This is a genomic window from Acanthopleuribacter pedis, assembly GCF_017377855.1.
Lineage (GTDB): Bacteria > Acidobacteriota > Holophagae > Acanthopleuribacterales > Acanthopleuribacteraceae > Acanthopleuribacter > Acanthopleuribacter pedis.
The window spans coordinates 346,029-403,699 of the sequence record NZ_JAFREP010000003.1 but is presented as its reverse complement, the minus strand read 5'-3'; the positions used below and the strand labels follow the sequence as shown (position 1 = coordinate 403,699).

General features: G+C 58.6%; 41 protein-coding genes (1 of these 41 only partly in view). 20 read left to right on the top strand and 21 right to left on the bottom strand.

The annotated features are described in order from the left end of the window. A protein-coding gene (locus tag J3U88_RS04855) for an ABC transporter substrate binding protein (protein WP_207857223.1) crosses the window boundary here: on the bottom strand, window positions 1-398 show its 5' end (the start). Its footprint begins 580 nt before the window's first position; only the first 398 of its 978 coding nucleotides appear in the window; the start codon lies at window positions 396-398; its stop codon lies beyond the left edge, outside the window. Continuing rightward, a complete protein-coding gene (locus tag J3U88_RS04850) occupies window positions 395-1,261 on the bottom strand; it encodes a PhnD/SsuA/transferrin family substrate-binding protein (RefSeq protein WP_207857222.1) in 867 nt (288 codons plus the stop codon). The genes J3U88_RS04855 and J3U88_RS04850 overlap by 4 nt, the downstream gene beginning before the upstream one ends. Window positions 1,262-2,463: 1,202 nt before the next feature. Here J3U88_RS04850 and J3U88_RS04845 point away from each other — a divergent pair. Further along, complete coding sequence (locus tag J3U88_RS04845; RefSeq protein ID WP_207857221.1) at window positions 2,464-4,560, top strand: TonB-dependent receptor plug domain-containing protein; 2,097 nt, start codon at window positions 2,464-2,466, stop codon at window positions 4,558-4,560. Window positions 4,561-4,901: 341 nt separating this feature from the next. Here J3U88_RS04845 and J3U88_RS04840 read toward each other — a convergent pair whose 3' ends face one another. Next, window positions 4,902-6,119, bottom strand: a complete 1,218-nt coding sequence (locus J3U88_RS04840; RefSeq protein ID WP_207857219.1) for an NADP-dependent isocitrate dehydrogenase — start codon at window positions 6,117-6,119, stop codon at window positions 4,902-4,904. 476 nt (window positions 6,120-6,595) lie between these two features. Further along, complete coding sequence (locus J3U88_RS04835; RefSeq protein ID WP_207857217.1) at window positions 6,596-7,648, bottom strand: GAF domain-containing protein; 1,053 nt, start codon at window positions 7,646-7,648, stop codon at window positions 6,596-6,598. A 431-nt stretch (window positions 7,649-8,079) separates the two neighbouring features. On the opposite strand from J3U88_RS04835, the gene J3U88_RS04830 reads away from it, so the two are divergent. The 4 genes from J3U88_RS04830 to J3U88_RS04815 all read left to right on the top strand — a co-directional run bounded on the left by J3U88_RS04830 (window position 8,080) and on the right by J3U88_RS04815 (window position 12,191). Further along, window positions 8,080-8,718 (top strand): outer membrane beta-barrel protein, encoded by a 639-nt coding sequence (locus J3U88_RS04830; protein ID WP_207857215.1) that lies wholly within the window; start codon window positions 8,080-8,082, stop codon window positions 8,716-8,718. Between the two features lie 137 nt (window positions 8,719-8,855). Continuing rightward, complete coding sequence (gene guaB, locus J3U88_RS04825) at window positions 8,856-10,322, top strand: IMP dehydrogenase (RefSeq protein WP_207857213.1); 1,467 nt, start codon at window positions 8,856-8,858, stop codon at window positions 10,320-10,322. A gap of 170 nt (window positions 10,323-10,492) precedes the next feature. Beyond that, the gene (locus tag J3U88_RS04820) at window positions 10,493-11,917 is read left to right on the top strand and encodes a hypothetical protein (protein WP_207857211.1); all 1,425 of its coding nucleotides are present in this window, start codon (window positions 10,493-10,495) and stop codon (window positions 11,915-11,917) included. A gap of 103 nt (window positions 11,918-12,020) precedes the next feature. Further along, entirely contained in the window at window positions 12,021-12,191 is a 171-nt protein-coding gene (locus J3U88_RS04815; RefSeq protein WP_207857209.1) for a hypothetical protein, read from the top strand. Window positions 12,192-12,608: 417 nt separating this feature from the next. Here J3U88_RS04815 and J3U88_RS04810 read toward each other — a convergent pair whose 3' ends face one another. The 7 genes from J3U88_RS04810 to J3U88_RS04780 form a co-directional block, all read right to left on the bottom strand. Beyond that, complete coding sequence (locus tag J3U88_RS04810) at window positions 12,609-12,983, bottom strand: nucleotidyltransferase domain-containing protein (RefSeq protein WP_207857207.1); 375 nt, start codon at window positions 12,981-12,983, stop codon at window positions 12,609-12,611. 207 nt (window positions 12,984-13,190) lie between these two features. Then, window positions 13,191-13,625, bottom strand: a complete 435-nt coding sequence (locus tag J3U88_RS04805) for a hypothetical protein (RefSeq protein ID WP_207857205.1) — start codon at window positions 13,623-13,625, stop codon at window positions 13,191-13,193. Between the two features lie 591 nt (window positions 13,626-14,216). Beyond that, window positions 14,217-15,800, bottom strand: a complete 1,584-nt coding sequence (locus tag J3U88_RS04800) for a gamma-glutamyltransferase family protein (RefSeq protein WP_207857204.1) — start codon at window positions 15,798-15,800, stop codon at window positions 14,217-14,219. A 120-nt stretch (window positions 15,801-15,920) separates the two neighbouring features. After that, window positions 15,921-17,450: a 4-alpha-glucanotransferase gene (malQ, locus tag J3U88_RS04795; protein ID WP_207857202.1), complete on the bottom strand. Its 1,530-nt coding sequence runs from the start codon at window positions 17,448-17,450 to the stop codon at window positions 15,921-15,923. 27 nt (window positions 17,451-17,477) lie between these two features. After that, the gene (gene glgX / locus J3U88_RS04790; protein WP_207857201.1) at window positions 17,478-19,679 is read right to left on the bottom strand and encodes a glycogen debranching protein GlgX; all 2,202 of its coding nucleotides are present in this window, start codon (window positions 19,677-19,679) and stop codon (window positions 17,478-17,480) included. Between the two features lie 41 nt (window positions 19,680-19,720). Then, on the bottom strand, window positions 19,721-21,931 hold the full coding sequence (glgB, locus tag J3U88_RS04785) for a 1,4-alpha-glucan branching protein GlgB (protein WP_207857200.1): 2,211 nt from the start codon (window positions 21,929-21,931) through the stop codon (window positions 19,721-19,723). 216 nt (window positions 21,932-22,147) lie between these two features. Further along, complete coding sequence (locus tag J3U88_RS04780; RefSeq protein WP_207857199.1) at window positions 22,148-22,666, bottom strand: hypothetical protein; 519 nt, start codon at window positions 22,664-22,666, stop codon at window positions 22,148-22,150. A gap of 654 nt (window positions 22,667-23,320) precedes the next feature. On the opposite strand from J3U88_RS04780, the gene J3U88_RS04775 reads away from it, so the two are divergent. After that, on the top strand, window positions 23,321-24,727 hold the full coding sequence (locus tag J3U88_RS04775; RefSeq protein WP_207857198.1) for a DUF6765 family protein: 1,407 nt from the start codon (window positions 23,321-23,323) through the stop codon (window positions 24,725-24,727). Between the two features lie 138 nt (window positions 24,728-24,865). Here J3U88_RS04775 and J3U88_RS04770 read toward each other — a convergent pair whose 3' ends face one another. From J3U88_RS04770 to J3U88_RS04750, 5 genes are all read right to left on the bottom strand, one after another. After that, window positions 24,866-25,405, bottom strand: a complete 540-nt coding sequence (locus J3U88_RS04770) for a hypothetical protein (protein WP_207857197.1) — start codon at window positions 25,403-25,405, stop codon at window positions 24,866-24,868. 10 nt (window positions 25,406-25,415) lie between these two features. Then, entirely contained in the window at window positions 25,416-26,177 is a 762-nt protein-coding gene (locus tag J3U88_RS04765; protein WP_207857196.1) for a VTC domain-containing protein, read from the bottom strand. Window positions 26,178-26,179: 2 nt separating this feature from the next. Continuing rightward, the gene (locus J3U88_RS04760) at window positions 26,180-28,987 is read right to left on the bottom strand and encodes a right-handed parallel beta-helix repeat-containing protein (protein ID WP_207857195.1); all 2,808 of its coding nucleotides are present in this window, start codon (window positions 28,985-28,987) and stop codon (window positions 26,180-26,182) included. 5 nt (window positions 28,988-28,992) lie between these two features. Then, a complete protein-coding gene (locus tag J3U88_RS04755) occupies window positions 28,993-29,694 on the bottom strand; it encodes a DUF4956 domain-containing protein (RefSeq protein WP_207857193.1) in 702 nt (233 codons plus the stop codon). 548 nt (window positions 29,695-30,242) lie between these two features. Then, complete coding sequence (locus tag J3U88_RS04750) at window positions 30,243-31,472, bottom strand: hypothetical protein (protein ID WP_207857191.1); 1,230 nt, start codon at window positions 31,470-31,472, stop codon at window positions 30,243-30,245. Between the two features lie 530 nt (window positions 31,473-32,002). On the opposite strand from J3U88_RS04750, the gene J3U88_RS04745 reads away from it, so the two are divergent. From J3U88_RS04745 to J3U88_RS04730, 4 genes are all read left to right on the top strand, one after another. After that, window positions 32,003-32,209, top strand: coding sequence for a hypothetical protein (locus J3U88_RS04745; RefSeq protein ID WP_207857190.1), 207 nt, complete (start codon window positions 32,003-32,005; stop codon window positions 32,207-32,209). Window positions 32,210-32,212: 3 nt separating this feature from the next. Continuing rightward, window positions 32,213-32,416, top strand: a complete 204-nt coding sequence (locus J3U88_RS04740) for a hypothetical protein (protein WP_207857189.1) — start codon at window positions 32,213-32,215, stop codon at window positions 32,414-32,416. 797 nt (window positions 32,417-33,213) lie between these two features. Next, window positions 33,214-34,248 carry a DUF2891 family protein gene (locus J3U88_RS04735; RefSeq protein ID WP_207857188.1) on the top strand — a complete coding sequence of 345 codons (1,035 nt, stop codon included), beginning with the start codon at window positions 33,214-33,216 and terminating at the stop codon, window positions 34,246-34,248. Window positions 34,249-34,612: 364 nt separating this feature from the next. Beyond that, on the top strand, window positions 34,613-35,617 hold the full coding sequence (locus tag J3U88_RS04730; RefSeq protein WP_207857187.1) for an LNS2 domain-containing protein: 1,005 nt from the start codon (window positions 34,613-34,615) through the stop codon (window positions 35,615-35,617). 101 nt (window positions 35,618-35,718) lie between these two features. Here J3U88_RS04730 and J3U88_RS04725 read toward each other — a convergent pair whose 3' ends face one another. Both J3U88_RS04725 and J3U88_RS04720 read right to left on the bottom strand, forming a co-directional pair. Then, window positions 35,719-40,104: an nSTAND1 domain-containing NTPase gene (locus J3U88_RS04725; protein ID WP_207857186.1), complete on the bottom strand. Its 4,386-nt coding sequence runs from the start codon at window positions 40,102-40,104 to the stop codon at window positions 35,719-35,721. Between the two features lie 322 nt (window positions 40,105-40,426). Next, the gene (locus J3U88_RS04720; protein ID WP_207857185.1) at window positions 40,427-40,981 is read right to left on the bottom strand and encodes a hypothetical protein; all 555 of its coding nucleotides are present in this window, start codon (window positions 40,979-40,981) and stop codon (window positions 40,427-40,429) included. A 339-nt stretch (window positions 40,982-41,320) separates the two neighbouring features. Between J3U88_RS04720 and J3U88_RS04715 the strand changes: the two genes are divergently transcribed. The 7 genes from J3U88_RS04715 to J3U88_RS04685 all read left to right on the top strand — a co-directional run bounded on the left by J3U88_RS04715 (window position 41,321) and on the right by J3U88_RS04685 (window position 50,452). Then, window positions 41,321-41,674, top strand: coding sequence for a hypothetical protein (locus tag J3U88_RS04715; protein ID WP_207857184.1), 354 nt, complete (start codon window positions 41,321-41,323; stop codon window positions 41,672-41,674). A gap of 115 nt (window positions 41,675-41,789) precedes the next feature. Further along, on the top strand, window positions 41,790-42,044 hold the full coding sequence (locus tag J3U88_RS04710; protein ID WP_207857181.1) for a hypothetical protein: 255 nt from the start codon (window positions 41,790-41,792) through the stop codon (window positions 42,042-42,044). A 391-nt stretch (window positions 42,045-42,435) separates the two neighbouring features. Further along, complete coding sequence (locus J3U88_RS04705; protein WP_207857180.1) at window positions 42,436-43,890, top strand: efflux transporter outer membrane subunit; 1,455 nt, start codon at window positions 42,436-42,438, stop codon at window positions 43,888-43,890. Then, window positions 43,887-45,185 (top strand): efflux RND transporter periplasmic adaptor subunit, encoded by a 1,299-nt coding sequence (locus tag J3U88_RS04700; RefSeq protein WP_207857178.1) that lies wholly within the window; start codon window positions 43,887-43,889, stop codon window positions 45,183-45,185. Before J3U88_RS04705 ends, J3U88_RS04700 begins: the two co-directional genes overlap by 4 nt. Further along, window positions 45,178-48,369 carry an efflux RND transporter permease subunit gene (locus tag J3U88_RS04695; RefSeq protein ID WP_207857176.1) on the top strand — a complete coding sequence of 1,064 codons (3,192 nt, stop codon included), beginning with the start codon at window positions 45,178-45,180 and terminating at the stop codon, window positions 48,367-48,369. Before J3U88_RS04700 ends, J3U88_RS04695 begins: the two co-directional genes overlap by 8 nt. Before the next feature lie 301 nt (window positions 48,370-48,670). Beyond that, the gene (locus tag J3U88_RS04690) at window positions 48,671-49,177 is read left to right on the top strand and encodes a type III secretion system chaperone (protein ID WP_207857174.1); all 507 of its coding nucleotides are present in this window, start codon (window positions 48,671-48,673) and stop codon (window positions 49,175-49,177) included. A gap of 351 nt (window positions 49,178-49,528) precedes the next feature. After that, complete coding sequence (locus J3U88_RS04685) at window positions 49,529-50,452, top strand: hypothetical protein (RefSeq protein WP_207857172.1); 924 nt, start codon at window positions 49,529-49,531, stop codon at window positions 50,450-50,452. Between the two features lie 189 nt (window positions 50,453-50,641). Here J3U88_RS04685 and J3U88_RS04680 read toward each other — a convergent pair whose 3' ends face one another. The 3 genes from J3U88_RS04680 to J3U88_RS04670 all read right to left on the bottom strand — a co-directional run bounded on the left by J3U88_RS04680 (window position 50,642) and on the right by J3U88_RS04670 (window position 52,604). After that, window positions 50,642-50,863: a hypothetical protein gene (locus tag J3U88_RS04680; protein ID WP_207857170.1), complete on the bottom strand. Its 222-nt coding sequence runs from the start codon at window positions 50,861-50,863 to the stop codon at window positions 50,642-50,644. Between the two features lie 26 nt (window positions 50,864-50,889). Continuing rightward, window positions 50,890-51,507: a TorF family putative porin gene (locus tag J3U88_RS04675; RefSeq protein WP_207857168.1), complete on the bottom strand. Its 618-nt coding sequence runs from the start codon at window positions 51,505-51,507 to the stop codon at window positions 50,890-50,892. A gap of 134 nt (window positions 51,508-51,641) precedes the next feature. Continuing rightward, a complete protein-coding gene (locus J3U88_RS04670; protein WP_207857166.1) occupies window positions 51,642-52,604 on the bottom strand; it encodes a zinc metalloprotease HtpX in 963 nt (320 codons plus the stop codon). 755 nt (window positions 52,605-53,359) lie between these two features. Between J3U88_RS04670 and gcvP the strand changes: the two genes are divergently transcribed. Genes gcvP through J3U88_RS04655 form a run of 3 tightly spaced genes read left to right on the top strand, consistent with a single transcriptional unit; the run spans window position 53,360 to window position 57,349 of the window. Beyond that, window positions 53,360-56,257 (top strand): aminomethyl-transferring glycine dehydrogenase, encoded by a 2,898-nt coding sequence (gene gcvP, locus J3U88_RS04665; RefSeq protein WP_207857164.1) that lies wholly within the window; start codon window positions 53,360-53,362, stop codon window positions 56,255-56,257. A 50-nt stretch (window positions 56,258-56,307) separates the two neighbouring features. Next, window positions 56,308-57,024 carry an AzlC family ABC transporter permease gene (locus J3U88_RS04660; protein WP_207857162.1) on the top strand — a complete coding sequence of 239 codons (717 nt, stop codon included), beginning with the start codon at window positions 56,308-56,310 and terminating at the stop codon, window positions 57,022-57,024. Further along, complete coding sequence (locus tag J3U88_RS04655; protein ID WP_207857160.1) at window positions 57,014-57,349, top strand: AzlD domain-containing protein; 336 nt, start codon at window positions 57,014-57,016, stop codon at window positions 57,347-57,349. Before J3U88_RS04660 ends, J3U88_RS04655 begins: the two co-directional genes overlap by 11 nt. Window positions 57,350-57,671: the final 322 nt, after the last annotated feature.

Here is a 57,671-nt window from a genome sequence, read left to right as displayed (position 1 = left end):
GGGACCCGCTCCCAATTAATCACCGATGAAAAAATGATCGGTTGCTGAATGCCCAAATCCTTGAGCAAGAGGTACGCTTTGCTGCCGATGGCGTACACCACTTGCGGACGACGGTTGACAACCATGTTGCGCAACTCGCCGGAGGTCACATTGTTGCCGGCCAAATTGACCACATGCAGGGATCGGCTCTCGGCCAAGTTCTTTTGGAATTCGAGCTGGGCTTGCTGGTAATAAGGAACTTCTTCGTCGGAGTTAATCACCATCACCACCCCCTCCCGGCCGGTGGCAAACAGCGTGCTCACCCCAAACCACAGCAGCGCAAGGCAACAGGCAAAACCTGACCAAGGTGAACCGTGCCGGCGGCAAAGCGCGGAAAAACGAGTGATCGCTTGCTTCACAAAGCACCTCGTTTCTTTTGAAGAAGTTGCCGACGTTGGTCGTCGCTAAGCGCCGTCCAGTCATCCAATCCCAAAAGCTTCAGTTTTCGGCGTCCCTCGGCTTTGTCCGACATAGACTCGAAGGACTGAATCACGGCACGCGCCTCGCCATCCATCCCCGTTTTCACCACCACAATCGGCAACATCACCTGCTCGGATTCAGCCTGCTTGACGGTGCCGCGGTATAGGGTTGGGTTGAGGTCGGCCAGTTTTTCCAGGCTGCGTTCGGTTGCCAAGGCGGCATCGGCCATGCCGAAACCCACCGACATCAACGCATCGATGTCCTTGGGCACGGTAAGCAGACGGTAATCCTTGGGGGACAGGCGGTCCCCGGCCATTTGGGCAAGCAACACGTGGGCGTATTCCTCACTGCCGGAAGAGGCGATGGTGAGGCGTTTCTTTGGGGGAAACTCGGTGACCCCTTTGCGGGTAATCAAGATTTTTTTATAGGTATTTTGGCCGCGAAAACTGCCTACCAAAACCGGTTCCAGATCCAGGGACTCGGCCAAATCGCGAAAGTGCCAGCTCGAAACAAGAAACACACCGCTGGGTTGCGCGTGTACCTGAAGCTCAAACTGCCCCTTTTCTCGAAACGGTTGAAAACGAAAGCCGCCGTGGGAAAGAAAAAATGCATCAAATTCGCTCTTCAACAAACTGAAATTGTTGATGTTGGTCTCGGAGCTGTAGAAATAAACGGTTTTTTCGGCGGGGTGTTGGGCAAACAAGACCATCGGCACAAGGAAAAACAACAACCGACATAGGGACCCGGCGCGCAAGGGCGCTTTCGCGAGGATCCAACCAAAAAATTCCCAGGCGGCCGACAAATAATTCCCCAATTCGCGATGAGTCGATAACGCGCGGAGCCCACCCGACGCGGAGGAGGAACCGGGTGAATCACTTCGCAAATGTGCAAAACAGCGAACGAACAAAACTATTAAATACCCATTAGCACCCAAAGCACAAGCAAGGAATTGGGCGCAATAGGGATTGGGGTGGCACCGGCCGCGGCAGTTCGCAACACAAGCCGCGAGCCACCCCACCGCCGCACCCGAAACGACCCGGTTCCCGCCAAACGCAAGTAAGGCGGTGCCTTTTCCGGCTCGGGCCGCGCTGGGCACCATGCTGCCCGTGCGTGGGTCGCACGTGTTACGCGGCGGTGAATGAACGATGCCGTCGAACCGGGTCGTCGGACACCCTGTAACCCCGCGAGTTACAGGTGTCACCGTGGGGGTGATGATGCGCAGCCGGTTGCGCCCCTAACTTTTGGTAAAAAAACACCATCCTAGATCTAGTCCACTGATTTAATTAAACTTATTTGAACCAACAAAATTGGCACGGCCCCTGCACTTACCGTCAAACGTATAAAGGGTTTAAGTGAAGGCTCCGAATGATGGAAACCTGTTTCCGTCATTCGGAGTATTTTTTTTGCGCGGACGGGAAAAAAGCGGGTTGCCCGAGGCGGGCGCCAACACCAAAGCGACGCGCCGATCGGAAAAGAGAACGCGGGTAACAAGCGTCCCGGCCCCCAGAAAATAAAGGGTTTCGGTGTTTTGCCGAAAAGATTAGGGAACCAACAAACACCTACTCATGACGGAATCCCCCGCTAATACCTATCCCCCGTACCTTTTCAGAAATACTCTGTTTCACGGGGCGAATTAGCCGGATCCGCTCCATTCTTTCTCATGACGCACCCATTTACCCGCACATTGCCTCTTTCCAAAACCTCGCCGCGCCCACCGGCTGAGCCGTGGGCGCGACACATTCCGTCGACCGACCCGAGCCCATGGCGGTCGCCGCTAAGGTTTCACCAAAGTCTCTCGCGGTCCTCCCCGCACTCCTGTACAATGCAGCGTTCCAGGTGGCGGTCGAATCGCGCTTTCTCACTGTAAACCAAGATCTTGAACCACTTCTCTGCCTGTTCCGGCTCGGCCCTCCCCCCTCGCCTTTCAACGCGTTCCCAGACCGCTTCCGCCGCTTGCCTACCCGACCCGCACACCGCGGGGATCTTCTCTGGAGATGAGATTTGATGAACCCTTCAAGCCGCCTCTTTTTCGCTCGTTTTACGGCACTTTTATTTTTCGCTTGCGCCCTGCCGTTCGCACACACCCAGAGTATGAACCTCGAGGACGAACTCAAGTTCCTACAGGCCGAGTCCTTTGTCATTACCGCCTCGCGCACCCTGGAAAACCTGCGCAAATCGGCAGCCTCGGTGACGGTCATCTCGGAACAGCAGATCCGCGATATGGGGGCGCGCAATCTGGCCGAGGTGCTGCGCTCGGTTCCCGGCATGAACATTTCCGTGAACTCCCTGGGTTTTTATGAGATTGAAGCACGGGGTATCAAAAGTGTGTCCAGCGAAAAGATCATGTTTATGATCGACAACCACGTGGTCAACAACATCCTGCTTGGCACGGCGATGTTGCTCCACGACGACGCGCCCCTCGATCACGTCCAACGCATCGAAATCGTGCGCGGCCCGGGCTCCGCCCTTTACGGCGCCAATGCCTTCCTCGCCATCGTCAACATCATTACCCACGACGGCGATAACCTCGACTTCGTCGAGGCCAATTTCAGCCAAGGCCACCACGATACGGCCCAAGCCAACCTCCGTTTCGGCAAACGCTGGGGCGCGCTGACCTTGGCCCTGAACGCGAATTACCTCACCAGCGACGGCATCAACCCCCACATTGAGGTGGACGCGCCGCGGTTTTTGGACCAATTGCTCGGCACCCAATCCTCACTGGCACCCGGCCCGGCGGATTGGTGGAACCGCAAACACGACGCCCACCTCAAGCTCGGTTATCGGGATTGGGAACTCACCGCCCACTACACCCGCAAACGAACCGGCCCCTTCCTCGGCTTCGAGAACATCGTCAACCGCGGCGGTCGCATCCTCAACAACGGGCACTTCATCGACCTCAAACGCACCTGGCAACTGGCGGATGATTGGTCGCTCAAGTCCCGCATGTATCAGGACAACACGGTGTACCGCCCTTCCTTTGACCTCTTTTTGGAGGGCATGCCGATTCAGTTGCCGACCGGCGGTTTTGCCTTCATTCCCGAAACCTATTCCGGCACGATCAACGCCAAAAACAACCGGCTCGGCACGGACCTTGAGGTCACCTACAAAGCCTTGCCGCGCCACGAAATTCTGTTTGGGCTCACGGCGGAACACCAACGCCAGTACGAGGTTCGCTACAACGCCAATTTCAACCCGCTCAACCTGGCCCCGCTCGGCGCCGAGGTCGATCTCACCGACACCCTTAACTGGAACCGCAACATCAGCCGCGAGTTCTGGGCGCTTTTTGTTGAAGACATTTGGGATGTCACCGACCAGTGGCGCATCACGCTGGGCGCCCGTTACGACCGCTACAGCGATTTCGGCGGCAATTTCAACCCACGGCTCGGCGTGGTTTGGGTCAAAAACCGCTTCAACTTAAAGTTGCTTTACGGTGAAGCCTTCCGTGCGCCCAACTTCAGCGAACAGCACAACACCAACAACCCGTCGATCCTGTCGAACCCCGATGTGAAGCCGGAAGCAGCGCGCACCCACGAGATGAGCGTGGGTTTCGAGCCCAACGTCCGAACCGAAACCCGTCTGACGCTGTTTTACACCGATATTGATGACCTGATCGTGCAGGTCCCGCTGCCCGATTCGGTGGTTCAGGTGGTCGTGAACGCACCGGGATTGGTCGCATCCGGTCTCGAATGGGAGCTGCGCACGCGCTGGGGCAAAGGCTCTTATTTCGGGATCAACTACAATTACCAAGACACGGAGATCGACGAAACCGACACCGGTCTCCCGGAAACGCCCAACCAGAAGGGCCACCTGATGCTGAACCACCGATTCAACGAAACCCTGAATCTGTTCGGCGAGTGGATCTGGCGTGGCGAGGCCCGACGCGGACTTTCCGATCCACGGGATCGCTATCCCGGATACGACCAGGTCAACACCACCCTGAGCATCAATGAGCCCTTCGGGGTTCAAGGTTTTTCGGCCCAACTCAGTTGTTACAACCTTTTGGATGAGGCCATTACCTATCCCAGCCCGGAAGCAACGGTCCCCTTCGATTACCCCAACGAGGAACGCAACCTACGGCTTAAATTGATCTACCGGTATTGATGGCTTGGGTTCCCATTGGACTTGGCTCGGGATTCGTCATTCACAGGGTTTGAGGGGGGGTGCAGGATGGGCGATTTGGAGCCGCCTTTTTCCTTGACCTGGTTCCGCTTTGGATGACTGGGCTTCGAGCGATTCAACTTTCTTGACGAAGATGGTTTTTCTCGAATCATACCCACTTTTCGCTTTCATTGTCGTTTTGGCTCTAAATTAACTTAGCTTGAGAAATTAAGGAATACCAACCCAAGCCCCATCTGGAACACCAAAAAAAAATCCCCAAACCATCCCAAATAAAAAGGGCCCCAACCGGGACCCTTCTCAAAAACCAAGTTCCTCAAAACATCCTAGCCACGCATTTTGGCCTGGAGGCCTTCGTCCAATTTGGCGAGGAATTCTTCGGTGTGGAGGTAGGCGGTATCGTTGCCGACCAGCAACGCCAAATCCTTGGTCATGTAGCCGGCTTCAACGGTTTCCACACACACGTCTTCGAGGCTTTCCGCGAAGTTGCGCAGCGCATCGTTTCCGTCCAACTTGGCGCGATGCAGCAAGCCGCGGGTCCACGCGAAGATCGAAGCAATGGGGTTGGTGGAGGTTTTGTTGCCCGCTTGGTGCTGACGGTAGTGACGGGTCACGGTGCCGTGGGCGGCTTCCGCCTCGCAGATTTCACCGTCGGGCGTCAACAAGGTGGAGGTCATCATGCCCAGTGATCCGAAACCCTGGGCGACGGTATCGGACTGAACATCGCCGTCGTAGTTTTTACAAGCCCAAACGAAACCACCGCTCCACTTGAGGGCGGCGGCGACCATGTCGTCGATCAAACGGTGCTCGTAGGTCAAACCCACGGCTTCGAATTTCTCTTTGAAATCCGACTCGTAGACTTCTTGGAAGAGGTCTTTGAAGCGGCCGTCATAGGCTTTCAGGATGGTGTTTTTGGTGGACATGTAAAGCGGGTAGTTCAGGTTCAGCGCGTAGTTCATGCAGGATTTGGCGAAGCCGCGGATGGACTCGTCCAGGTTGTACATGCCCATGGCAACGCCGCTGCCAGGAAAGTCAAATACTTCGTATTCTTGGGGTTCGCCACCGTCGGCCGGGGTGTAGGTCAGGGTCAACTTACCGGGGCCCGGCACCTTGAAATCGGTCGCTTTGTACTGGTCACCGAAGGCGTGACGGCCGATCACGATGGGTTTCTGCCAGCCCTGCACGTAACGGGGAATGTTGTTACAGATGATGGGCGCACGGAACACGGTACCACCGATGATGTTGCGGATGGTGCCGTTGGGGCTGCGCCACATTTTCTTGAGGCCGAACTCTTCCACACGCGCTTCGTCGGGCGTGATGGTGGCGCACTTAACGCCGACTTTGTATTTCTTAATCGCGTTGGCCGCATCGACGGTGACTTGATCGTCGGTATCGTCGCGGTGTTTCATTCCCAAATCGTAGTAAACCAGGTCGATGTCGAGGTAGGGCAGGATCAAACGATCCTTGATGAATTTCCAAATAATGCGCGTCATTTCATCGCCGTCGAGTTCGACGACGGGATTGGCTACTTTGATTTTTTCCATGACTACCTTTCTTTTGCGTTATTTTGCACCGAAACAAGTCCAAGGCAAGGCAGGCCGCGTCGCGGGGCGCGAGTGCCCCGAGCGATCTCGGCTTCTTTATCCCGAAAGGCCTTGTGACGCCGCGTCGGTCAAACCGCATCTCATGCTTTTTTACCGACAGTTGCATCGATGTTCCCCCGTGACGGCCCTTGGCCCGTGAATGGGGTGCGGCGGGTTGCGGTAAGCGCTCCGTCAACCTGAACCGGCGATTCACGGGTTTCCGACCTTCCCAAGTCAGGGCCGGCGTTCACGGAATTCACATGGTGTTCGAGCGCGCCCGCATCCCTCACCCAAGCCGCGTTGTCCCGTCAAACCGGATGGGTCGACAGGGCTTTGGCACCGCCGCGAGGCAACGAAACATGGGTGAGTTTTGCGGGCTTCGTATCATCACCCGAAAGCCGGTGAAAAGCAAGCCGGGACGCGGCAAAGCGAGCGGCTTAGGATTGGCCCATATCGCTGTTTATGGCACGGCTCTGGTAATCGTAAATGATCTCTTTCATGATCTGTAAATACTTGACGACGCCTTGGATATCGCCATGCATGGTTTCGTACTCACTGGTCAGGCCGTCGAGGGCGCGGGCGGTGTATTCGGGCCACAATTTAGCGCGGGGATCGTCGCGAAAAAAGTTGGACAGATTGTCGCCCTCTTCCTTGATGATCTCAAAAGCTTTTTGGACTTGGAGCAGTCGGGATTCCGAGAGCATTTCCACCACTTCTTCACTGGCCAGCACGGCGCCGTTGAGATGGTTGCCGAGATCGTGAAGAACCTTGCGCGCGTCTTTACCACGCTCGATGAAGTGGGCGATTTCCGCGGGGGAAAGGGTGGCGTTGCCATCGTCGGTGGGTAGTTTGGGGTAAGGGGTAGCCGATGTTCCGTTTTCATCGGTGGGTGCGCCGCACCGTTCACAGCGGGGCGAGGCTTGTTCGCTTTCCCGCAGTTGCTTCTGTTGTTGTTCAATTTTTTTGATGTAGAGCCCGACCTTGAGCGCATTGAGCACGGAAACGCCGAGGTTGGGGGCCAGCCTGGTGAGGAACTGAACGTCCTCCGCGTCGAAACAGCCGTCGCCTGCATCGCGGGACATATGCAATACCGCCAGCACTTTGCCAGGCGCGCCAGGCATGGTGACGGGGACGGTGAGAAGGGCGGCGGGGGTGTCTTGGAAGGCGGGGAGGGATGCAAAACGGTCGTCGCCGGCGGTTGAATCCACCACCAAATTGGTGTTCTCCCGAATGGCGACATCCACAACGGTCCGAACATGGGCGGGCGCGGCGGACAGCGGCAGCGACCGTTTTTGGACCTCGTGCCCATCGGCGGCCAGCTCGGCTTCGATGGTCATGCCGGACTTGCGGCGGACAACGAACCAAAGATGTTGGGCCTTGGTATGGACGCGTGCTTCTTCAAGCACGGTCACCGCCAGCGGATGCAGTTCGATCTGGCCGGCGACTTTAAGGCTCACTTCTTCGAACCGCCGCGGCGGCGAAAAACTCATGTGCAGGTCTCCCGGGAGTGCGTAATATTACTATAAACGGTTGCACAGAAAGGAACTCAAGTTTTTTTGTAAATCCTAACACAATTAGGCGATGCGGCCGGGATGGGACGGGTCGGTGCAACGCGCCTGTCGCCCGGGGTCGCGGGAGCCTGCTCCGACGGATCACCGCTTGCCACTGGGCCGGGCTTCCAGTTATAGTGCAAGGCTTAATCGCAGGTTCGGCGACGGGTCGGCACCGCGTGCGACGCCCGCCTTTTCGGGTACTGCATCGGGCCATATCCCTTCACCAAAGGCTGAACCAGACCCGCGTTTCGGCCGGTCCCGTCGATTGATTCGGATCACCCAATGATCCCCGCGCCCCGTGGCTGTTAACGGGACCCTTGCCGGAAAGTCAGGTTGCGGCGCAACACATCTCACGTGGAGACACTTGTATGAATGCAAAATGGTTTACCTTGCTAATTCTGGCCGCGGCGACGGCGGTCCCCTGCCTGCAGGCACAATCGACCCATGCCGGACCCGACAGCAGCACCCCCAACTACTTATTGTTTAAGGTTTCCGAGCTTTCTTGGGACGACGACATCGCCTACGTCACCGACGTGGCCGCGGGCCGTTTGGGTTTGGATACCAGCGGCGGCATTCAGCGCGACAAAGCCACCGCCGCTTTTAAGCTGACCGAGGGTTACACCATTAACAAAAACATTGCCGTGGAAGGCAGCGCGGCCTATGTGGATGACAGCAAGTTCGTTACCACCGACACCACCGGTTTCGACACCACCATCCGTTTGCAAACCTTTACCGCCGACCTGACCGCGTTGGGTGTATATCCCTTCACCGACAAGTTCGAGGGTTACGGCCAAGCGGGCATTGCATACTACCGCATTGATTTCGAGGCCCTGACCCAGACCGGCGAAAAACGCAAAACCCACGACACCGGTGTCGAGCCCTTGTACGGGCTTGGCCTGCGCTTCAAATTTAACGAGCAATTCATGGCCGATTTGCAGGCGCAACAGCACGATCTCGGTGAGTTCGGCATCAGCTTCATTTCGCTTGGTTTCGGCTTCCGTTTCTAAATTCGCCTTGCAACCGTCCACCCACCACATCCAACATCACCCGAGCCCCCGTGTCGCATCATTGCGGCGGGCCTCGCTTTATCCGGCTCGGTCCATTCACCCGCGCCGCGACAACTTTTTAAGGGGAAAACCACACCATGCTTGAGTTCCCAATCTTGGAAGCCTTAACGTTCGACGACGTCATCCTGATCCCTTCCTTGGCTCAGTTCCATCCTAACGATGCGGACACGCGCACCCGCCTGGTCGGCGACATTGAGTTAAACATCCCGTTTTTATCGGCCGCCATGGATACCGTCACCGAACACCGCCTCGCCATCGCCATGGCACAGCAGGGCGGGATCGGCGTCGTCCATAAAAACTTAAGCATCGAGGAACAAGCGGAAAACATCGACCGAGTCAAACGATCGGAGTCCGGCATGATCACCGACCCGATCACGATCGGCCCGGACGAGGCGATTCAACGGGCCGAAGACATGATGAGCCACTTCCGCATTTCCGGCATTCCCGTCGTCGAAAAAGACGGCACCCTGTTGGGCATCATTACCAACCGCGACTTGCGTTTTGAAACCAACTACGCGCAGCCCGTTTCCAACGTGATGACCTCCGGCCGCGACAAGCTGATTACGGTTCCCGTGGGCACCACGCTGGAGGAAGCCAAGTACTACCTGCACAAGCACCGCATCGAAAAAGTGTTGGTGGTTGACGACAAATACGCGTTGCGCGGCCTGATCACGGTCAAAGACATTCAGAAAAAAATCGAATATCCCCGTGCCTGCAAAGACGGCCAGGGCCGCTTGCGGGTTGCCGCCGCGCTCGGGATCGGCGCCGGCATGATGGAACGCGCCCAAGCGCTGGTCAACGCAAAAGCCGATTTGATGGTGCTCGATTCCTCCCACGGTCATTCCACCGGGGTCATTAAGGCCACCCGTGAATTCAAGCAGGCCTTCCCCGATGTACCGCTGCTGGTCGGCAATGTGGCCACCGGCGAAGGCACCAAGGCCTTGATCGACGCGGGTGCCGACGCGGTCAAAGTGGGCATCGGCCCAGGCTCAATTTGCACCACGCGGGTTGTCACCGGCGCGGGCATGCCGCAAATCACCGCCATCTCCGAGGCGGTCAAAGCGGCCAAGCACACCGACACCACCATCATCGCGGACGGCGGCATCAAGTTCTCCGGCGACATCACCAAAGCCTTGGCGGCGGGCGCGCACGCGGTCATGATCGGCAGCCTTTTCGCGGGCACCGACGAGAGTCCCGGCGAAACCGTGCTCTACCAAGGGCGCACCTACAAAACCTACCGCGGCATGGGCAGCATCGGCGCCATGAAAGATGGGAGCGCGGATCGTTACTTCCAGGAAGACGCCTCGCAAACCAAAATGGTGCCCGAGGGCATTGAAGGCCAGGTCCCTTATAAGGGGAGTTTGTCCGCCGTGGTCACCCAGTTGCTCGGCGGTTTGCGCGCGGGAATGGGTTTGACCGGTTGCCAAACGCTGGCGCAGTTGCGCGAGAACGCGCGGTTTGCCAAGGTCTCCCAAGCGGGCTTGCGCGAGAACCACGCCCACGACGTGATCATCACCAAAGAAGCCCCGAACTACCGTTTGTAAGGCGAACCGCATTTCGAACAACAGCACGGCCGGCGCGGACCTCCCGCCCGGCCGTTTTCCGTTTGGGCACGGGGACATCATTTTATTTTGAAAAAAATGAACCAAAGCATCAAAAGGGTTTTTTACAGGATACGTCCTTGCCTCAATGCTTCATCACCGGAGTGTGAACCTTGTCGGAATCCACCATTTACCGTCTCGGCCTCTTCCCTGGCGGCCGTCCCGCTTTCGAACCCATCTCCCCCGCCGGCCTGACCGCCGCGCTAACCGGTCAAGACCCGTCGGCCGAAGACCTTGCGCTCAAGCAGTACACGGCCGGCCGCAAGAAAACCTACCTCAACGTGATTCACGGCGTTGAACCCAAAAACTTGGCCTCCGCGGGTTGGGGCCTGGTCCTGCCCCGCGACAGCGACGACGGCCTGCTTGATGCGCTGGCACCGCTGATCGAACACCGTCGCCGCCAGGCCGGGGACCGTTTTTACCAAATCACCGGCGAGGAGGGTTTGGCGCCCCGCGAAAGCAAAGCCGCCTTCCTGCGACGCCATTTCATGGGCGCGGGTCCCGTCGATCCCGAAAAGCTGCCCTATTACCTGCTGTTGGTGGGTTCACCGGAACAGATTCCGTTTCACTTCCAACAACAGTTGGACGTGCAATTCGCGGTCGGGCGTTTGCATTTCGACCGCCTGGCTGATTACGCGGCTTATGCCCGTCAGGTGGTGGAAACCGAAACCCGCGCCGCGGCGGCCGAAACCCAAGCGGTCGCACTCTGGTGCCCGACCCACGATGCCGCCACCATCGCGGGCTATGACCTGTTCCTGGATCCTTTGAGCAAGGTGCTCGCGAAAAAAAACAACATCAACCTGCGCGACATGCGCGGCGCCGCGGCGACCAAGGCCGCCTTTCAGGCGTTGGCGGGCGGCGCGGACCCCGCTTCGCTGTTGGTCAGTTTGAGCCACGGCATGGCGGCCGAGGAGACCATCACCGCGGACCGCCCAGACGCGCGGGCGGCCCAGGGCGCGTTGGTCTGCGGTGACTGGCGCGGCGGCGACGCGCCCTGGTCGGACGCGTACGTGCTGGGTCCCGACAGCGTCCAACCGGCGCCCAACAGCGGCACCATTTGGTTTAACCTCTCCTGTTTCGGCGGCGGCACCCCCAAAATCCAACCCCATTTCAAAGCGGGCCGACGTCGTAACATCGCCGATGAAGCCTTTGTCAACGCCTTGTCCCAAAAACTGCTGAGTCGCGAGCGTGGTGCCTTGCAGGCCGTGGTGAGCCATGTCGATCTGCTGTACCTTCATTCGTTCGAGGGAAACCACGGCGGTTCGTACCCGGCCGCCTTTACCAGCGCGGTAAGCGCGCTGCTGGACGGATTTCCCGTCGGCGCGGCGGTGGACGTGGTCAACCAGCGTTATGCGGAACTGGCCACCGAACTGACGGATCACTTGGAAGAACTGCACTGGGCCGATGAAGGGACACCGGTGGATCCCGAAAAAGCGGCGGCCATTGCCGAAACCTGGTGCGCGCATCACGACGCCCGCAACTATGTGGTCTTCGGCGATCCGGCGGTCCGTCTGGGACCGGTGCCGGCGACCACCTAAGCGGGTGTCTTTTGCACAAACTCAAACGACGCCTGGTTCGAAAAAACGACGCGGAATCAGGGTCTCGGCGGCCCTTCCGGACGGTTCGGAAGAGCAGGCCGAGGTGGACGCCCTCATTCGGCTTGGGGCCGAGGCGGCATTTGAAGACCAGCCGGCGGGCGACTTCAGCCCTAACCGCAAATTCGAACCGGAACGGTTCAATGACGCCTTCATCTACGACCGCGATTACGAGCAGGAACTCACCCGCCTGTTCAGCCGCATCTCAATCAATTAACCCCAACCCACGGTGCCGGCACCGGGTTCATTAGCGTGCCGGCTCCACCCTTCCCAGGTCGCAATCCCATTAAAGGAGGCGGCGTAGGTTAGGCCTCCAGATTTTGAAGGTCGGCAAGATCTTGAAGTAGTCCAGGTGCCCGTTTATTTAAAATTAACGCTCTTTTGCTTATGAACTTCACTTGGATAGAATCAAAATTCCCATATTCCGCATCTATAAAACCTAAGAAGCGCGATAAGCGTGAGGGATTTTGGCTAAAGATCTGGAGCGAAATGGTTTGGGAAAAGCGGACCGGGGTCGCGCACGACGCGCACCCACTGGGTGCGGTGAGCATTTTCACAGACCGTTGCAGCCCAGAGGTTTAGCTAAAATCGCCGCGAGTTATCGCGCTTCTTAGGTAAAAGCATCATCAAAGCTCTAACCGTCAATTTCATTAAGTAGGTCGATCCGACTTGGTTCAACGCCAATCTTAACAATATTGCCAAACTCAAAAAGACGTTCGTCAAGGTCCTCTAAGCGAAAACCAAAAACAACGAGCGAGGATTTAAGCTTTTCTAAGTTTTCATCATCGCGCCGGTAAAAAATATCGATATCTTTCGTGAACCTTGGGTGCCCATGATACGCCACCGCGTATCCGCCAACCACCACATACTCAACTTGATTCTTTTCTAATAACGCTAATAACTCTTTGAAATGGTGCTGGATATTCATAGAGAAATTTTCCGGCCTCCAACCGAAGTCTTTCAGCCTCAGCAACACGCTCTTCAGGCGTCCGACTAGCCCAGAATTCACGATCCTCCTTAGCTAGAGCCTCGTGATTCGTGGCACTGATCGTTAAAGTGGGTTTGTTTTTCAAAGCGTCCCCTTTTATTCGTCACAGATCGTAGCACTAGCCGGTGATGACTTCCAAAAATTCATCGCACGGTTTTGATAAGCGACTCTTATGAAACCGGTGTGGGGAAATCGCTTCGACCGAAAGCAACCCAACAGAGATGCGGGCTAGTGCGTTGCCTCAGCGGCGATGCGTTCCCTTTCCAGGCGCCCGGCTACGAGACTCAAAACGGCGGCGGGATCCATCCCGCACCGAGCCAAACCTTTTTCCTCCGGCGTCATGTTGAGGTGCTGATCGATTGCTGCAACCATTTGGCTCGGCATCAGCACAAAGAACCGTTCGCGGAGCTTGGGGACCAACGCCAACTTTGCGTCAAGCACCGCCACCTGGCTGCAATCAGACACGGGTGCACTTGCCTTGGCCACGATTTGATCGTTCTCAGCGCTAACACCGCGTCCACCGCGCCGGGAGGAAGTGCGGCGGGTGATACCGAGGAAGGCGAACGGCAGCGCGGGCGCCGCGACCAAGGTTTGATCGGCTCCGCGTGGTGTCATTCCCTGGAATCCGGTAACAATTTGCTGCAAAAAAGTGAAGCGTGACATGGTGTTCTCCTAGAACGGCAAAGGTAAGAAGGATGCCGGAAGCAGGCCTGGACCATACGGGTCAAAGGGTTCCATTCCGGCAAGGGCGGTTCGCTTGCTCACCGGTACGTTTTTTGTGGCGCTGGGAACATCCAAGGGCGACTTAGTCGCACTTCGGATGATCCGACGGTGGGTGGTGCGTGGGTGTTTATGAAATGTCTGAGGGTTTCTGGTTTGATTTTTTTTGAATAAACCGGATAAAAATAGCGCTCATGTTGGTGAGGCGCTCTTCTCAGATAAGCGCGTTCGCTCCGTCTTCTATTAGGGAACACGCGTCTTTTCGCCACATTGGTCGAAAAAATTCAATAAATTTGATCGGCACGATCTAAAAGGAATTCAACAAAAAAGCGTAAACCCAACCAACGCGTTCAAAGACCCCCAGCGCGGTGGTTAAAGCGGCGTCACTCTATCGCCGAGGCACAACACCCTTTCAAATTGATCCAGCGCCCACCTACCACGAGGGTCATGAGACAAAAGCTCCAGAACCGCGGCCATCAGCCGAACGATGGGCGCGGCGGCGAGCGGTCTTCTTCTTGGTTGGCGCCGCGTCGCTTACACCTTGCAGACGGTGCCGGTGCGGCGTTGGTCGCCCGCGCCGTCGAAGTCGTCGCCGCGCAGGCAGACGGCTTGGGCGCCGCCGAAGTACAAGTTTTGTTCCGGCCATTCTTTGACTTGGAAACCCTCCGCGCGCATGGTTTCAATCGCCGCCGCATCGAAACCCGGCTCGACGTGGAGCACGCCGTCCTCGAAGTGGCCGCGCGGTAAGTTGATGACGGCGTCCAAGGGTAGGCCGAGGTCGAGGGCGTTGATCAGTGTTTGGAGGATGGCCGAGCGGATGCGGTTGCTGCCCGCGCTGCCCCCCGCGAAGACGGGTTTGCCGTCCTTCAGCACCACCAGCGGGCACATCATGGAATGCAGCCGTGTCCCCGGTTTTTGTTGGTGGAACCCGCCCGGGTTGAGGTCTTCTTCGCCCAGCATGTTGTTGAGCACCAGCCCGGTATCGCCGACGACGTAACCGGCCGCCTCACCCGCGGAAAAGGTCAAACTCACCGCCATGCCGTCGGCGTCCATCGCGCTGAGGTGGGTGGTGTTCGGGGCGCCCTTGGGTGAAACCGGATCTTCGCCCAAGCGACGCTCGCCGGCCAGGATCGCGCGGAGCTCTTCGATTGCGGGCTTGACGTGGGCGTCGCTCAGGAACCATGCGATCCGTTCCTGGTCGCCGTCGTCCTTGCGACGGCCCCAAGCATGGCGGGCTCGGTTGGTTAAGGCACTCACCAGGGTTAAGGTGCGCAGGTAGCCGGCGTCGCCGAACCGGGTCGGCGCGGGTACAGCCGCCAGCAAGCGCAGCGAAAACGCAACCAGAACGCCGCCGACACTGGCGAGTGGGGGCAGCATCACGGTGAAATCGCGGAAGGGCACGGCAATCGGCGGCTGGACCGCGACGGTGTAACCGGCCAAATCCTCGGCGGTAATCAGGCCGCCGTGTTGGTGTTGGTCGGCCGCAATGGCCGCGGCCAAACGGCCGCGGTAGAAGGATTCGCCCTCGGTTTCGCCGATCTCGCGCAGGCTCGCGGCCAGATGGGGCAGTCGAATCGGGTCGCCGACTTGCACGGAAGCCCCGCCTTTTTGCACCAGCGCGCGAATCTCCGGCGTATCCTCGTAAATCGGTCGAAGCACCTTGAGCACCAAGGCGCCGAAGGCGTCGATTTCATAGCCGGACTCGGCCAGTTGAATCGCGGGTTCGATCAGGCGCGCCAGCGGCAAGCGTCCCTTTTCGTGGGCCAGCCGGCACAGACCCGCCACCAAACCCGGCAGCGCGGTGCTGGCCCGGCCGATATGGAACGCTTGGGTTTCCGAGCCGAAATCGGCGTGGATGCACCGGAAATCAGCATCCTCGCTGGTGGGTCGCGAGGGCATGGAACTGAAAAAATCGTAACAGCGCGCGTCGCGCGTGCCGTCGTGGCTGTCGACGACGGTGGCGAAGCCGGCCCCGCCGATATTGGCCACCACCATCTCCGCGACACAGGCGGCAAAGGAAGCGGCGATGACCGCGTCGGCGGCATTCCCACCCGCGGCCAGGATCTCCGCGCCGATGGCGGCGGTTCGTTTGTTGCCCGTGGCAATAATGCCTTTCATACGGCTCCCATCACGAAAAGCACGGCGCCTCGCGGTCACCGTGCTTTTTGAATCAATCGATCAGGACGTAGCCACCACTAGTCACGCCAAACTGGGTGAGAAATGAGGCGAGGAAAAGGCTTAACCATTGCCCCGGTTGTGGTCGCGGGTCAAGCCGGCCAAACGCTGCTCAATGCCCTCGGTCAATTGATCCCAGGCAAAGCGCCAGCGCCAGTTGCCCTCGGGACGGCCCGGCGAGTTCAGGCGCGAATCGGAATCCAAGCCAAGGGCATCCTGCAACGGCACAATCGCGATGGCGGCTTTGGTGCCGTAAGCGCAAGCGATCATGTCCCAATGAATCTCCGCACCGTCACAGCTCAGGTAGGTGCGGATCTTGTGCTGAGCCTCGTCGACAGCACTTTGTTCGTCGCTGCCGTCGCCTTTGCCCAAACGGTACCAACCGACCGTGGTGTCGTTGTCGTGGGTACCGGTGTACACGACGCATTGCTCGGGGAACTGGTCGGGCCAAAAACCCGGCTCGTTTTCATCGTTGCCGATGATGAAATGCAACACGCGCATGCCGGGAAACCCACAGGCCTCCCGCAAGGCGTCGACTTCATCGGTAATGATGCCCAAATCCTCGGCGATGATCGGCAAGGTGCCAAACTCTTTTTCGAAGGCCTCAAACAGGGCGCGACCCGGACCTTTGACCCATTTACCGTTGACGGCCGTTTCTTCGTCGGCGGGAATCTCCCAATAAGCTTCAAAGCCGCGGAAGTGGTCGATACGCACATAGTCAACCAATTCAAAGGTGGTGCGCATGCGTTCCTTCCACCAGGAGAAACCGGAAGCTTCCATCAGGTCCCAGCGGTAGAGCGGGTTGCCCCAGCGCTGGCCGGTTTTGCTGAAATAATCGGGGGGCACGCCGGCGACGGTGGTACATTTCCCGGCATCATCCAAATAAAACAACTCGGGATGGGCCCAAACGTCGGCGCTGTCGTGGGCGACGAAAATCGGGATATCACCCAAAATCTTGACCCCGTGGCGGTGGGCGTGTTCGGCCAGGGAACGCCACTGATCGAAGAACAAGAACTGCTGTACCTCCACCGCGCGAATCACCGCGGCGTGTTCCTCGCGCGCCGCCTTGAGGGCGTCACTGTTGCGATCCCGCAAAGGCACCTCCCACTCGTGCCAGGGCCGTCCGCCGTGGGCTTTTTTCAGCGCCACAAATAAGGCGTAATCGCTGAGCCAATTGCGGTTGTGGGTTTGAAATCCCGAAAACTCTTTGATCATGTTCTCCGAGGCGCGCGCTTCAAAGTGTTCGGCGACGTTGTTCAAAACGGCCTCACGGGCTTGAATCACCGGGCCGTAGTCCACCTGATCGGCCGGGAATTGCGGAAAATCGGCGAGTTCTTCTTCCAGCAGCAAACCATCATCGATCAAGGTTTGGAAGGCGACCAACAGGTGGTTGCCGGCAAAGCTGGAAAGGCACTGGTACGGCGAATCGCCGTAGCTGGTAGGGCCTAGCGGTAACACCTGCCAAATCCGCTGCCCCATGCGGGCCAGCGCCTCGGCAAACCGATAAGCCTCGGCGCCGATTTCACCGATGCCGTAGGCGCCCGGCAAGGAACTGGGATGCAGCACGACGCCGCTCTGTCGCTCAAATTTCATGGGGTTTCTCCTCGTATCTCAGGGTACTTAGGGTTTGGGGGGTCGTTTGCCAATCAGCAACGGACCGGGCGGTGGTTTGGCTTCTGCAAGTGTAAGAGAGAATACAACCACGGAACGCTGTTCCATTTCAAATGCTTTTCCGGTTTCAATTTGCACCGCGCCCTCGGTCTCTTGCGGCTTGGCGGTGTTCAACAGGCAACGCCACACGCCTTTTCCATGCAACGGCTTCGGCAAGGTAAAAACGAGGTCGTCGGCATTGCCGTTAATCAGGATCAACAGGGTGTCGTCACCACAGGACTGGGCTTGGCCGTGACTCGCGGGTTCCACATCGCCGGCGTACAACACGCCGAGACAGCGCATGTTGTCGGTCTGCCAACAGTCCTCGCCCATCAAGCCGCCGTTTAGACTGACCCACTGGATATCGTGGAACCCGGTCACGGCGGACTGTACCCGGCTGTGCATGTAGTAGCGGCGGCGCAAGACGGGATGATCGGCGCGCAGCTTGATCAAACGCTGCACGAAATGCAAAAACTCGCGTTTCTCCACGGAACGCAGGTTCCAACTGTTCCAGGTGATTTCATTGTCCTGGCAATAAGCGTTGTTGTTGCCGCTTTGGGTGCGGCCGACCTCGTCGCCGGCAAGCAACATGGGCACGCCTTGGCTGAGGAACACGGTCGCCAACATGTTGCGCCGCTGTCTGGCCCGCAAGGCGCGAATGCGGTCATCGGCGGACGGGCCTTCCTGGCCATAGTTCACGCTGTAAGAGTTGTGGTGGCCGTCGTTGTTATTTTCGCCGTTGGCGTGGTTGTGGCGTTTGTTGTAACTGACCAGATCGTTGAGGGTGAACCCGTCGTGGCTGCATACATAATTAATAGAAGCCTGCGGCCGTCGCCCCGAACCCTCGAACTTGTCGGACGAGCCGTGCAGGCAACGGGCCAGCTCGGGCAGGTGGCCCTCGTCGCCGCGCCAGAACCGGCGCACCACGTCGCGGGTGCGGTCGTTCCACTCGGCCCAGCCGGGCGGAAAACCGCCGAGCTGGTAACCGCCGGGTCCAAGGTCCCAGGGTTCGGCGATCAGCTTACAGCGGTTGAGCACGGGGTCCTGGCGCACGGCGTCGAAAAAGCCGCAGCCCTGATCAAAACCGTGCAACTCGCGGCCGAGGATCGAGGCCAAATCAAAACGGAACCCGTCGACCTGCATGTCGTCGGCCCAGTAACGCAAGCTGTCCATCACCATCTGCAAGACGCGCGGGTGGGTGAGGTCCATGGTGTTGCCGCAACCGGTATCGTTGATGTAGAAGCGTTTGTCGTCGGGCAGCAGCCGGTAATAGGAATGGTTGTCGATGCCGCGGAAGGACAAGGTCGGTCCCAACTCGCTGCCCTCGCAGGTGTGGTTGTACACCACGTCGAGGATGACCTCGATGCCGGCGTCGTGCAGCCGCATCACCATGGTTTTGAAATCGGCCAGGTGCGGGGTCATCAAGTAACGCTGTTCCGGGGCAAAGAAATTCAGGGTCATGTAACCCCAATAGTTGCGCAAACCGCGGTCCACCAAAAAGGAATCGTCGACAAAGGCGTGAATCGGCAACAGCTCTACCGAGGTGATGCCCAGCGCCTTAAGGTAATCGATGATTTGGTGATGGCTCATGCCGAGGAAGTTACCGCGCATTTCCTTGGGAATGCCCTCGTGGCGCATGGTGAAGCCGCGCAGGTGGGTTTCGTACAACACGGTTTCGTTCCAAGGCACATTGGGTTTGCGCGAATCGAACCAGTTAAACGCCGGATCGACCACCTTGCACTTCGGCATGACCGGGCCGCTGTCGCGACGGTCAAAACTGAGGTCGGCCTTGGGCGAAGCACGCCGGTAACCGTAGTGGGCGTCGCTCCATTTGACGGTGCCCACCAGCATTTTGGCGTAGGGATCGATCAGCAGCTTGTGGTGGTTAAAACGGTGGCCGACCTTGGGTTCATAAGGACCGGAACAGCGGTAGCCGTAGAGCAGACCCGGGCGCGCGTGGGGCAAATAACCGTGCCACACGCCGTCGGTTTGTTCCTTGAGGCTGATGCGCGACGTTTCGCGTTTCCCCTTGGCATCAAAGAGGCAGAGTTCGACCCGTTCGGCATTGGCCGAAAACAGGGCGAAATTGACACCGCGCCCGTCCCAGGTAGCCCCCAACGGATAGGGGACACCCGGTTCCACGGGCGTATTGGCCGGCAAAACACAACTCATGAACTGCTCCTTTTCGGTTCAGCAGCCAACGGCGCCAAGGGTTAATCTTGGCGCAATCGGTAAATGAGGGTGCTGAGCGGCGGCAAGGTAAGCACCACGGAATGGGAGAACCCGTCCCACGGCGTTTCTTCGGCTGCAACACCCGGACTGTTGTTGACGTTGCTACCACCGTACATCTCTAAATCGGAATTGACAATCTCTTCGTAAAATCCGCCCTTGGGGACGCCGAAACGCCAGTCGCCGCGCGGCAGGGGCGTGAAGTTGCAAACAACCAAAACCGGGTCCGCGCCACGCAGGCCTTTGCGCACAAAGGCAAAGACGGATTCGTCCTTGTTATCAACCTTAACCCATTCAAAGCCACCGGGTTCACAATCTAACTCGTGCAAGGCGGGGGTTTCTTGGTAGGCCTTGTTGAGGTCGGCCACCAAACGCTGCACCCCTTGGTGCCAGTGAATGTCCAGCAGGTGCCAATCCAAACTTGCGTCGTGGTTCCATTCGCGGCCCTGGCCGAATTCGCCACCCATGAACAGCAGCTTTTTGCCGGGATGGGTCCACAGGAACCCGAAGTAGGCGCGCAGGTTGGCGAACTGCTGCCAGGTATCGCCCGGCATGCGACCCAGCAAGGAACCCTTCATGTGAACCACTTCATCGTGGCTGAGCGGCAACATGAAATTTTCGGAAAAGGCGTAGACGAGGCCAAAGGTCATGCCGTTGTGGTGGTACTGGCGGTGGATCGGGTCTTTTTTCATGTAACCCAAGGTGTCGTGCATCCAGCCCATGTTCCACTTGTAGTCAAAACCCAGGCCGCCGCGTTTGGCCGGGCGCGAAATACCGGGCCACGAGGTGGATTCCTCCGCGATGGTCACCACGCCGGGGCAACGCTCGTGCAGGCGTTCGTTCATGTTGCGCAGGAACTTGATGGCGTCGAGGTTTTTGTTGTCGCCGTATTCGTTGGGAATCCACTCGCCGTCCTTGCGGGCGTAGTCGAGGTACAACATGGAGGCGACGGCGTCGACGCGCAGGCCGTCGATATGGAAGCGTTCACACCAGAAAAGGGCGTTGTTGATGAGGAAGTTGGACACCTCGTTGCGGCCGTAGTTGTAAATCAGCGTGTTCCACTCGGGGTGAAAACCCTGGCGGGAATCCTGGTGTTCGTAGAGGTGGGTGCCGTCGAATTGGGCCAGCCCGTGGTCGTCGCTGGGAAAGTGGCCGGGCACCCAGTCGAGAATGACGCCGATGTCGGCGGCGTGGCAGGCCTCGATGAATTCCTTAAAATCTTGCGGGCTGCCGTAACGCGCGGTGGGCGCAAACAAGCTGATTGGCTGATAACCCCAGGAACCGTAGAAGGGAAACTCGTTGATGGGCATCAGTTCGATGTGGGTAAAACCCATGCGTTTGACATAGGGAACGAGCAGCTCGGCCAGCTCGCGGTAGGTAAGGAAGCGGTTGGGCTGGTCGGGATCGCGCCGCCAGGAACCCAGGTGGACCTCGTAGACCGACATCGGTTTGTCGATACGGCCCAGCGCGCCGCGTTTCTCCATCCAGGCGCCGTCGCGCCAGGTGAATTCGCGGGTGTCGGCCACGACCGAGGCGGTCGCGGGCGGGCACTGCGCTTGGAACGCGAGCGGGTCGGCCTTGAGTGGGAGCAAGTAGCCGTCACGGTGGAGAATTTCGTACTTGTAAATGTCGCCCTGGGCCACATCGGGCACAAAAATTTCCCAGACGCCACAACCGGGGTGCAGGCGCATGGCGTGGCGGCGGCCGTCCCAGTTGTTGAAGCTGCCGACGACGGACACGCGTTTGGCGTTGGGTGCCCAGACCGCGAAGTGGGCGCCGGCGACACCCTCGTGGGTCATCAGGTGGCAGCCGAGTTTTTGGTGAATCTCCCAGTGGTTGCCCTCGCCGATCAGGTGGCGGTCGATTTCGCCGAGCACGGGACCGAGTCGGTAGGGATCCTCGGCGATGCGTTTCTCGCCGGCGGCGTCGGTCATTTCGAGCAGGTAATCAAACGGGGTTTTGGCGTCGAGGACCACCCCGGCAAACAGGCCGTCCTCGTGGACTTGTTTGAGGAGCACACGGGTTTCGCCGGTGGCGCGTTCGCGAACGCCGACGGCCAGGGCGCCGGGTTGCATGGTGCGCACTTCCACGGCGCCGGTATCGGGGTCTTGGTGCATGCCGAAAACGGCAAAGGGATCGGTGGTGTTGCCACCGACCGCCGCATCAATCCATTCATTCATCGCGGGTTCGGTCATGAATCCTCCGGGTCGCCCTCGCCGGCGAGGGCATCATCTCGTCTTGGTATAAGCATTGGGGAACAGCGGCTCGGTTCGGTTCGGTTCCTTCAAGGGAAGGAATGTTTGGGAGCGCCTGAAAAGTTTCGAGCCCATTCTAACGAATGGCCATGTTGAGGTGAAGCACGGCGACGCCGACAGTAGGATTTCGTGTTGTGAGTGGCAATGTGACGCGGGTTACGGGATGACGACCGAGTTAACCAGGCGGGTGAACTCGGGCTGGAGATGGGTTTCGTCCATCTGTCGCCCTTGCAGAATAACCACCAGGGTGTGGTCGCCTTTCTCGAAAAAGAGGAACTCGCGAAAGTAGGGGACGCGATGTGTTTCGTTGCTGATGAAAAAGGTTTCGCGAATGCCGGCGACGGGACCACCGCGCATCGGGCGTTCCATTTCGTTGATGCCGTCGGCTTCGACGGTGAGGTCGGCCAGCGATTCGGCAAACAAGCCGCTGTAGAAAACCGCGTACTCGGTGAGCGGCAAAACGGTTTCATTGGGCATGTGTTGCAGGAGCAGGACCGCATCGTTGGGGCCTTCAATATTAATTTGGCGCATTTGGCCGACGTGGGCATCGTCGGTGACCTGCCAGGAAGCAGCGTGTGCCAAGGCAAAGCCGTCTTTTTCGTAGACCACCGGCGCGGGGGCACCGCAAGCGAGCAACAGCAGCACCAAAAGCGTCAGGCCGATCCGAAACGCCATAAAGCCATCCCTTCCATCGTGATAGGCGTTCACCATACCGCAAAGCTCGGCATAATTAAACCAGAGGGTTTAGGAAAAACAACCCGGTTAGAACCTAGCGGATACAACACCGAGGCACAAGAAAACACCCATTGCTCCCCTCGGACCTAAGAAGCGTGATAAATCACGGTGGTTTTGGAAAAACCTCCGGCCTGCAACGGGCAGTGAGCATGCTCACTGCACCCAGCGAGTGCAGGTCGTGCGCGACCCCGGTCCGCTTTTCCAAGCCGTTTTGCTCCAGATCTTTAACAAAATCCTCTCGCGCTTATCTCCCCACTTAGATCGGAATATCGATGACGACCGGACCAGGATTTTTATAATACACACCAATTACCCTACCAACCTGCAACTCCAATTAATATGGTTTTTATTTTCTATGAACTTATATTGACGAACACTTCCTTTAGACCTATCGTTATTTCACCAACCCACACATAACCATCGCAGATTAAACAGTGTGTGCCCCACACGGGCACCGGTTTCTCTGAATTGCCACGGTCCTTCCCCACGCTGCGCAAGAGAAAGGGTCCGTACACCCGCTGTTTCATGCCTTATTCAAACGTTCTGACCAAAGAAGAACAGGTTTGACGGTTTTACCTTTTGGAAGGAGACCCCATGGATCAGGATTTTCATTACTACGGAACCTATTACGCGGCCCGCATGGGCAAATTCAACCGCGAGGATGCGACCCGGATCGCCAAGGCATCCAATTTCATCGACTTTCTAAGCAACGAGCTTTACGCCGGTTACTGGCACATGGTACGCGATACCGCCAAACCCGCCGGCGATTGGGATGTGGTTACCAAAGTCGACTACCCACGCTACACCTTCCAAGGCACGCTTAGCACGGGTGCCGGCGGGAGCGGCGGCCTCTGGGCCTCCTACCATTTTGTACCCGGCAATTACGCGGCGCCCGCGGGTACGCCAAGTGCCGAGGACGTCCACGGCGCCGAAATTGCCGGGCAACTGCCCGGCCATCAGCTTCGCGAGGTGGATCTCAACCCCAACATGGGCATCGACGCCGGCATCGCCCCGCTGCTCAACCGACCGCAAAGTCCCCTTTCCCGGCTCATGATAAAAGACACGATTACCTTGCTCAACGATCCGAGCCGCTTGGAAGCCATCATCAACCTGGCCGCGGGCGGTAAGCAACTGCTGGCGGAGCAAAACAAGGACGACATCCTCAAACGGTTCGGATTGCTGCTGCTCGGTGCGCGCGCCCACGTGATTGCGGATACCTGGGCCCACCAGGACTGGGGAGCAGCCAACAACGTGGCCAACACCTATTGGGACGTCAACTCCGCCGAATGGGGCAACCAGTTCTGGCAGACCATCGACTACCGAGACGTGGGCGACTGGACCAACGTCCACCTCTCAGTCAAGAACCAACGCGATAATGAGAACCTGGCGGCGGTGCCCAACCTGGTCTCTTACGTGGGTCACGGCTGGCTGGGGCACCTGCCCGATTTCAGCTTCATCAAATACCGCTACAAACCCTGCTGGCGCGCCAAAGATCAGGAACCGCTGGTCCGCGAAAACCCCTTGGAATACAAGTTCGCCTTTCTGGAGCTGTGCAGCCTGTTTGCGCAATGCGCGGGCGGCCGATTCCAGCCCGACGCCGAACAGGCCAAGCTGGCGGCGGCGCAAACCGCGATGGAAACGCCTTGCGACATCGCGGTTGCCGCCAACAGCCCGCGCGTGTTCTCCGCCAAGCTGTGGCAAGCGGAAATGAAAAAAATAGGTTTCGAGGCACCCATCGATCTGATCGATACTTTTGTGGAACCCGATCCAAAAGCAGTGCTGGAGGGCCAAATCGGCTACGACACTATGATGGGAACCCGCTACGGCAGCTATTACGTCAACTATGCGAGCGATTTGTACTTGTTCCAAATCGCCGCCGACTACCATTTCCGCTTCACCAAACACTGGCTGGCCCAACACAAAGTGGGTACCGACCTATTCTCCGATAGCTGGTCATTGGCGCTCGGTCCCCTGCCCCAAGACCTAAGTTCGATTCTGTAAACCCACCACGGGCCGGGGAAGTTTTGCCTCGCGAAACGCCTTGGCGCCCACACCTGATCATCGGCTCAACCCGAGAAGACGGCGCCTCGGCCAACAGCGGGTTGGCGCAAGCATACCAATGGCGTTAAAGCCGGCGTATCACGGCGCGGCCTGCGGTTTCTTGAAAACGAGCGGGCGCGCCGCGATTTCCGCCTGACGGTCGGCGGCGCGGTCTTCCTGCAGCGCGATCCAGCCGCCGGCCTCCTTGCGCGCCATCAGTGCATAGGCCCCTGCTTCTTCCGGGAGCCAACCCGCGATTGCGGCGACGGGCGTCGGCCTGGCCGGGCCGCCGCTGTACATCAACAGCAGGCTACCTTCATCGGCATGGTTGCAGGCGGTCTGCCAGTGTTGGATCGGGTCGCCGTCGGTCAAGCTGCCGCGCAGTGTTTCGTCGCCGTAAGGATCAAGCAGCAGCCAATGCACGCCGTCGCCCGGACTTTTGAACACGCGTTCGTCCACAATCACACCGGCCGCTAAGCCGTAGCGTTGGGTGAGCGGGCCGGTCGCGTCGGCCGCGCCGCCTTTGCCGATGACCACGGCGCTCATCACCCGTTGCGGCGGCTGCTGGCGGCCGTGAACCAACAGCAACAAAGCCGCGGCCGCGGTCAACAACGCGGGCACCAGCATTATGCGCAACATCCAGATCCCCCTAGGTCCACAACAGCGCGGGCATGGGACCCTCCGCCGGTGACGAGGCCAGCACAAACTTGGAACACTTGCCCACCTGCATCGGTAGGCGGTTGACCAGGCGTTGCGCGGCGCGGTAGTTTTCGGCGCTGCACTTGATTTCCACAATCAACAAACGACCGGTCGGCGTCGCGAAACGCGGGCACAAACGCGCCCGTAAGCGCTGATCGCTGACCACCAATTTGCGGTCGACGGTGACGCGCAGGCGCTCGTCGATGCTGCCCAGGTATTCGCGTTCGTAGCGAATCCACTGCGCCGGTTGCAAGCCGCGCAGGCGATCCCGCCAATCGGCTTCCACCAAAGCCTCCAATTGCCGCACGAACTGGAAACGGTTACACCCTTCCACCGCCAACGGTTGTTCCACCTGAACCAAGTGTTTCCAGCCGTAGAGGTTGTGGCGCACCTTGCACTCCAAACGGCCGGGTACCCCGGTGGTTTCGCTTCCGTACCAGCGGAAGCGTACCTTCTCGCGGTGGCTGATACCGGCCAAGTTCTCTTCCAGCGCACGCCCGTTCGGGGTGTCGAGGTACACCGATTGGACGCGGCGCGCCGGGTGCAGTTCGGCCAAAGCCGCCTCGGCCCGTAGAATGCCCATCACACCGGCGTAGGCGAATTCCTGCGAAACCAATTTGAACTCGTGGCGGAAGCGGCCGTCGTCGCTCCGGTTGGCTTCTTCGGGCGCCTTTTCATCGGCGGTCGCGCCGGCGGTGTTCCATAACAACATACTTAGTTCCCCAAAATCTGCTCGCGGTACATGCGGCTCACATCAACCGCCTCGGTTTTCACCTTGCGGCCGTCCATGGTGAGGCTGCTGCCGTGTTGCACCAAATAAGCCGAACCGGTTCCACCGCGAATGGTGACCTTTTCGGCGGTCACCCGACTGGGTCCGTACTCGGCTTTTTTGACGTACAGCGCCACGCCGTAGTGACGCGCGCCGTCGATGGTCACATCTTTCATGGTCACCACCGACAAATCCTTGGCGGCCAGCCCAATAGCAACCCGTTCCATGCGGCTGTTCTCGACCTGGCAGCGGGTGTTTTCACCGACGGACAGGCCTTTGTCGCCCAGGTCATGGAAGGTACTGTTGACCACCCGCACGTCGCTGCCGCTGAAGTCGGCGCCGTCGGCGAGGCCGTCGCGGAACACGCAGTCGATGATCTCGCCTTTGACGAAGTCACCGTCCATGCTGTCGCTGGCGCAACCGGTGAAGGTCACCCGTTCCATCAGGAATTCGCAGCCGAACAGGTTGGTGCCGTCCTCCGCGAGGGTGCCCTCGATGGTGCTGTCGCGAATGGTGACGTCGGCGTGGTAGAAGGTCACCCCGCCCGTGGTCTGCCAACCCTTGCGGGCCAAGCTGTCCGTGTTGCGCACCACCACGTGTTGCAGCTCGGAACGTTTGCGACTGCCCAGCACCAACAAACCACGCCAGGCTTTGGCACCCGCCTGGGGCTCCAGCACAATGGGTTTCTCGGCCGTACCGCGCATGAACAGCGCCGACTCGGTGAAAAAAACCGCCTCGGGCTCGAACTGGAGGGTGACACCAGGATGGAAGTGCAGCGGATAACCGCGCGGGACCATCAAGTCACCTTTGACTTGCCAGGTGCCCGGTAGCACCGCCAAACGGTCGGACAACGGTTGGTAGTTGAGGAAGGGATGCTGGTCCAACGCCTGCTTGAGGCTCGGCGGCGTGGGTCGTCCTTCCTGGGCCAACCAGCCGGCCTCGGCCGAACGCGGCACCAGCGCCTCGCGCCGGGGTTCGCTTTGCGAGTGCAGGCGGTAGCGGACCTGAATCGGGTCGCGCAACTGGCGCTGCTGCTGTTTGCCGGTGGCGCGGGCGGCTTCTTTGATTTGGCGAACGTTGTCGAGGTTGGCGAGGCGGCGATCCGCCGGGAAGCGGAACACCACCGGCTGCTTGAGCGCCAAACCAACCGAACCGTCTTCATGGACTTGGGTCGTGTGGCTATCGGCGGGCAAACAGGCGCGCGCCGACAGAAACACCCCGTTCGAAAATTCAAAACCCTCGATCACCAGCGGTACTTGGGTAGTGGCCCAAGCCTCGACGCGAATTTCGGCGTCAAGCGGGGTTGCCGCGCCGTCGCGGTAATCGATGTGGGCGCTGAAGTTAACCGCGTCACCGGGGTGGATGACATCGTCCAAATAGATTTGTTGGGCGTAGAGCCGTTTTTTAATCGCGGCCACCTCATGGCCGGGCGGCAAAATTCCTTCGCCGCGCAGCGCCGCCTCGTAGCGCGCCAAGTCCTCGCCGTGTTTGGCGAAAAAGGCATCGAGGTAAGCCGGCGACAACATGCGTCCCAACTCGCGGAACACGGCCGCGCGGTAGCGAGTCGAACGGTTGAGTTGGTGCACAATCGGGTTGTTCGTGCGCAGCGGCACGGGTGGTTTGTCGCCGGGTCGCAAGGCGTGGGCCATGTTGTCGTACATTACCGGTTCCAGGCGATCACTCACCGGGTTGGCGTACATGCGCATGTTGTGCCACACCATGCCGTGCCAAATTTCGTAGAGCGAGGCCAAGGCATGGGCGCGACCCCAGCGATCCACGTCGATCAGCTGTTCGATGGTGGTGCCCTTGAGCGCCTGTAACGCGTGTAACCGCTGCAGCCGGTCGCCGTTGGTTTCGGCCGCGATCAGCAAGTCCTGCATCTGCAGCATTTTTTCAATGCCGCCGGCGAAGGTGCGGTTCAGCGCCTCGTTGGCCAAAAACCGTTTTTCGCCGTAGGCACGAACCTCGGCGGTTTCGGGTCCGGTCGCGGGCTCAATGGCAATCGGGATTTGCGGATGGAATCCCAAGGCACCGCGGTGAAAACGCAGGTAGGTCGACCAAAACGAAGCCTCGTTAAACAGCAGCAACGGCCCCTCGCGACGCCCCTGGCTTTCAACCATTTCCTTGGCGAAATGTTCTTCCAAAAAGTAAATGCCCATGGGGTTGCCGTTCACGACCAGGTTCACAAACAGCGAACGGGGCGCCAGCACACCCTCGTCGCGGGCCGCCTCGTGCACCAACCATTCCCACAGGTAACCGCGCGTCATCGGGTTCTGAATCGAAAACACCCGCTTGCCACGCCATTTGTCGTTTTGCAAACGCAACCGGAACGACCATTTGTTGCCGGCGACATGATCGGTGAGATCGCCTTTAATGCGGCATTCGGCCTGGTAGGTTTTCCCTTCCAGTTCCAGGGTCACCGGGACTTGATCGCTGGGCTCCTGGATAATCAGCCCGCGTTCCATGGCCCGGTCACGCACGTTTTGCAGGATGCGCGCTTGGGCCTCGGGCACGGTGAGCCGCAGGTTGATCAGCCCGTTGTCCGGCGCAACGACGGCTTTGGTCGGCGCGGTGAATTGGCGGTTTAGGGGAACGGCCTGTTTTTGGTCGGCGTCGGGCGCGTCGGCGGGTTCCGGCATGTGCATGCGCTGCACCTGGATCACCAGCGCGGCGCCGGCGACCATGCCCAATACCCATAGCAACAGACCCGCCCAGGGCGAGCGATCACGGTTCAGTTCATCTTTGATTTGCATCGGGGTTAATCCAAACTGGCGCCTTCAACGACGCTCACCGAGGCTTGCGGGAACACCGACTGAATGCGGCCCATCACGCTGCCGATCTGGGTCACGTCCACCAAGTCCAAAATCAGGGTGACGTTGAGCATGCCTTCTTGGCTGTCGACCCGGCGTAAATCGGCGCTGATCGCGGCCTCACGTACCTTGGCCAGCAACACGTCGAGCCCCGATTCGGTGGTCAGGGTTTCGTTGTCGGCGGTGGTAAGCGGGGTCGAAACCGAGGCATAAACCCGGGGTGCCTGATCCTTGCGGCGACGGAAGTAATTGGTGATGGTGAGCACGCCGAGGATCCCGGCGAACATCAGCACCGTGGCGGCGCGTTGGTCGGCACCGATGCCGATGCCGGTGGCCAGCGCGAGGAAGAGGTAGGAAAGATCCTCGGGCTCCTTGATCGGGGTACGGAAGCGGATAATCGAGAGGGCGCCGACCAGACCCAGTGAGAGGGCCAGCGAGGTTTTCACCACCGAGATCACCATCATGGTGGTGGCCGCGAGTAACACAAACAGGCGTGCGAACTTGCGTTTGTTGGAGAGCACCTGGGAAAAGGTGAGGTAGTGCCAGGCCAGAATTTGGCCGAGGACGAGGACCAGGGCAAGGTTGATCATCGTGGGGACGAGCTGGAGGTCTTGCAGCGCCCCTTCATTTAACTGGTTGAGTAAGTCCATCAGATCTCCGAATCTTTGCGGGTTCAAACCGCCAAGCTTCGCGACGGGGGAGCAGGCAAGCCCGGAAAACATCCGCGGTGCGGATGGGAAAGCGTGGGCGTCGGCGCGGTTTCGGTGCAGGGTTTGATGCGTCGTGGCGTGAACGATTCGGTAAAAATCAACCCAAACACGTATTTCCGCGTTACCTTAAAAAAATTGCAAGCAATCCATCACGGTCAAACACCATCCTTCATCAAACGCTCACAGAAACTTTCGGAGCAGGATCGTGCCCTTCACAAAGGTACCTGCATTGTGAACAAAGAAGGGGACAAACACAAGCATTGGCCCAACATTTCCCAACAATAACCCAACATGGCTCACATCGGGTGGGCGTGATTGCCCCCCGGCGGTGGGGTAACGGGGGAAGGTTTCAGCGCGAAAGAAATAAAACCCTATTCGGAAACTTCGACCGCGCCGTCCCCCGAGTACACTCGGCAATTGAACAAGGCGGCATGGTGACAGGTCATCCCCGATTCATAGGGAAACCCTGTCACCCTACGCCGAAAACATCAGAACAAGGTCAGCGAGATGGCGGCGAAGCCACCCCACTCTTCTGCTTTTTCAATGGTCTGAAAGAGGTCGGGCCCGGTTTCATTGCCTTGTTCGTCAACGCCTTGGACCACGTCACCGGTGACGCCACCAATGCTAACCACCCAGCGTTTCTTGAAGCGATAGGAGCCGGCCACGTAAATCTTGGAGCCAACGTCTTCGAGGTCGGTACCAACGCCAAGCATAAAAGCCTGATTCGGTTTTCCTTCCTGGGGAAATTCATAGCTAAGGAACGCGGTCATTTCTTGAGAGGCTTCTTCGTCTTTGATTCGGTTGTAAAGAGTGATTTCCGAGGATCCGTTGAAGGGATTTTCACCTCCATCCGCCAGGAGGGTCTGCAATTGATCGAACTCGACATCAGCCAATTTGCTGTAGGCGTAGCCCACGTGGAATATAAGTGGGAATTTGGATTTCACAAAGTAACTAAATTCCACCCTCGCAATCTCATCAGAACTGTCCAATGCTTTGCCTTTAAGGACAACATTCACAAGGCTCCCAGCACGAACCTTAGGAACAGGAATTCGTTTTCCCCGTATACACATGGTTCCTAAACGAATGAATTCTTCCATCTGAGCTGTCACATCGTTGTGCAATTCAGCCTGCAGAAAGAACAAGACATGAGCACTTAAGCTTTCTTGATTGGTAGCAGGAGGAAGTGTTTGCTTCCACGCTGCCTGCTTAACTTTAGCCATTTCCGCTAAACCTGTTGAAATTTTATCGACTACCTTAGCGATCTCGGCCACCTCCCCCACCGTTAGAAAGATGTTTGGGTACTTTTTGTTTTGTTCAGTCAGAACTTCAGATTGGGTCTCAAGCTTTTCGCGCCATTCCGCCATCGCTTTAAAAAAAAGATCCACTTGAGGCGCAAGCTGGTTACTATTTGGCTTTAGCTGGTCTGTCAGTTGCTTCGCAATATCGAAGCCAAACACCTGCCCCCACAAGTCGTTGAGCTCGCGGTAGGCAACGACCTGTTCGGTGTTGATGTCGGCTTCGAGGTTGAACCTGAGGAAATTGAAATGGGTGACGTGAATGACGACCACATCCTCCTCGGATACCGCATCAAACGGAGGTTGGTAGTCGGCCATCGTGTCATCCCACGGAACCGGGATGGTTTTTTGCGCATTGGCCCAGGGGTGGACGGTCAAGGCCATCCCCAAAAGCGTCAAAAAGAAAACGGGTCTGTAAAACACGGTGTACTCCTTGTGCGTGCGCCACGGTGTGGCGTTAATTCGAGACACACCTCGGCCAGGGAACCGTCACGGGTGCGGTCCGGGTGGGAAGTTGGAGGGGTGTCGCCGGGGCGACGTGGCCGTTGGGGTCGCGTTCAGTAGACCAGACAGACGAGCGACGAAAATTCCCGAAAAAAATTTGCTTGCGGCGACGATCCCCCGAAAAACCGGCCAAAAACAATGGCGGTAGGGCCAAAAACGGGGTTGAAAACCCGGCCAAAAGGGTTCTCGCGGATTTTTGCAGTGATTTTTGGAACTTTTTGTGCGGTTCGCGGCCGGTTTTTTAGCCCAATCAGCGGGCGGGAAAACCGAACCAAGATTCGTAAATTTGCGGCAATTTGGCGCGGATGCCTGAAACAAAGGATGTTAGCCGGTACATCGCTTGAAGCGGCCGAGGAAAGGTTTCATTCACTTTGTAAAGAAACGGTAAACATTCAAAAAATCCCACTTTCAGACTTCAGTCTGACCTACTTTCGTCCGAAATGTAGGTCATGATTGAAGGCATCAACGCCGCGCTCGGCGGCTTAAACCGAGCAGCCACCAAATTAAACGCCTCCTCGCAGGAGTTGGCCAACGGCAATCTGGACACGGAGCCGATTGTTAATTCGAAGCTGGCACAACGCGAGGCGGAAGCCCAAATCGCAACCATTCAAACGATTAACGAGGTCGAAGATAGCGCCCTCGACATTTTGGCTTAACCCATGGACGCCGTCAGCAGCGCACTCGCCGGTCTGGACCGCTCTCGGGCATTGTTAGACCTCACCGCGCAACGCCTTTCCGAAGGCTATGTGTTGCCCGAGGTGGTCAGCGCCCAGAGCACCGCCGAAGTACAGCTCGAAACCCAAGTTTCCACCTTAAAAGAAGCGCTCGCGGCCGAAGCCCAGGTTCTCGATTTATTGGCCTGACCCATGCCGACCCTTACCCTTTTAACAACAGTTAGTGTGTGAGCCTATGCGGCCGGCGTTTCGCCGCCGGCCGCGCTTTTTTTCCTTCCGATTAGTGTGTGAGCCTATGCGGCCGACGCTTGTTGTGGGCGTCGGTCGCCCTTTTTTCCCCGTTTTAGTGTGTGAGCCTCCGCGGCCGGCACGTTTGACGCGTGTCGGCTGCGTTTTTTTCCCCGATTCTCCTTTAGAGTGCGAGATGCGGTCGGTGCTCATTGTGGGCGCCGGTCGCCTTTTTTCCCAACAGTTAGTGTGTGAGCCTCCGCGGCCGGCACGTACGACGCGTGTCGGCTGCGTTTTTTTCCCCGATTCTCCTTTAGTGTGCGAGATGCGGTCGGTGCTCGTTGTGGGCACCGGTCGCCTTTTTTCCCAACAGTTAGTGTGTGAGCCTCCGCGGCCGGTGCTTGTTGTGGGCACCGGTCGCCCTTTTTTCCCCGATTCTCCTTAAAGGTCTGAGCGGCGACCGGTGCTCGTGAAGGGCGCCGGTCGCTCATTTTTTCCAAAATGTGTGTGTGAGCCTCGCGGATGATGTTTGCTTGGAACATCATCCGCATTTTTTTTGGCATGGGACAGACAGGGTCTGGACTGAAAGCCCGGTGAGAAATGCGGGATAGGGCGACGGACCGCGAAAAAACAACGCCCACCCCGTGACTTCCCGCCCGCGCGGGTTAGAATGGGGTCTTTCAACCTATTTAAACGTGGAGGGCGCCTTGATCCTTCTCCTATTCCTTTTGATCTCACCCACCTCCGAAGGAGGACCCGTGGACCGCATCACCACCGAACAGGCCGAACGCTTCGCGCGCCTCGCCCTCGACTGCGTCGAAAGGGAGTACCCCAACAAGATCGCGCACGTCATGACCGGCGACGCTGATGTGAAGCCACCGCGCGAACTGCACCCCATCTTCTACGGCTGCTTCGACTGGCACTCCTCCGTCCACGGCCACTGGCTGCTCGTTCGCATCCTCCGGCTTTTTCCCGAAACCGCGGCTTCCGGTGAAATCGAAGCGGTGCTGAATCGGGCCTTCACCGCGGAGAAAGCAGCGGCCGAGGCCGCCTATTTCAAACCGCGCGGACGCGCCGCTTACGAACGCCCCTACGGCTTGGCCTGGTTCCTCCAACTCACCGCCGAACTGCGGGAATGGAAGGACCCGCGCGCGGCCCGCTGGTTAACCGCGCTGGAGCCGCTGGAGCAAATCTGCGCTGAGAACCTGAGGACCTGGATCCCCAAAATGGGTCACCCCATCCGAACCGGCGAACACGCCCAATCGGCCTTCGCCTTCGGGCTCGCCTACGATTGGGCGGTGACCAAGGGCGACCGGGAAATGCGCGACCTGATCCGAACCACGGCGGAACAGTTCCATGCCCGCGACCAAAACGCCCCGCTCCGCTTCGAACCCTCCTCCCAGGATTTCCTTTCACCCAGCCTCGCGGTTGCCGATCTCATGCGCCGTTTCTACGCGCCGACCCACTTTGCCGCTTGGCTCGGCGCCTACCTGCCCGAAATCCCCATCAAAGAACAGACGGATTGGCTCGAGCCGGCAACGGTCACCGATGCAACGGACGGGAAACTCGCCCACCTGGACGGCCTCAACCTCAGCCGTGCCTGGATGCTTGAGGGCATCGTCGCCGGCCTTCCCGCGCACGACCCACGCCGCGCAAGCCTGACGCAAGCGGCGCAACACCACCGCACCTCCGGCCTGGCCGCGGTAACCGGCGCCCATTACGAGGGCGGTCACTGGCTCGGCAGCTTCGCGGTCTACCTGGTCACGGCACGGGGCATCCCCACCCCCCGCTAACGCACACACACGGTGGGGCCGGGCCCACCCCGGGTTGCCCGAATCACAAAGACCAACCCGGACGATCACCACGGCGATCTCGCGGCTGGGTCGCGCGAATCATCCACCGCGCATCAAAAGCTCACAAAAATCCCACCCAAAAACAATTTCAGCACAACAAAGTAAGTCACATCACAATCCCAACTGGTCAGACAAGATAGCGCCTAGCCAACAAGGTCGGGGTTGGATAGAATATCATTCCACCTTTCGTGATCTACCGACTGTTTCACTGTTTTCCTTACTCATGCCTTTCAATTCCAGTGAAACAGCTTCGGTAGAACGCTTTTTTTTCGTTCACCATCGATTCACGAGAGGAGAAAAGAGCATGAAGGCTCCCATCAATATGTCCCTTCAAATGATCTTTAACGCCCTGCTTCTATTTGGCTTTGTTGCCGGCGCCGCGACGCTTCACGCGCAACCCGTCTGCACCGATTTCGCCGAAATCGAGAACCCACCCCCCTTTGATTATCCCCGCCGCGAGCGGTTCAGACTGTTCTGGAACAATTGGCTCGCACAAGACACACCGTTCCACATGGGCCATGATTTGGTGGTCGCCGCGGGGAACCCCAGCCGCCTGACCGGCAAGTTCGACTACGGCATCGTGTTTCACAAGGACCTTGAGTACGAGTGGGTGCAAACCTACATCTACGGCCCCAACCTGGGCGATTGGCAATTCATCGGCCGCCATGCCACCAACTCGGACGGCAAAATTTTCGTCGAACTGCCCGCGCTGGAAGAAGGCACCTACGTGGTGAAAATGGTGGTGATGGGCGACCTCAGCAGCACCAACGCCTACGTGCGCGTGGTATCACCCGGCACCCAAGCGGTGGTCTTCGACATCGACGAAACCCTGACCATCGACGACCTGGAAACCATCCTCGACTACACCGGCATCGAGTGGGCTGAACCTCGCCAAGGCGCGGGCGAATTGGTGGAACACTACATCGCCCTGGGTTACCACCCGATCTTCCTGACGGCCCGTCCCTACTGGTACGCCAAGGGTTCGCGCCAATGGTTGCGCGATTACATGCACCTGCCGGACTACACGCTGCGCACGGCGCTGAGCAATGAAGACAGCATCTTCCGCACGGCCGATTACAAAGCGGGCGTGTTGCAGGAAATCCAAAACGGCGGCATCAGCATCTTTCGCGCCTACGGCAATGCCGACACCGACATCGAGGCCTACGAACGTGTGGGTATCCCCAAAAACCAAACCTTCACCATCGGCGATTTGGCCGGCGACAACGGCACCACCCCAATCCCCGGCGGCGGCTACAACGACCACCTCGACACGGTGGTCGCCACCACCCCGGACAGCGGCTGCCGTTAAGTTTGATTCAAGCTTTGCTTTAAACGGCGGGTCGACAGCGGCCCGCCGTTTTTCATTTCCCTAACCCGCCACAAGTTTTGCCCATCAACAAGAACACCGAACTACTGCGCTCCAGCCACAACACCCAAGGGCCCGCCCAATCGTCCGGCCGCGGCTTCCACCAAGCGATCCCGTGTTTGCGGGGTAACCACGTAGGTCAAGCCGTGGGGATGCAGCACATGGAGCCGAGCATCCGAACCCCGGGCAAATCGATAACGCGCGGGCGGTAGATCGAACATGGTTCGGGGATTCTGTCGCTCGCGATGCGCGAACCACAACTGCGCACACGCCGAGGTACCGGGTACGGTAACCAACGCCGCGCGGTCATTCAACCCCAGGAAAACCCGCGCCTCGGGCAGGATCGCGCCGGCTTTGTTCCGCGTGAAAACCGAGCGCCACTGTTCGGGTAGGCCCGAACCCTTTTTGCCCTCGCGGAAGAAACGCAAGCCGCCGACGAGGTGGCCTTGTTCAGCAGGAACCGCTTCGTGCTCAGCCAAGCTTGCTTGGCCCAACACCAGCCGCAGGGGCGCGTCGGCGGCCTCGGCCTCTGGGATCGAAAACGCAATGGAACCGCGCGGGAACCGATGAACCCGATTGGCGACGTCGGCAACGATCACGGCACCATCGGCCACGGCGAAGTGGCGCGGTTGCATGGACGGCGGCGTTTGAAAAACCGGCAAACCACTGTCGATGTGCCAGATCATCACGGGTCGGTTGCGGTACAGGGCGGCCCAGCTCAAGCCGCGGTCGGTGAAGGTGCCGTCGTTGGCGGCGATTCCCCGCGTGGCGGCCTCACCCCGCGCGGGCAGCGTGGTTGCCTTGGTAGAAAGATTCCGGGTTTCGCCGTCAAACACGCTAAGCCGGTAATCCATCCCCAACACGGCGGTTTGTTGACGGCCGGGATCCACGCGGAACAAGCTGACGGCGTCTTCCATTTTCACGGGTTGCTTGCTCAGCCTGGGCCAAACCGCTTGGCGGAACAGCCGGTTGCGACCGTCGAGAAACAGCGCATTGCGGCCGACCGGGTCCCATTCAATATGGCGCAAGGATTTACCGTTTTTACCGGAACGCGCCGAACGCAAGGTGGCAACAACGGCTTCATCCGGGCGCCACAGATAAAGGCCCGCGCCCATGTCGCTGAACAAAACCAAGGGTTCGCGAGGATGCAGCGCGATTTGGTCAAACCGACCCTGATGTTCGGTTTCCTGAAGTAAGGCACCGGTGCGGCCGTGCCATCGGGCAAGGCGCCCCTTTTTGTCGGCGGTGACTATCTGCTCGCCGTCCTGGGAAAAAACAGCAGCCACCAGCTTGGCGCCACCGTCGCCGAGGGTAAACGCCCGTTGGACGGCGTCACTTTGGTACACAACGGCTTCGCCTCGGTTCGACACCACCAGCAAACGATCCCCGCTCGGCGAAAACAACACATGTTCGTGGAAGCGGCTTTTGTGGGCGGTGACAACGTGGGCGCGTTCCCCGTCGATGTGGGTCAGGCGCAAGGTTTTTTTGCCCCAACTCGCGACCCAATCCCCTGCGGCGGCCACACCACGCACTGGTTCGTCGTGCTGAGTCAGCGTCACAAAGGGCCGGTGACCCGCGAGCGCACGGAACAAAGCCACATCCACCTCGGGCACCGTCGGCGTAAACAAAAAATGAGTCTCCAGTTCAGCCGCATCCAAGGCCGCACGGAGTGAATCCTGATAGTCACCCTTATCAGCAGCAATATGGGCATCGCGCGCCAGCTTACGACTTCTTACAAGGTGTTCTTGCTCCGCCTTTTGGAAATAAGCGCCAAAACCAAAAAACAGGATTAAAAAAGCGACTATCAAGTAACGATTTAACCGTGAAATCGACGCTTGCTGTTCCTTCTTCTCCTTAGCTTCTTTCTCTAATCGCCGACGGCCCGCCTCAATGAAATCCCGCTCGTTCCCGGTAATCGCAAAATGATGCTTCGCAACCAAATCATCAATGGACGACAGCTCATGGTCGCCAATTTGAAGAAACGCTTCATTTTTGTCTTCCTCCAACCACACTTGAACGCGTGGCTGTAAAAGGCGACATTGCTTTGCGCATTCAGCAAAATCGTACAGCATCATTTGAAGTCGGGGCCAATGCCGTACCATCGCCTCATGACCCAGCGCAATTAATCCGTGCGCCGAGCACACCAATAATCGTGCATTAACCAAGTTATCCACCAAAACGACTACAGTCTCGTTTTTAACTTGATCTGGGCATAATTCGGGTAAGGTTGCATGATGCAATAAAAACTGTTTCGGTCGTTCATTTTCAAAGGACGCAATTTGCACCAATCGGCTCAAGATAAATCCACAAATTTCCTGTTCTTGACGTGTCATGGTGGAAAAGACGCGCTCCGCTTCGTTGCCGATAATATTCGCTAAACGCCCTAGTTGCTCATAAGCTTCGAAGGTCAGCCAAAGTCCCTCACGCCGTTCCACCAAACGGGCCCCCAGCAATTGGACGTGCGGCATACAAGCAGCATCTTCCATTTCCCGTTCCAGTGCATCTTTCAAACGATCTTCGAGTAGCAAACCCGCCGTGCCGGCCTGGGCGCACACGGCTTGTAGCAAAGCTTTTCCTTGCAGGGGTTTCAAGAGGTGCAAGGCGTTTTTGATGCGATTCTGCTCTATATCCAGGCCTAATAAGCGACCAACGTCATTCTGCCGCACCATTCCGATTACCCAGCAACGTTGCCCTTCTTGCGTGTTGGATTGTCTTAGTAAATCTTTCAGCCAAACGTCGGCCGCTTCATTGCTTCCTGGATGACCCCAAAGTTGCTCTAAGTGATCGACAATTATCGTGGCATGCGCACCAGTGGGTATCTCGTAGTACTCATTCGGGCGAATCCTGAGAATCGATAAATCGGGATAACGTTTCCGCAACTCCGGCAGTAATCCTGCTTGCAACAATGATGACTTACCCGACCCGGAATCGCCATGAACAAGCAGAACCCCCAGGCTCTCTAAAACACGACATAATTCCAGAACCTCCTGCGCCCGCCCAAAAAATGCATTCGCGTTCGTATCGTCAAAGGCGGCAAGCCCGGTGAAGGGGTTGCCCGTGAAGGAATCCGGGGGAATCGCCTCGCCCCTGGCCATGGCCCTGAAATCCGCGCCGAACACGCGCTGGTAAAAAGCGCTGACTGCAACAAAAAAGGCGTCCTCGGGGTTGGGATCGCCCTCTAGATTTTGGGCGAGGTGTTCCTTGATGCGGGTCACCCATTGGTTTCGTTTTTTCTCGGGAATCCGGCCCTCAAGTGCGGGCATCAGCCGTTCCAGGCCGCGCCGCCAGGCTGCTCGCCCGAGCCGGCGTGGGTCGTCGCGGAACAAAGGTTCGTGGGTGCGGCACAACACCACCGGCGCGAGGCGGTCTTCCACATCACCCGCCCCGGCGAAGAGTTTGGCAAAAGCGGTGGGAATGTCCCCGCTTTGAAACAGGGCGGGGTAGAAACGCGAAAACAGGCGTTCGGCCAAAACCATGTCCAGCGGGCCCTTGGCGGCAATCACCCAGGGAATGCCCAGTTCCTTCACCAGGCGGGTGGCCAACCCCTGGAACGGGGTCGCGTTGGACGGTGTCGCCGACGGTGCGCGGGCGTCGGCACCGTGGCAGGCCGCCAAAACAATCAGGTGCGGGCGTTCGGGACAAACCGCCAAGATGTCGATGAATGCTTGATCGCTGACGCGCTCGGGTTGGCCGTCGGGTCCTACCAATTCGAGCTGGGTCTCGCCGGTTTTCGCTTTGACACGGCCGTGTGCCGTGAGGTGCAGCACCGTGGGTTTTTCTTGGGAAAGCACCCGGGCGAGGTTTTCCAGGCTGGGCAAGGCCTCGGCATCCGCCGCTCGGGAATCGAGCACGGTCACGGGATAGGGATGTTCCTCGGGCAACAAGGCGGCAAGTGCATCAGACGACCCCGCGCCGGGAACAGCCGCGACCAAGGCCAAATGCAAGTCACTTTTTGCCAACTGCTTTTTGGGTGGGGGCTGATTGGTGGGCAAGCGCACGGCGTAAGCGATGCGCTCGTCCAGCGCCGAAAACGGCCAGGTCGTAAGCGTGGCTTGCCTCGGAACGGAAGGCGACCTGGATACGGCGCCTCGAGGTAAACGCAACCAATGCCAATGCAAGGCCTGTAATTCGTCATCGCAGGGGGCGCAGGTCAAACGAAAAGGCTGGTCGTCCCCGCGCACCAGCGCCCAGGCGTCGGCAAGTTCCGATCCCCAAAGCATGCGTGCCAGCGCCAAGCCGTAGGCCTCGGGGTCGTGTGCCACGGAAGTAAGGGCCTTAAAGTCAAAAGTAACCTCGGCTTGCCAGTTCCTGGGGTGAACTGTTTGATAGGTAATTTGGAGTTCGTAACAGGTGTTGCGACGGTGCGACCAATCCAACATAATTTGCGGTTTGGGGAGACCTGGGGTTGACGGGATCAGGCCGGAGTTCACGCCTGCCTCCATGGGTTTAGGGGTTTGGATCACGCACGCAAGGGGAACATTGCACTGCCGCGGGAAAACCAACCAAGTAACCAACGTTTGGCTCCGGGAGCCAACCCGTGCCGAAAACAAGCGTCACGGCTCGCACCACATGCCTCATCCAACCTGGCCGTTCGGCCGTTGGTTCAATCAGTGTTTTCCCTATTGTGTATTGCGAGAACGGTTCTGCTTTCAGTTCAACTATTTTTGCACGAATTCTTTTTTCTCGGAAAGACCCGATTCACCCGATCCCTTTTGGCCACCCCAGGGAAAGCCCGCTGACGGCGTCGCGCGGTTAATGGGACGACCGCGATAATCGGAAGGTAACGGCGATGGTGAACGGAACGCCCAACACAGCAAAGTACAAGCCGCAAAAGCCAAAGAACAGTTCTTGGGTAAAGACAAAAACCAGCAGACAAAAAACAGCCGACAGGTACACCGAAACAGATAATGCGACCAGTAAAACAGGATGCATTAAGGCGCCTAATTCCTCGCACTTTTCAATGGGATTATTGGGTTTTTTAATTTTTTTCATGGTTCGCGTCACAGGAAGAAAAAACAGTGCGCCGTACAACCAGCTGCAAAACACAGCCACGCCGACACCCAAAGACCAACCCAAAAGGCCGACCTCAAATAGAAAAGGCACACAAAGCACACCCATCATCACACCGAACACAAAGCAAGACATATAAAAATAGAAAAGGTATCGCTTCAGCCCAACCTCTTGCGCCTCGCTTTCCACCACAAAAGCTGTCCGACCGAAAAAACCTTGGGGATAAAACACCCGCCTTGCATCAGGTAGGATTCGAAAATGAGGCTTGTATAAGGAATTCACTTTTTCTTTGGTCATAACATACCTCCCAAACGCAAACCTTCGATAAACGGTTCCTGTCGCTTTCGCGCAAAACCCTTCTTGGTAATTCACGTCCCATTCCACCTTTTTTCCGGTCACCACCGAACGCGAGCCGTCTTTGGGACTCGCCCTTTTCTCCCAGGAACCGCCGGGAATTCGCTGGATGAAAAGCGCTGAGGCACGGCTAGCCCTTTATTCAAGGAATCCCAAGCCATCGATCACGCGGTCGCCTGCTCAGATGACAGATACAGGTCGCACCAACGTTGTTCGAACAAGGCCCCACACCGAGCCCGTCCAGACCGCAACCGCGACGGCCGCATCAGCCAAGGCGAGGTTTTGGAGATCACGGCCCTGGATCTCGCCTCGGCCGAACTGCTCGGCCCGACACAGGCCGCGTTGGACAACCTCGAAATCTTGGTAGCGGTGATCCGCCGCGCGCCGGCCGGCCGTGGCCGGCAGGTGGTATCCACAAAGGACGGCGTGGTCTACGCCCGTCTCCTGATCGGCAATCACACCGCCGATATCCGCTTTGCTTACGACAACCGCGGCATCGACCTGCGCACCATCGACAGCGTGAACCTGAAGTACCGGATCCGCGGCAACGGGATCGCCACCATCCACCGCAACACCAACCACTGGGTCAACAACATAAAACGCGACATCTTGGTGAAACTCGGTCACGACCGCTAACCCGCCGACAAAAAGAACCACGGCCCGGATGGCGCATGTTGATACAGCGCGCCACCCGGGCTTTTTTGTTTTTGGGATGAGGGGCCGATAAGCGTCAAGTGTGAGAGGAACAATCATGTTGCATCGCGAAGGGTGGACGGTGGTTTTGGTTCACAACCACGGGGAAGTGATCATTCCCTGGAAAACCTGGCTTGAGGAAGGTCCAGGCGAACGATCCCTGCTAACGCCCAGCCGGATTTTGGACAGCGCGGGTAATCCCCGGCCGTTGCGGATGCTGCCGCTTCCCTACCGCAATACACGCCTGTCGCGGTGGCTGATTCACTGCAAGCTGATTCGCAATCCTTGGCCCGCGCGGCCCGGCCTAAGTTAGCAGGTTCGATCAAGCCGGCACGGCGCGCACATTGCTAGAGTCGGCCGGTGGGTTGGGCTTCTCCGCGCGGGCGATCTTTTTGAATCTATTTGCCGCATTTGGACGAATAACAAGCCATGGTCTTAAATCGGCGATGGGAACCAAGGCTGGGACGAAGGACTTTGTTCGCCGGGAGCCACTTACCGCGGTGGTTGCTGAATGCGGCCTCATTTTGGTTTTGAACCGACGTTCACGATTGGGGTAACTTTTGCTAAAGAGGCTTGCCTCAGTCGGTACCAACATAATAATGTTGGTTTTGCGCACCCTCGCCTGCTTTTCCATCGCCATTCGGCAGCCTTCATTCATCTTCGATCCGGCCGGTGCGCGCGATGTTCCAGAACAAAGGGGACTCATGACACTTTTTTATCATTCGCGGCCCGCGCGCCTTGTCACCTTCGCCTTGCTCGCCGCAACTTCAGCCGCCTGTAGTCTGCACCAGGTGAATGAGAACGTGGTCACACCGGCCACGGTACCGGACCAATTCCACCAAGAACCCTCATCCGAACAAAAGGTGGTTTCGCAACCACGGACGGCGCCCTGGTGGCGCGATTTTAACGACGACGAACTCGACGGTTTGATGGACCAACTGCTCGCCGAAAACCTCGACCTGCGCGCCTCCTGGGCGCGCCTCCGTCAAGCGCAACAGCTGGCGGCCCAGTCGCGCGCGGCCTTTCTGCCCAACGTGACGGGCAACGGCTCGGCCTCGCGTTCGAAATCGCTGTTTGTCGGCCAAGAAGCCTTGCTCAACGATTACCGGCTCAACGCGACGGTGAGCTACGAGGTCGATCTGTGGAAACGGCTCTCGCAAACAGCGCGGGCGACCCAGCTCGACGCGATGGCGAGCCGCGAGGATACGGAAGCCCTGGCCCAATCGCTCAGCGCCAACCTGGCCCGCACCTGGTTCGGCGTGGTCGAGCAACACAACCAGCTTCAACTCCTCAACGAACAAAAAGCGGTGTCGCAGAACTTCCTTAAGGTGGTCGAGCTGCGCTTCGGCCAAGCGCTTTCATCCGCGGTCGATGTCTACCAGCAACGCCGCAACCTGGCCTCGATTGAGGCACAGATCCCAACCGCGCAACAACAACTCCAGCTCGGCCTGCACCAGTTGGCGGTGCTCTTGGGGCAAACGCCCGGCAGCATGTCACCCGACGCGCTCGGCGCCCTCGCCGATGTGGACCCGCTGCCCCGACTCGGCCTGCCCGCGGACCTCTTGCAGCACCGGCCCGATGTGCGCGCGGCGGCCCTGCGGCTGACCGCGGCCGACTACCGCGTCGGCGTCGCCATTGCCAACCGCTTCCCCAGCCTGACCCTCAGCGGGGAACCGGGTTTTCAGGCCACCGATCTCTCCGATTTGTTTAGCAACTGGGTCTGGCGCATCGCGGGCAACATCACCGGCCCGATTTTCGACGCGGGCCGTCGCAAGGCCGAGGTGGAACGCCAACGCGCGGTGCTTGAGGCCGCCATTAGTAGCTACGAACAAACGGTGTTAACGGCCCTGCGTGAGGTGGAAGACGCGGCCCTGCGTGACCGCACCCAACGCGCCTTCCTCGAAACCCTGGTGCAACAACGCACCCACGCGGAGAAAGCCCTGGAAGCGGCCCAATCGCGCTACGTGCGCGGGGTCGGCAACTACCTCACGGTACTGACGGAACTCTCGGCGCTACAAAATATCCAACGCACGGAATTAACAGCCAAACGCACACTGCTCGACCATCGCGTTTCCCTCCACCTGGCCCTGGGCGGGCTGTGGAGCCGCGAAATCAAGGCGATGGAACCGGTCCAAAAGGTAAGGGGAACCAGCGAATGAACGAAACCAATCACGATCCCAACAAAGGGAGCCACCTCGAAATCCGCGTCAAACGCAGCCATGTACTCAGCATCCTCGGCGCGGGCGTGGTCTTGGCGCTGTCGGTGTTTGTCGCCGGGCAAATCATCGCCACCAAACCCAAACCGGAACAAGCCAAAGTGGCGGTGCCGGTGATTCCGGTTGAGATTATTCACGCCACCCGCGGGCCGCAACAAATCGCCATCGAGGCGGGCGGTACGGTGATCCCCGCGCGCGAGGTGCAAATCAGCCCCCAGGTGGGCGGGCGCGTGACGGCGCTGCACCCAGCCCTGATTCCCGGCGGGTTCCTGGAAGCAGGCGAAGCGCTGCTGGACATCGACCCACGCGACTACCAATTTTTGGTGGAACAACAAAAAGCACAGGTCGCGCGCGCGGCTTTTACCCTCAAAGACGAGGAAGGGCGCCGCGCCATCGCCGAGCAGGAATGGAAACTCCTGGGCCAAAGCATCGAAACAACGGAGGCGGGCCGCGAGTTGGCTTTGCGTGGCCCGCAACTCGCCCAGGCCCAAGCCAACCTGAAAGCGGCCGAAAGCGCCTTGGAACAGGCGGAACTCAACCTGGCGCGCACCCGTTTGAAGGTGCCCTTTAACGCACAGGTCCGCTCCGAAACGGTCGAGGTCGGTCAGCAGGTCGGTCCCAACACGCCGGTGGCGGTGCTCACCGGCACGGATACCTACTGGGTACAGGCCTCGGTCCCGCTCGATCAACTCGACGCCTTCCAAAAACCGGACCGCGCGGGTCGCGGCGGCGCCTTGGCCATGATTGAAGTACGCACCGCCAACGGCGTGATCACCCGTCAGGGTCAGGTTGTGCGCTTGCTGAACCAACTGGAAGAGCGCGGGCGCTTGGCACGGGTATTGATCAGCGTGCCGGATCCGCTGAACCTGCAAAGCGGTTCCCAAGAGCCACCGCTGCTGCTGGGCACCTACGTGCATGTGCGCATCGAGGGCCGCCGCCTCGGCGACGTGGCGGTGCTGCCGCCGACGGCAATGCGCGAGGGCGACCGCATTTGGGTCATGAACGACCGCGACGAACTGGCCATTCGCCAAGCCACGGTCGCCTGGCGCCAAGGCGCCGAAGTACTGGTTAGCGAAGGGGTTCAAAGCGGCGAACGGGTGGTGGTCAGCCGCATCGGCGCGCCGCTTCCGGGCTTGAAGCTGCAAGCCATTGAAAAGGCCGAAGCGGACCCATCGCAGCAGAACCCGGCCACGGTCCGCGCCGGCGCGGGCGGCGGCCCAGGAGGCGGCGGTGAGTAGAAAACCCATTACCTCAGGACCCATCGCCTGGATGGCGGCGCACCCGGTAGCCGCCAACCTGCTGATGGCGATTTTTATCGTCGGCGGCTTGTTAATCGCCTGGTTTAACACCAAACAAGAAGTGTTCCCCGAGTTCGAATTGGACATTATTTCGATCAGCGTCCCCTACCCCGGCGCAGGGCCCGAGGAAGTGGAAAAGGGCATTGTCTTGGCCCTGGAAGAATCGGTGCGCGGCTTGGACGGCATCAAAAAGATCACGGCGACAGCGAGCGAGGGCTCGGGCACGGTGGTGGTCGAACTGACAGGCGGCACCAACCCCAACAAGTCACTGCAAGATATCAAAAACGCGGTGGACCGCATTACCTCTTTCCCGCAAGACGCGGAACGACCGATTGTACAGTTGATTACCAACCGACGCGAGGTAATCAGCCTCATCCTTTACGGCGATCTGGACGAAACCATCCTGCACGACAACGCCAACCAAATCCGCGACGAGCTGCTGGCGCTGCCCAACATCACCACGGTGGAAATCAGCGGTTTGCGGCCGCTGGAAATCGCGGTTGAGGTGCCCCAGGAAAAATTGCGCGCCCACAACATCACGCTGTCCGAGGTGGCGGCGATCATTCGCAATTCGGCGCTGGAGATTCCGGCGGGCGGGGTCAAGACGGAGGCGGGCGAGATTCTGCTGCGCACGGCGGAGCGGCGTGATTTCGGCAAAGAGTTCCACGATCTGCCGATCATCACCTCGCCGGACGGCACGGTGGTGCGCCTCAGCGAGCTGGCCACGATTACGGACGGCTTCCGCGACACGGACCAAGCGGCCTTCTTCAACGGCCAACGCGCGGTCCAGATTCAGGTCTTCCGCATCGGCGACCAGAAACCGATTGAAATCGCGGAAACGGTCAAAGCCTTTAGTGATCGGCTCAGCCAACAACTGCCGGACGGGGTCTCGGTGGCCACCTGGAACGACGTTTCCGAAATGTATGAGGACCGCATCAACCTATTGGTGAAAAACGCCTTAATGGGGCTGGTCCTGGTGCTGATTATCCTGGGCGCCTTCCTGGAAATTCGGTTGGCGTTTTGGGTCACGCTCGGTATTCCCATCTCGATTTTGGGTGCCTTTTTGATCTTCCCGGCGACCGACGTCTCGATCAACATGATTTCCCTGTTCGCGTTCATCATCACATTGGGGATCATCGTCGACGACGCGGTTGTGGTGGGCGAAAACATCTACGAATACCGCGAACGGGGTTACGATTACCTGACCGCGGCAACCTTGGCCGCGCGGCAGGTGGCCGTGCCGATTTGTTTCTCGATTTTGACCAACATCGTGGCCTTCGCACCGATGTTGTTCGTTCCCGGTATTTCGGGCAAGTTCTTTCGCGTGATTCCGATTATTACGATCTCCGTCTTTATCGTGTCCTTGATCGAATCGCTGTTCGTCCTCCCCTGTCACCTGGCCCACGGTTCGAAAAACGAAAACCCCAACAGCTACCTTGGCAAACTGCGCGCGGGCCAACAACGCTTCGCGGGTTGGTTGCAGCGCATTATCCAGAATGTGTACCAGCCCGGTTTGCGTTTTGCCATTGAACACCGCTATTTGACGCTGGCCACCAGCATCGGGATTTTGATCCTGACGATCGGTCTCGTCGCGGGTGGTCGGGTCGGTTTTACCTTCCTGCCCAAGGTCGATACCGACGTGATCATCGTCCGCGCCACCTTGCCCTTCGGCTCACCGGTCGCGCAGACGGAACGCATTTCCCAACGCTTGGTACAAGGCGCGAAGGATACCTTGGCCGAGATCGGTAAAGAGGGTGACAGCCGCGGCATTTTAACGACCATGGGCACGGGTTTTAATGAAAACGGACCCACCCCGCGCGGCGGCCACCTCACCACGGTGTTCGTGTATTTGGTGCCCAGCGTGGACCGCGATTACAGCTCGGCGGCCTACGTGGCGGCCTTCCGCAAAAAGGTCGGCAACCTTCCCGGCCTGGAAAAAATGACCTTTGACTATTCCACGGGTCCCAGCGCGGGTTCGCCGATTGACGTGGAACTCAACCATACGGATCTCGGGGTGCTGGAGACGGCGGCGGCGGATCTGGCGGTGCGCATTCAGGAATACTCGGGCCTCAAGGACATCGACGACGGCTTCGAGGAAGGCAAACCCCAGTACGATTTCCAAATCAAACCGGAGGCGAGCACCCTGGGTCTTACGGCCCGTGATTTGGCCAACCAGTTGCGCGCGGCATTTTACGGGGAACGCGCGTTCCGGCAACAACGCGGTCGCGAGGAAGTATGGGTCATGACCCGTCTACCGGAGGCCGAGCGGGCCTCGGCCTCGGACATCCGCGACCTGATGATTCGGGTACCGGGCGGCGGCGAGATTCCGCTTTATGAGGCGGCGGTCGTCACGGAAGGCCGCAGCTACACCAAGATCAGCCGTCGCAACGGGCGCCGCGTGGTCAACGTCCGCGCCGACATCAACCAGGGCGAAGCCAATTCAGTTGAGATCATGAACGACATCACGGCCAAACACTTGCCGGCGTTGCAGGCCAAATACCCGGGCTTGGGTTACTCATTCGAGGGCGAAGCCAAGGAACGGGCGGACACCAACAAAAGCCTGGGCATCGGTTTTATGTTCGCGATGTTGGTCGTGTACGGCTTGCTCGCGATTCCTTTCGGCAGCTACACCCAACCGTTCCTGGTCATGTCGGCGATTCCTTTCGGCATGGTGGGCGCGGTGTTGGGTCACATCATCATGGGTTACGACATCAGCATGATCAGCATCATGGGCGTGATTGCGTTAGCGGGGGTTGTGGTCAACGATTCGTTGGTACTGATCCACGCGGCCAACGAATTCCGCGCCTCGGGCAAAGGGCCGTTGGACTCCATTATCGCCGCGGGCATGCGCCGTTTCCGGCCGATCCTGCTGACCTCGCTGACGACCTTCTTCGGTTTGGCCCCGATGATTATGGAAACCTCGGTCCAGGCGCGGTTTCTGATTCCCATGGCCATCTCGCTGGGTTTCGGGATCCTGTTTGCAACCTTCCTGATCCTGGGTTTGATCCCGGCGCTGTACATGATCCTTGAGGATCTAAAGTACTTCTTCGGCGTGAGTTCCGAGGTCGAGCCGGTCGGCGAAGCGGAACATTTCCACGGCGAAATGGAAGGAAATACGGCTTAATCGAGGCAAGGATGCGGCGCGTCGCCCTCGCGAACACGCCGCATCCATACACCACAACGGAACGAACCAGGCTAAATCCCGTCGAGAGCAAGAAATTCGGGCTACGGCCCGCCGTGAAAAACCGCCCTGAATCACTGTCTTTTATATAGATGTAATTATGTGATCTACCCCATAGCTTTCTTTTTGTAACAGAATGTAACCCCATTAAAACACCCACGTTTCTGCACAATTTCTCCACCATCGTGACGCATATTCTAGGGCAACAACGCTGCCATGGTGCTGCAGCGAGGAGGAACGTCCTATGAGTCATCAAACGCGTATTTTCGATTTAATTAACCAATTCAACAAAGAGTACGGTCTGCCCAACCATGATTTTGCCGCCAGTCCCTACGTGGAATTTGCGCTCGGCGAGGAAATGAGCATCACGCTCAGCTATGACGATGCATCCGACCAATTGATCGCCTTTAGTGAAGTCGAACAGCTCAACGACCATCCCTCACCCAACGTGTTGAAGAAACTGCTCTGCGCCAACTGGTTTTGGCAAGAAACGGCGGGGGCGACCTTGTCCCTGGAAGGTGCGAGCAACCAACTGTTCCTATCCCAAAAGTTCCACGCCGCGGCATTGAACCGTACCGAAGAATTGGTGCAACGCTTCGAAACCCTGGTAGACCAAGTACGCCATTGGCGCGAATCGCTCCAAGAAGAACAGGGCGGGGCGGCACCGGAAACACCCCACACCGCCGGTCTCCATCAAATTACCGCCGTTGAAAACCCCAGCATCCCACCCATGCCTTGGAACTTTGCCTAACGCCTAGGGGTCGTCAAGACGGCGGCGGGTGCCCAAGCCAGGTACCGCCGCAACGTCGCATCAGAGAATAAAAAAACCAGGTACCGGTCCAACCGGTGCCCCACATGGCTCGCCCCATTTCGTCGCGAGCAGGCAAAAACGGCCTGCAAAACAGGGATCACAATTGCGTGACCCACCAAGCGCCGGACGCCCCCGCCTGGCACCGCCACGGGGTCGACGGCCGCCGCGGTTGCCCTACAACCATAGGCGCAACCGCCGGGTTACCAAGGGTTTTGGCAGACGAAGCAGAACACGGGTGAGCAGGGCGGATCGCCCGCCCCAACCCAACAGCGATTCAACAGGAGGTTTGCTATGTCGGGTATTCAAGGAATTGGCCAACAACAACGTCGCATGTCGGTCGACATCTCACATCAACCACAACAAATCCAAGGTTTACAAGTCGGCCGCCACCAGCGATCCAACTCGATGTCGGTTCTTCCGCCCCATTTAAGCGGCTTTCACGGCCCCCAAAAAATGCAGGACCGTATCAAAGCGCCGATGATCTTTTCCCACGGCTCACTGGAAAAACACGAGAACAGCCGCACCTTGCGTTGGGCAACCACGGCCTTCAACCACACACGCCGGACCATGGCCATCGGCGCCCAGAATAAACCCGAGAATCAGGACCGCACGGCCGAGTGGAGCGCGGTCGCCACCGGAACCGCACGCGGTAAAGAAGTCATTTGGAAATCAGGCAAGATGGTCGGCAAAGACTTCAAGCCGAAAGAACCCGGCTTCACCATGTTCATGAAGGAGAAAGGACCCAGACTCACCCCGGACGGAGGTCGCGATCACATCGAAAAAATGGCCAAGCGGTCCGAGATCACCCGTGGCGGCAACTGCCAGGAACAAACCGCCGTCGCTTACATGCACCTGATCAACGAGGCGCAGGGTGTCAAAAACGCGGCCTACATGTCGGTCAACAACCACTGCTTTATCCTGATGAACTACGACGACAACGTCGATTTCACCGATCCGACCACCTGGAACACCAACGCGACAATCTGCGACCCTTGGGGCGGCATGGTTTGCACGGTGGAACAGTTGCTCGAGGGGAAGGGTGATTTCCTGGTCATGGGGAGCGAGGTACCCATCGGCAAAGAAGATGTGGCAAGGGTTCAAAACTACATTATGGCCAACGTCGCAACCATGGACTGCCACGACTTTGAAACCCTGGTCGACACCCCAAAAGAGCGCAAAGAGCGCGATCCGCGCCTGTTCGGCGTCATGGTGTAAAGCCAACCAAGACGGGTTGAGGCCAACCCATCCAAAGTACTCACACCACCTGGGTGGCAACCCGTGATTTAGGGTTCGCCGGCGCGACCGGCAGGTTTCGACCCACCCGAAACGTTCCTCGGGCGCACCCACGGTTTCGCCTTACTGCGCTTGGGTAACCCACCCGCACTCGGGCCCTGCAAATTGATTTTAGACGCGAAAGCGAGACTTCAGATCACCGAGTGCACGCTCGATTTTTTCCTGGCTACCGGCACCCGGTTCATGTACTTGAGTTCCTCGGGTGTCGGGCACGGCACCCAGGCACTCGTAAGCCGTTTCGGCAAGAACTTGGTTGGTTTTAACGGTCACCACCAACAGGGTGGTGACCACCCTATCGGCCGCACCAAGGAACAGCTTAGTTTTCGGACTCAAAAAAGCCACTGCTGGGTCTCCACGGGTTACCACGTCTTGGCGAGCGTGGCGAACACACGCGAATCGGCGATAGGTACCCCATCGAGATCCGTATCCGTGAAGGTCAGAGAGGCCTCGAGGGTGCCCCAGGCCCGGGTGACGAACAGGGCATAATCCTGATAATCACCGCCCCCGTCGAATTGGTAATCACCGTAATGACCACCAAAGGTCCATCTCTCGGCAATGGTATAGGAAAGGCCAAGTTCGATGTAACCGTTGTCGTTTTCCAAGTCGCGGGCATAGGTCAAGCTGAAAAGCCGGTAACCCAAGGCAAGATAGGCTTCACCGAATTCCACGGCGGAACCACCCTCGAAGAAATAGTAAACGTAACCAAGATCGTAGGAGAAACCGGAATCGAGCTCGTTGGCATAACCCAGCAAGGCGTCGAGTTCGTAATCGGTGTCGTCGCCAAAATCGACGTTGGAACCCCAGCCACCGAGGTAAAATCCGCTGTCGTGCTTCCAATCGATGCCCAATTGCAGGGCCGGCGCTTCATCGGTTTGAGACACCCCGCGCCAAACGTAATCGGACGTCAAGGCCGCGTTAAAACTAATTTGGGCAAAAAGGGGCAGGGCAAAGCACAATGGAAGGGCAAACCATTTCACAACGAGCGCTCCAGAACGGAATTTTTTCACCATAGCTGTAAAAGTTCCGTTCGACTTAATTCGTCAAAAACTTTAAATCCCTACAAAAGGTACTTTGCCCCACCCGAGGCCGAGCACGTGGGCTCGAGCCGCTGTTAATGCACCGACCCCTCCGCAAAGACACCAAACTCCGCCCAGCGAGGTCGGGCGAGATAGACCTGACTCATCGGCAAGGAACCGGTCGGGGCGGTCGCTGGTTTTGAAGCCGTGTGCCGCAAAGCGCGGGCATAGGCCTGCAATCGTTCAACCCGCAACGCGGTAGCCGGATGGGTATCCAACCAAGCGCCGCGGTGACGCGGCCGGTAGGGGCGCATCAAACGCTGCCAAAGCGATTGGGGTTGCTCGAGGATTTGCAACGCCTCGGCCAAGGCCTTCGGGTCGCCTGAAATTTTTGCGGCGCCAAGATCGGCTTCAAATTCACGGGTTCGCGACAGGCTCGAAACCAACAAGTTGCTCATAAGCGGAACCCCGATCAAGGTCAGGATCAAGGCGAAAGGCACGGTGCCGTCGGTAAACAAAAGAAGCGGCACCGAAAGCGCCAAAAGCAACCAACCAAAGCCGGCCATGCTTCCGGTAAGGCGGTTAATGAGGTTGGCGGCGGCCATGATTTCCGTATCGCGGTGGACCATGTGGCTGATTTCGTGGGCAATGACGGCGCGTAGTTGGCGAGGATTGAGCGCGCGTAACAGCCCCTCGGTAACGGCCAAGCCGAATTCCGGTTCACGACCGGCGGCAAAGGCATTGCGGTGTGAACCGGGCAACACATAAAGCCGCGGCACCCGCGCCAAGCCGGCGGCCTGGGCAATCTCGCGCACCAAAACAAAAAGCGCGGGCGCCTGGTGATGCTGAAGCGGAACGGCACCGGCGGCTTTCATGGTGAGATCCAAAGGCAGCCGCGGGGCGAATACCAACAGGTAAAGCGCGAAAAGCGCGGTGACGGCGACGCCGGGAAGCCCGGCAACCAGGAAACCGGCGAAGGAAAGCAATGCAAAAAGGCCGATCATAAGCAGAGCGGACTGTCTGAAGTGGCGGATTTGATCGCGTTGAAGCCGTGCCATGGAAAACCTCCTCGAGGCAAAGACGCTTTTTCTCTAAATACGAAATCAGGTTATTTTAGTTTACCGATATCAGATTTTATTCATCATTCGCCACCTAGAAGCCATGGGAATGCGCCTCGGCCGTGAAAGTTGACGGCAGATGGTTCGACAAAAGGGCATCGCCAGGGCGCGCCCCAACGATCCACAACTAATATATCACTAGCTCCATTGAGGTTAACCTTCACCGCGCCGACCATCCCTTTCTAAGGTTGCCAAGCAGCCCACTTGGTGCAAGAATCGTCGGTGGTCGCTCCCACGCGACCCTGCACTGTTTCCAAACGACTTGGCGCCCTTCGGCGTTGTCGCCGGGGGAATGGAGACCCGATTCCTCGGGACCCCGGATTACCGGCAACACCGCAATGTCGCCAAGCTGCACCCCAACACCGTTCCCCCGCGAAGGGTACAAATCGGCCGAAGGCAGTTAGGTGGGTCACCAATTTGATGCGGATGAAATGGTTCCAATGCGGTTCTGAATTTTTTAGATCATCCGACCCATCCCCGATGACGCGATCGGCGCTTCTCGCGACACCCGTGTCGGGTTCTTGCGAACCCCCCCGGACAAGCACCGCTTGCGCCCCGAGCAACCGTGTTTGGTGCAGCTTCAATCCTAAAGCGTGTGATTCCATCCACCCGAATCGCGCACTTTGGGTACAACCCGCATCGCGGGTTCGCTTCCCGCTTGGCTCGTTGCCAAAGATTGTTTTACGGAGTTACCCATGCCTCTGAGACACCACAGTTTGCGTCAACTGGAACAAAAAGAAGATTTCATTGATCGCCACATCGGCCCGGATCAAACCGAAATCGACGCCATGTTGCACCATCTCGAAATGCCGTCGCTGGATGCTTTGATTGAAAAAGCCGTTCCCCAAAACATTCTCGCCAAACATCCGCTCAACTTTGAGCGCTGCAAAAATGAATCAGACGCACTCGCCCGTCTCAAAGAGATCGCCACCCAAAACGTGGTGGCCAAGAGCTACATCGGAATGGGTTACACGGGTTGTATTACGCCGCCGGTGATTGGCCGCAACATCCTGGAAAACCCCTCGTGGTACACGGCTTACACGCCGTACCAAGCCGAAATTTCCCAGGGCCGCCTGGAAGGTTTGATCAACTACCAAACCATGATCACCGACCTGACCGGTATGGAAATCGCCAACGCCAGCTTGCTCGACGAGGGCACCGCGGCAGCCGAGGCGATGGCGATGACCTTTAACCTGCAACGGAAAAAACTCAAGGGCCGCACCACCTTTTGGGTGATGGACGACGTCCACCCGCAAACCCTGGAAGTCTTGCAAACCCGCGCCGAACCCATCGGTGTCACCATTGAAAGCGGCCCCCTTGCCGCGTTCAATCCCGAGGGTCCCTACTTCGGCATCTTGTTGCAGTACCCCGGTTCCAGCGGCCAAATTCACGAGTTGGAAGACGCGATCAAAGCCGCCCAAGCCAACAAAATGTTGGTATCGGTCACGGCCGACCTGCTCAGCCTGTGTCTGTTGAAACCACCCGGTGAAATGAACGCCGATGTGGTGGTCGGCAGCGCGCAACGGTTCGGCGTACCCATGGGTTTCGGCGGTCCGCACGCGGCCTTTTTCGCCACCCGCGAGCAGTACAAACGCGCCATGCCCGGCCGCATCGTCAGTGTTTCCAAGGACAGCGCGGGCAAACCGGCCTACCGCTTGGCCCTGCAAACTCGCGAACAGCACATTCGCCGCGAGAAAGCGACGAGCAACATCTGCACCTCGCAGGTTTTGTTGGCGGTCATCGCGGGCATGTACGCGGTCTACCACGGTCCCCTTCAGTTGCGCCGCATCGCCCTGCGCGTGCACCGCTTCAGTGCCATCCTCGCCAAAGGCTTAAAACAGTTGGGTTACGAGAACAGCAACGGTGCCTTTTTCGACACCACCCGTTACGCGGTCGACGCGGAAACCCGCGACGCCGTCCGCGCCCGCGCGCTGGCCAAAAACATCAACTTCCGCTACTACAGCGACAACAGCTTCTCGATCACGCTGGATGAAACCACCCGCCGCGAGGACATCGCCGAGTTGTTTGAGGTGGTCAGCGGCAACAGCCAGGTCGACCTGAACGTGGACGAGCTGTTTGAAGGCCTTGAGGACCAGTTCCCCGAGGCGTTGGTGCGCACCAGCAGCTACCTGGACCACCCGGTTTTCAACACCCACCATTCGGAAACCGAAATGCTGCGTTACCTGCACGCGTTGGCGGGTAAGGATCTCTCACTGACCCATTCGATGATCCCGCTCGGCTCCTGCACGATGAAGCTCAACGCCACGGCCGAAATGATTCCGATCACCTGGCCGGAACTGGCGAACATGCACCCCTTCGCCCCGGCGGACCAAGCCAAGGGTTACGCCACATTGATCGGCGAGTTGGAAGGCATGCTCGCCGAGATCACCGGGTTACCGGGCGTGTCGCTGCAACCCAACGCGGGTTCCCAGGGCGAATACGCGGGTCTGTTGACGATTCGCCGTTACCACCAAAGCAACGGCCAGGGCCACCGCAACATCTGCATCATCCCCAGCTCGGCCCACGGGACCAACCCGGCCAGCGCCGTAATGGCGGGCATGAAGGTCGTGGTGGTCGGTTGCGATGAAAAAGGCAACATCGACATCGCGGATCTGGCGGCCAAGGCGGAAAAACACCGCGAGGATTTGGCCGCGCTGATGATTACCTATCCCTCGACCCACGGCGTGTTTGAGGAAGGCATCACCGAAATTTGCGCCATTATCCACGACAACGGCGGTCAAGTGTACATGGACGGCGCCAACATGAACGCACTTGTCGGCCTGGCGCGTCCGATTGATTTCGGCGCCGACGTCTTGCACCTCAACCTCCACAAAACCTTCTGTATCCCGCACGGCGGCGGTGGTCCGGGCGTGGGCCCGATCGCGGCGGCGGCACACCTCAAGCCGTTTCTGCCGGGCCACGGCCAACGCGACGACGCCTTCCCGGAAACCAATACCGGGGCGGTTTCAGCGGCGCCCTGGGGCAGCGCGGGCATTTTGCCGATCTCCTGGGCTTACATCGCGATGATGGGCCGCGGCGGTTTGAAACGCGCCACCCAGGTGGCGATTCTCAACGCCAACTACATCGCGCAACGCTTGGAAGACCACTTCCCCATCCTGTACCGCGGCCTGAACGACCTGATCGCCCACGAGTGCATCGTTGACGTACGGCCCTTGAAAAACACGGCGGGTGTCGATGTGGAAGACATCGCCAAACGCCTGATGGATTACGGCTTCCACGCGCCGACCATGTCTTGGCCGGTGGCGGGTACCCTGATGATCGAACCGACGGAAAGTGAGTCCAAAGCCGAATTGGACCGTTTCTGCGATGCGATGATCGAGATCCGCAAGGAGATCGAAGCCATTGAAAAAGGCTCGATTCCCGCGGAGGAGAGCCCGCTCAAAAACGCGCCCCACACGGCGGCGGTTTTGGTGGCGGCTGAATGGGACCGTCCCTACAGCCGTCAAGAAGCGGTGTTCCCCTTGGCTTATGTGGCGGCCAACAAGTTCTGGCCGTCGGTGGGTCGCATTGACAACGCCTACGGCGATAAAAACCTGATGTGTTCCTGCATTCCGGTGGAGGAATACGCCTAACACGGTGGGGCGGTGATCACACCGCCCCACTCACTATATTTAGGATCTTTATGACTGAGCCGGCCACGCCTCGCCGCTTATTTATCGCCGGTGTCAAAGCCACGTTGCCCCTGCAAATCGGGGTGATTCCTTTTGCACTGATCACGGGTACCGCGCTGGTAACGGCCGGGTTACCCATTTGGATCGCCCACGCCTTTTCCATCGTGGTGTTCGCGGGCGCGGCCCAGTTGGCGATGGTCGAGTTGATCAGCCAACACGCGGCGGTGGGTGTGATTGTGTTGACGGCCCTGCTGATCAACCTGCGTTTTATGATGTACAGCGCGGCGATTGCCCCCTACCTGCGCCACACCGGCAACGGGCTGCGTGCCTTCGCCGCTTATTTGCTGACCGACCAGGCCTATGCGATTTCGATGGTTCACTACGACCAAAACGAGGCCGAACCGCTCCAGCATTGGTACTACTTCGGCTCGGCCCTCACGCTGTGGACGGTTTGGCAACTGGGCACCTCGGCCGGCATTTATTTGGGTGCCACCTTGCCCGCCTCTTGGTCGCTGGATTTCGCGATTCCCCTGACGTTTCTCGGTTTGGTGTTCCCGCTGATTCGCAACCGGCCGGGTATTTTGGCCGCGGCGGTAGCCGGGGTAGGCGCGGTCATCGGCCACGGCTTGCCTTACAATATGGGATTTTTAGCCGCGGTCCTGGTGGGCGCGGCGGCGGCGGTGTTCGCGGAAGGAAAACTCGGCGACGAGGTACGCGATGACAGCTAACGCAATTTTTTGGACGATGGCGGCGGTCGGTTTGGGCACCTTCTTGATGCGCGCCTCCTTTATTTCGGTCTTCACCCAACGCAACATGCCGGCGGTGGTGGAACGCATCATGGCTTATCTACCGGTAGCGATTTTAAGCGCTTTGATCGTACCGGCGTTTGTCATTCGCGACGGCGCGGCCCACGTGGGGCTGGATAATTATCGGCTTTTGGCGGGCCTGCTGGCGATTGGGGTCGCGGCCAAAACGAAAAAAGTGGTGCCAACCCTGTTTGTCGGTTTGGTTTGTTTGTGGGTTTTGCAGCGGTTTCAGCCTTTTGGTGGGTAGCCCCCCGCCAGTCCCTTCAGGACTTGGACATTGGTAAATCGGGGCGTCCTAGGGTGACAGTCACTTCGTTCCTTGACCCCAGGCTGTCATAGATAACCCCGTAGGGGTAGCTGGAAGTGGCTCGGCTCTGCCTCGCATTTAAATCAAGCATGGTCCCCGCATGGCGGTGTGCGTGTACCTTCGGCACACGCCGGATCACCCCCCGGTGAAGATCGCGGTGGGGCCAAGGGCAGAGACAGAGGTCAGTTGCGGGTGAAGGTGGCGGGAACCGCGGGTGAAGAAGGGCCGGGGTTTGATCCGGTTCGTCCTGAAAGGACGAACA

Bases quoted from the DNA above. Each gene is read 5' to 3' on its own strand.
- malQ (WP_207857202.1), bottom strand. From the start codon at position 17,450: ATGAAATTTGAGCGACAGAGCGGCGTCGTGCTGCATCCCAGTTCCTTG.
- J3U88_RS04730 (WP_207857187.1), top strand. From the start codon at position 34,613: ATGAAGGCTCCCATCAATATGTCCCTTCAAATGATCTTTAACGCCCTG.
- J3U88_RS04755 (WP_207857193.1), bottom strand. From the start codon at position 29,694: ATGGACTTACTCAACCAGTTAAATGAAGGGGCGCTGCAAGACCTCCAG.
- J3U88_RS04700 (WP_207857178.1), top strand. From the start codon at position 43,887: ATGAACGAAACCAATCACGATCCCAACAAAGGGAGCCACCTCGAAATC.
- J3U88_RS04685 (WP_207857172.1), top strand. From the start codon at position 49,529: ATGTCGGGTATTCAAGGAATTGGCCAACAACAACGTCGCATGTCGGTC.
- gcvP (WP_207857164.1), top strand. From the start codon at position 53,360: ATGCCTCTGAGACACCACAGTTTGCGTCAACTGGAACAAAAAGAAGAT.
- J3U88_RS04765 (WP_207857196.1), bottom strand. From the start codon at position 26,177: ATGTTGTTATGGAACACCGCCGGCGCGACCGCCGATGAAAAGGCGCCC.
- J3U88_RS04690 (WP_207857174.1), top strand. From the start codon at position 48,671: ATGAGTCATCAAACGCGTATTTTCGATTTAATTAACCAATTCAACAAA.
- J3U88_RS04720 (WP_207857185.1), bottom strand. From the start codon at position 40,981: ATGACCAAAGAAAAAGTGAATTCCTTATACAAGCCTCATTTTCGAATC.
- J3U88_RS04705 (WP_207857180.1), top strand. From the start codon at position 42,436: ATGACACTTTTTTATCATTCGCGGCCCGCGCGCCTTGTCACCTTCGCC.
- J3U88_RS04710 (WP_207857181.1), top strand. From the start codon at position 41,790: ATGTTGCATCGCGAAGGGTGGACGGTGGTTTTGGTTCACAACCACGGG.
- J3U88_RS04835 (WP_207857217.1), bottom strand. From the start codon at position 7,648: ATGAGTTTTTCGCCGCCGCGGCGGTTCGAAGAAGTGAGCCTTAAAGTC.
- J3U88_RS04840 (WP_207857219.1), bottom strand. From the start codon at position 6,119: ATGGAAAAAATCAAAGTAGCCAATCCCGTCGTCGAACTCGACGGCGAT.
- guaB (WP_207857213.1), top strand. From the start codon at position 8,856: ATGCTTGAGTTCCCAATCTTGGAAGCCTTAACGTTCGACGACGTCATC.
- glgB (WP_207857200.1), bottom strand. From the start codon at position 21,931: ATGACCGAACCCGCGATGAATGAATGGATTGATGCGGCGGTCGGTGGC.
- J3U88_RS04655 (WP_207857160.1), top strand. From the start codon at position 57,014: ATGACAGCTAACGCAATTTTTTGGACGATGGCGGCGGTCGGTTTGGGC.
- J3U88_RS04830 (WP_207857215.1), top strand. From the start codon at position 8,080: ATGAATGCAAAATGGTTTACCTTGCTAATTCTGGCCGCGGCGACGGCG.
- J3U88_RS04740 (WP_207857189.1), top strand. From the start codon at position 32,213: ATGGACGCCGTCAGCAGCGCACTCGCCGGTCTGGACCGCTCTCGGGCA.
- J3U88_RS04745 (WP_207857190.1), top strand. From the start codon at position 32,003: ATGATTGAAGGCATCAACGCCGCGCTCGGCGGCTTAAACCGAGCAGCC.
- J3U88_RS04800 (WP_207857204.1), bottom strand. From the start codon at position 15,800: ATGAAAGGCATTATTGCCACGGGCAACAAACGAACCGCCGCCATCGGC.
- glgX (WP_207857201.1), bottom strand. From the start codon at position 19,679: ATGAGTTGTGTTTTGCCGGCCAATACGCCCGTGGAACCGGGTGTCCCC.
- J3U88_RS04775 (WP_207857198.1), top strand. From the start codon at position 23,321: ATGGATCAGGATTTTCATTACTACGGAACCTATTACGCGGCCCGCATG.
- J3U88_RS04660 (WP_207857162.1), top strand. From the start codon at position 56,308: ATGACTGAGCCGGCCACGCCTCGCCGCTTATTTATCGCCGGTGTCAAA.
- J3U88_RS04760 (WP_207857195.1), bottom strand. From the start codon at position 28,987: ATGCAAATCAAAGATGAACTGAACCGTGATCGCTCGCCCTGGGCGGGT.
- J3U88_RS04805 (WP_207857205.1), bottom strand. From the start codon at position 13,625: ATGTCACGCTTCACTTTTTTGCAGCAAATTGTTACCGGATTCCAGGGA.
- J3U88_RS04780 (WP_207857199.1), bottom strand. From the start codon at position 22,666: ATGGCGTTTCGGATCGGCCTGACGCTTTTGGTGCTGCTGTTGCTCGCT.
- J3U88_RS04670 (WP_207857166.1), bottom strand. From the start codon at position 52,604: ATGGCACGGCTTCAACGCGATCAAATCCGCCACTTCAGACAGTCCGCT.
- J3U88_RS04770 (WP_207857197.1), bottom strand. From the start codon at position 25,405: ATGTTGCGCATAATGCTGGTGCCCGCGTTGTTGACCGCGGCCGCGGCT.
- J3U88_RS04845 (WP_207857221.1), top strand. From the start codon at position 2,464: ATGAACCCTTCAAGCCGCCTCTTTTTCGCTCGTTTTACGGCACTTTTA.